The sequence below is a fragment of the Amycolatopsis sp. WGS_07 genome (genome assembly GCF_045278895.1).
Taxonomy (GTDB): Bacteria; Actinomycetota; Actinomycetes; order Mycobacteriales; family Pseudonocardiaceae; genus Amycolatopsis.
Map to the genome: position 1 here is coordinate 7,964,342 of NZ_CP136053.1, position 56,709 is coordinate 8,021,050.

The window sequence follows — 56,709 nt, forward strand, 5'->3', positions numbered from 1 at the left end:
ATATCACCCAGTCGGCGGAATCGGACCACCGAAACCCGTCCGCTCGGTTTTGTCAAGACAGTCCCAGCATGCGGGTGCACCGGTGCACCGCCTCGGCCGGCCCGTCGATCTTGATGTCGCCGGTCGCCAGCGCGCCGAACGGGGTGATCATCCTGGCCCCGATCCGGACGAACGTCTCCGCGTCGCTGGTGATGATCAGCACCGGGTCCTCGACTCCGCCACGCAGGAACTTCACGGTCCGCTCGCGTACCTCGACGGTGAACACCTCGTCGCCGACCCGGAACTCGTACGACTCGTCGATCTCGGGCACCCGGTCGGCGATGACCATGGCCTGCACGGCGAGGAAGCCCCACTCGGCACGCACCTCGCCGTCCCGGTCGTTCTCCGCCAGAAACTGCATGCCCCACTTCGCGAGGTCGAGCAATGGGGCGCGCAACTGCTCCCCCAGCGGGGAAAGCTGGTACCGTTTGCCCCGGCCGTCCCCCGGAACGGGCAACTGCTCGATCACGCCTTCCTCGGTGAGTATCCGCAGCCGTTCCGCCAGCAGGTTCGGTCCCATTCCCGGCAGGTTTTCGATGATTTCGTTGAAACGCGCCGGGCTGATGAGGAGTTCGCGGACGATAAGCAACGTCCACCGCTCGCCGATCACGTTCAGGCCCGCGGCCAGACCGCAGAACTGCCCGTAGTCACGCTTGCCAGCCATCGCTCTCGTCGCCCTTCGTCGTCCACCAGGTAACTCTATGAATCGATAGTAACACCGTTGTTAGACCGGTTGGCGGCAGGGCGCGCCGCGGCGGACTACGCGATGAGGTCACCGACCCCTCGGATGGTCCGGTTCGGGCAAGGTTCGCGTAGAGATAGGGTAACGGTTTTCGATCTTCTCTCACTCGGTCGGGCCAGCGACTCACCGGATCGGGCCAACGCTTCGAGGAGCACAGCGAGGCAGAGCAACATTCTCAACTTGCCCCGGGATTCGCGCGCCGCCGCCTCGCCGTCGACAGTGGTCAGCGCGGCAGCCGTCGCTCGCCGGGCATGCGCGGAGTTCGCGGCTGTGTCGGCCTCGGTATTGTTACAGGTAACGACCCGAGCGGACCCCACTGGCACTCCCGGTTCAGCGGGCTCGCTCGGGAGACCACTGCAGCAGGAACCGCAGCGCCTCCTCGCTCGGCGAACCCGGTTGCGCCGTATAGGCCACCAGCAGCTGCTCCGGATGAGTGTCCACTGTGAACTGCTGGACGTCGAGTTCGAGCTTCCCGGCCACCGGATGGCGATAGACCTTCGACAGCGTTCGCGGCCCGCGCACCTGGTGGTCCGCCCACCAGCGCCGGAAGTCCGGGTCCCGGACACTCAGCTCGCCGACCAGCGCGCTCAACGCCGGATCGTGCGGCGTCCGGCCGGCCTCCATCCGCAGCACCGAAACGCACTCGCGCGCGGCCCGCGGCCAGTCCGCGTAGAGCGACCGGAATGATTCGTCCACAAAGGTCAGCCGGATCAGGTTTCTTTCGGACACCGGCAGTTTCTCGAAGTCGGTGAGCAATGCGGCGCTCCCGCGGTTCCAGGCCAGCACGTCCATCCGGCGGTGCAGCACCATCGCCGGAATGTCGCGCATCGTGTCCAGCAACTGCTGCAACCGGGGCGCGATTTCGGGGCGGGCCGGGGCCCGCGGCGACACCGGAGCGACGTCGGCGACCGTGAACAAGTACGCGCGCTCGTCCGGCGCGAGGTGCAGGGCGTCGGCGAGCGCGTCGAGCACCGACCGGGAAACGCGGTTCGTGCGGCCCTGTTCGAGACGCACGATGTAGTCGATGCTGAGGTGGGCGAGCTGAGCCAGCTCCTCGCGACGCAACCCGGGGACGCGCCGCCGCCGTCCGTCGTCCGGGTATCCGGCCTGCCGCGGATCGACCGCCGCCCGGCGGGCACGCAGGAAGTCGCCCAGTTCGTTCGCCATGGCTCCAGTGTGCCGGGTGCCTCGAGCTGCCTGCCTGGTACTGGGATGCATAGGCAGCACTGTCCCTGGTCACGGCTCTGGACCGCGCCGAGGCTGGAGGCATGCGACACGACATCTCCTTCCCCAGCAACAACCTCCGCATCGCCGCCCACCTCTACCTCCCGGACGCCCCTGGCCCGCATCCCGCGCTGGTCGTCGGGCATCCGGGCACCGGTGTCAAGGAACAGACCTCGGGCTTGTACGCCGAAAAGATGGCGGCGCTCGGCTACGCCGCTCTCGCCTTCGACGCCGCCTACCAGGGCGAAAGCGAGGGCCTGCCGCGCGGCCTCGAAGACCCCGCTCAACGAGTCGAGGACTTCAAAGCCGCCGTCAGCTACCTGACCAGCCGAGAGGACATCGACCCCGCCCGGATCGGGTTGCTCGGCATCTGCGCGTCCGGCGGCTACTCCCTGACCGCCGCCTCCACCGACCGCCGAGTGCGAGCCGTCGCCACGGTCAGCGCCGCCGATGTCGCCCGCCAGCTGCGCCTGGGCGCCGACGGAACCCAGGACCCGGCGGTGTTCGACGGGATGCTCACCGCTTCCCGCACCGCTTCCGGCGGTCTGCCGGTCTTCCCGGCGAACGAGCAGGAAGCCCGCGCCGCGGGCGAGCACGCCTACGAGGGCTGGGAGTACTACTGCACCCCGCGTGGCGCGCACCCCCGGTCCGCCAAGACGCTGACCTGGGACAGCATCGACCGTCTCGCGTTCTTCGACGCCTTCGCGCCGCTCTCGCTGCTCGGCCCGCGGCCGCTGCTGACGATCGTCGGCGACCGCGCCGTGACCGCGTGGATGAGCATCGAGGCGTTCCAGCGGGCGACCGGCCCGAAGGAGATGTTCCGGGTCGCCGGAGCGTCCCATGTAGACCTCTACGACCGGCCGGCCGCAGTCGGCGCGGCGGTGGAAAAGCTGGCCGAGTTCTTCGGCAAGCATCTGTGAGCGTCGTCCGGGTCCGTCTTTCGACGGACGACGGCGGTCCTGTGGCGCCGCCATGATCCGTTCGTGGTCATCTTTCGGAGGGCATTGCCCGGATTCCTGGTTCTGCTCCTGCTCGGCACCGCCGCACCAGCGGCGGCCGCTGCGGAGAGGTCGGCGGCGGCCGTGCGCGCGGACGCGGCCAGCACGCCGGTGCTCGACTGGGGCCCGTGCCGGGAGCCGGGGCTGGAGCGATACCAGTGCGCGGTGGCCGAAGTGCCGCTGGACTACGCCCGTCCGCAGGGGAAACGGCTCCCGCTGGCGGTGATCCGGCAGCCTGCGGCCGATCCGGCCCGGCGGATCGGCACGTTGTTCACCGCGGTCGGCGGGCCTGGCGGGTCGGGACTCGACGCCGCGAAGCAAGGGCTGCTCGCCGAGGGCGAACTCGCGCGGCGGTTCGACGTGGTGAGCTTCGACCAGCGCGGGATCGGGCGCAGCCGTCAGGTGCGGTGTTTCGGTTCGCCTGCCGAGCAGGAACGGTTCTGGGCGAGCACGGCGTTGCCGCCCGCGAACCCGGCGGAGGAACGGCTGGCCGAGCAACGCGGCCGGGAACTCGCCCGTGGCTGCGCCGCGCACGACCCGGAGCTGATCGGCCATCTCACCACGGCCGACGCCGCGAGCGATCTCGACCTGCTGCGCCGGGCCGTGGGCGACCGGAAGACGACCTTCAGCGGCGGCTCGTACGCCAGTTACCTCGGCGAGGTATACGGCGCGTTGTTCCCCGGCCGTGTCCGGGCATTGCAGCTGAACGCGATGATCGACCCCGTCGGGTACACCAGCGACACGCTCGGGATGCTGTGGCGGCGCTCGGCGGGCACCGAGGAAGTACTGCGCGAGTTCGCGCGGCTGTGCACCGAAGCCGGCGCCGCACGATGCCCGGTGGCCGGAGATACCTTGGCGCGCAACGCTTCCGTGCTGGCCCGGCTCAAGCGCGGGCCCATCACCGTCGGCCGGGGCAAGGACGCGCTGGTCCTGCGTTACGCCGACGTCGTCCCGCTGCACGCCCAGCTGCTCTATGACACCGCGCGCGGCTGGCCCGCGCTGGCCGAGCTGCTTGCCGGGCTGGAACGCGGCCCGGACGCCGACCCAGCGCCGCTGCGGGAGATCTACCAGGTCACCGGCTTCCGGCTGGACTTCCTCGACTCCTACACCGCGATCTCCTGCGCGGACAACGAGTTCCCACCGGTACCCGGAGCCTGGCCCGCACTGGCCCGCGCGTTCGACGCCGCCGCACCGAATTACGGCAGGCATTGGCTGTACCAGCTGCAGGCCTGCGCCTCTTGGACTCCAAACCCGCAGCGCCACCAGGGGCCCTGGACGCTGCGGTCCCAGACACCCGCGCTGCTGATCAACAACCGCTTCGACCCCGTCACGTCGGTGGCCTTCGCCTACGACGCCCAGCGCGCGCTGGGCAACGCCCGGCTCGTCGTGGTCGACGGACACGGGCACAACCCGCTCGGCAGCACCTGCACCGACCGGCTGCGCGAGCGATACCTCATCGATCTCCAGCTGCCCGGTCCGGGCACCCGCTGCGCCCCGGACCACCGGCCGTTCGAACCCGTACCGAGCCGGTAGCCGCCGCTACCCGCGCAGGGCCGGGCCGATCCAGCGGCGGACGAGGCCGCGCAGTTCGTCGTCAGTGGCGGGCGGCGTTGACGGGTACTGCAGGAACGACATGAACAGCCGCATCAGGATCTCGGCCAGCTCGTGGAGTTCGGCCTCGGTGTGCACGCCGGCGGCCGCCCAGTCGACCTCGGTGTCGCGCAGGATCCTTGCGCCGAGGGAGAACGACGGGCGCGTGGCGGTTCCGGCGGTGAAGAAGTCGGCCTCGCCGGCCTGCAGGAGCAAACCGAGGTAGGGCTCGTCGGGCAGGGTGCGGACGGCGTAGACCACGGATTCGACCGCGACCTCGAGCGGGCCGTCGAACTCGGCCAGGTGTGCCCGCATCCGTTCGGCGAACTCGTCGGCGCCCGCGTGGGCGACCGCGCGCAGGATTTCGGCCAGGCTCGGGAAGTAGCGGTAGACGGTCTGCCGGGTCACGCCTGCTTCCGCCGCGACGTGGGAGAGGTTGGTCTTGGCCAGCCCGGCGCGGTCGATGCACGCGATCGCCGCCCGCACGATCCGGCGGCGGGCCTCGTCCTCGGCGCCGGGCGGGTCGCCCTGCCACCCGTGGTATCCCATGGCGCCGATCATCCCAGACGCACCGGCGCCGGGCGGCGGACGGATGCTTGCGCGGCCAGCAGCAGACCGGCGGCGACGAAGCAGGCCAGCGCATACGGTCCGCTTCCGATCGGGGTGCCGGAGCTGGTGACGCCGTCGCGGGCTTCGAGGTAACCAGGCAGCGCGCCGATCCAGCACACCGCCATGCCGCACAGGTAGGTCGCCGGGTAGTACCGGCCGAAAGCCGACGGCGGCTCGTCCAGGCCGCGATCCCTGGCGCGCAGCTGCGACGCGACGACCCATGCTCCGCCGAGCCAAACCAGGGCCAGTTCGGCGCCGAGGATCCAGGCCTGCGCGGTCGTATTGGGGTCGTCCCCGCCGAAAAGACTCGCCGGGAGACCGGCGATCGCCATGGTGAGCGGGGTGAGGATGCCCGCCGCGAGAACGCGCGGCACCAGCGGCCAGCCGCGGCGCTGTCCGGTGAAACGCACGACCAGGTAAGTCATCCCCGCCATCGAGACCGACGCGAACAGCAGCATGCTGGTCATCGGGACCGAGGCCAGCGCCGGGTGGTTCACGATGCGGTTGGCCGGGTTCCAGGCCCACCACTTGAGTTGCGGGCCCACCTGGTCGAAGACCTCGTAGAACACCTGGCAGGCGAACGCGACGGCGACGGCCCCGGTCAGCGGGCCGCGACGGCGGAAGATCCCGAGCGACCGCACGAGTTCGTAGGCGAGCTGGCTGATCACCGGGTAGAACGCCACGATGTAGAGCGGCAGCCGGTCCCCCATGAACTGCACGGTGAACTGGTTGTGCGCGAAGATGAATCCGTAAATCCGGTCGAGGCCGAACCATTCCGGGAAGTACAGCGGCGGTTCGGTGACGACGAGGTAGACCAGCGAGGCCCACCACAGCGCCAGGTTGACCGGGTCGCCCGCGCGGTAGCGGCGCACGGCGTGCCAGAGCGCGAAAACCGCTCCGCCGATGATCAGCACCTCGAGCAGCGGCATCGTCCAGTTGGCGAGGTCCCACGGCGCGCGGACCGAGACCACCGGGCTGACCGTGTGGCAGTCGAAGCCCAGCTGCCGGGTGAGCGCCTCCGCGTCGGGGCCGCAGGCGGCGCTCATCGCGCGGCGGCAGCAGCGGCGGCCGGCGAGTAGTCCGTGGCGGGCGGCTCGGCCTGGGGATCGAAGCCGTAAGGCACCCGGTGGCGGCCCAGCAAGGACCGGACGCAGTAGCGCGCCAAGCCGGCGAGCACGCGCGGGTTGCGCATCATGTCGCCCAGCGACTCGTCGAGGTTGAACACCTTGGCGAAATGCTCGTCGACGACGTCGTCCTCCCGGGCGGCGCCGACGATGAGGCTGAACGCCGGGGCGGAGACGGCCGCGAGGAGGCGGCGCTGCCAGGCGGGCAGCCGTTCGGTGCCCTCCGCGCACTCGTAACCCCGGTCGCGCGCCATCGCCAGCGTCCACGGCACTTCGAGAAGAGCGCGCTGTGCCTTCAGGAATCGCGCGCAGAAGCCTGTGTCGAGACTGGTGGCGCTGGCGAGATGCTCGCGCAGCAATAGCGCCGAACCGGCCGCGGAGCTGATGCCCTGCGCATAGAACGGATTGAACGCGCAGATCGAGTCGCCGACGAATGCGAGGCCGCGCGGCGGGTTCGCCCAGCGGTCGTAACGCCGCCACCGGTTACCGGTGGACCGGGTCAGATGCACCTCCGAGGTGGGCGCGCACCGGTCCATCGCGGCGGCGAACAGCGGGGTCCGCGTCCGGCGCGCCGACTCGACGAACGCGTCGGTGGTCCGCGGCATCTCCAGGCCCCACGAGCCCATGCAGGCGATGGCCCGGTCGCCCTCGATCGGGAAGAAGTTCACCAGGAACTCGTGCTCGGCGGGGTGCTGGCCGCGGTCCTGGGTCGGCATGAGGACCAGGTGCTGCCACCACCAGGACTCCGGCCGGCGCTCGGGCAGGTCGTACCAGCGCGAGGTGTAGGTGACCTTGGCGTCGAGGGTCTTCACCTCCGGCTCCGGCCAGCCCGCCGCCACCAGCCAGTTCGCGACCGCGGAACCGCGGCCCATCGCGTCCACGACGAAGTCGGCGTCCCGGTGCTCCTCGCCGCCGGGCGTGGCGATCTCGACCCCGGTGACCGCGCCGGCGGCGGTGGTCAGGCCGCGCACGGTGACGCGCTCGCGGATGTCTACATTGGACAGTTCGCGCACCTTGTCGCGCAGTACGCGCTCGATGAGGATCCGCGAGCTGTAGACCATCGTCATCGAACTGCGCTTGCGCGCCGACCAGCCCTCCCGGTCCAGGTAGGCGGCGTCCATCGACGGCATCAGATGCAGCCCGCCCGCGGCGATGAGGTCGTCCTCGAAACCGGGGAACAGCACGGTGATCGCCCGGCGGCCCGAGTTCAGCAGGAAGTGCGGATGCTTGCTCTGCGGCACGCCGCGCCGATGTTCGGCCTCCTCGGGGAGTTCGTCCCGCTCCAGCACCAGCACCTGATCGAAGTACGGGGACAGCGCCCCGGCCGCGCACAGACCCGCGGCGCTTCCGCCGAGGACGACAGCGGTCTTGCCGAGCTTCATCCGAACCAGCTCCGCTCGTCATTCATACAAAGTCGGAGATAATGTATGAATGACTGCGCACGCGTGTCAACAGTCGCTCTGTGTAACGGTTTTCCGGGCGGGACTACAGCGCGTCGCGCCCGCGTTCGCCGGTACGGACCCGGACGACGGTCTCCACCGGCGTGACCCAGATCTTGCCGTCGCCGATCTTGCCGGTGTGCGCGGTCTCCAGCACCGTGCGCAGCGCCGCGTCGACCTGGTCGTCGTCGAGGAGGATCTCCAGCCGGTACTTGGTGATGAAATCGACCGCGTACTCGGCGCCGCGGTAGACCTCGGTGTGCCCCTTCTGCCTGCCGTATCCGCGGACCTCGGTCGCGGTCATCCCGGCGATGCCGAGTTCCTGCAGCGCGATCCGGACGTCGTCGAGCACGAACGGTTTGACGACGGCGGTCAGCAGCTTCATCGGGTCTCCTCGCGCGCCGGCCGGGACGTCCCCGGCGCACCGGCGGGCGCGCTCCCCGGCGTCCGGACTGGATTGCCAGCTCGTACGCGCCTTCGGCGTGCTCGGCCTCGTCGACACCGTCGATCTCGGCCTCGCGGTCGACCCGGAATCCCAGGAATTTGTGCATGACCCAGCCGATCAGCAGGGTCACCACGAACGAATACCCTAGTACCGCCAGCGTTCCCACCGTCTGGCGCCACAACTGGCCGAATCCGCCGCCGTAGAACAGCCCGTCCGCGCCCTGCGGATTGACGCTCGTTGTCGCGAACAAGCCGATCAGCAGCGTCCCGGCGAACCCGCCGAGCCCGTGCACCGCCACGACGTCCAGCGAATCGTCGAAGCCGAACCGGTACTTCAGGCTCACCGCGAACGCGCACACCACGCCCGCGACGGCGCCGATCGCGATCGCGCCGAGCGGTTCGACGAACGCGCACCCCGGCGTGATCCCCACCAGCCCGGCCACCGCGCCGGACGCGGCGCCGAGCGTGGTCGGCTTCCCGTCGCGGATCTGCTCGACCAGCAGCCAGCCCACCACCGCCGCCGCGCCCGCGACGGCGGTGTTCAAGAACGACGTCGCGGCCAGGTTCTTCGCGGCCAGCGCGGACCCCGCGTTGAACCCGAACCAGCCGAACCACAGCAGCCCGGCCCCGAACATCACGAACGGCAGGTTGTGCGGCCGGACCGCCTGCCTCGGCCAGCCGTGCCTGCGGCCGAGCACCAGGGCCAGCGCGAGCGCGGCGGCACCGGAATTGACCTCGACGACGGTGCCGCCCGCGAAGTCCAGCACGTGCAGCTTCGCCGCGATCCACCCGTCCGGGGCGAAAACCCAGTGCGCCACCGGCAAATACACCAGCGTGACCCAGACGACCGAGAACACCGTCCAGGTCCAGAACCGGGCCCGCTCGGCGATCGCGCCGGCCAGCAGCGCGACGGTGATGATCGCGAACATCATCTGGAACGCCACGAACGCATACAGCGGCACCGTGGTCCCGCCGAGCGTGACGGTCTGCTCCGCGAGCCCTCGCAACCCCGCCAGCCGCAGGGTGCCGAGCAGACCGGCGAACCAGTCGGAACCGAACGCGAGCGAGTATCCGTAGGCCACCCAGATCAGGCCCACGGTGGCGAGGCAGACGAAGGTCATCGCCATCACGTTCAGCACGCTGCGCGCGCGGACCATGCCGCCGTAGAACAGCGCGAGGCCCGGCGTCATGAGCATGACCAGCGCCGCGCTCACCAGCAGCCACGTCGTGCTTCCGGTATCCACCACGCTGGAACTCCTCGTCTCGACTACCGGCCGCTGCAAGCTAACCGCGCGGTGTTACGAGGATGTTTCCGTTGTGCTTCCGCCGCCTGCCCCTAGCCGGGCGAAACCGGCGAACCGGGAGGACCTTCGCACCGGGACCGCGGACACTCCGCCGTCAACTCCGGTGCGGCAGTCGCCGCCGGGTTTGTCGCCTGTGAAGGACTCCGGTCGTCCGCAGCCTGCCGACTGTCCACACAGGACGCCAGCCGCGCCGAAATGCCCGATTGATCCGCATCTGACCATGTCTGCAGGTCCGTGAGGGGCTCCTTGACGGAGTCAGATTCCCGCAAGGAGTCCTTCACGGACCGCACACCTCGCTTCAGCAGGCGGGCCTGTCTGCAGGCAGTCAGCTCGGCCTTCCCGGCTTGGGCAGCGGAACTGATCGTCCTTTGTGGACGATAAGTGGGCTGAAGCGGCGAGGCTCGAGTTCCCGGCGGGGGAATCAGAGTCCCTCAAGGAGTCCTTCACGGACCTTCGGGCACGGGTCAGGCGGGGATGAATCGGGCCTTCCGGAGTCAGCGGCGACCGAACTCGGGCGGGCGTTTCTGGATGAACGCGTCGATGCCCTCCTTCGCGTCCGGCGTGTCGAACAGCCTGCCCAGCGCCGCTTGGTCCTCGCCGAGAGCGGTGTCGAGGTCCTGCTCCGCCCCCTCATCGATACGTTGCTTCGCGGCGCGCGCGGCCTCGGCAGGCAGGCGGGCGAGCGTCGTGGCCAGTTCCAGCGCTGCGGCGGGCAGGAGATCCGGGGCGACGACCTTGGCGACGACCCCGCGCGCGAGCGCCTCCTCCGGGTACACAGTGCGTCCGGTCAGGACCAGTTCCTTCGTCCACCTCGGACTGACCTGCCGGGCCAGTCGTTGCGGACCGCCTCCGCCGGGGATGAGGCCGAGTTTGATTTCCGGCAGGCCGAATCGGGCCTTCTCCGAGCAGAGGATGACGTCGCAGCACAGGGCGATCTCGAAGCCGCCGCCGAATGCGTAGCCGTTCACTGCCGCGATGGTCGGTTGCGGCAGGGAGCTCAGCGCGTCGAAGACCACTCGCGAACGTCGTTGGTACGCCTCGAACTCCGCCCGCGAAGAGGTGCCGTACTCGCCGATGTCCGCTCCGGCCACGAAGCCCCGGCCGGTGCCGGTGAGGATGACGGCGCGGACGTCCGTGGCGTCCCGCAGGGTCGTGATTTCGTTGCCTAGCGCGGCAATCAAGGAACCGGAGAAGGCGCCGAGCTTGTCCTCCCGGTCGATTCGCAGGGTCCGGACCGCGTTCTCGTCGCGCACGACCAGATTGGGGTGCACGCGTCGTTCGTCAGTCATGGGCGGAACTCCGGACAGTGAGGCGCGCGATCTCTTCGTCGGTGAGCACCTCGCGCAGCACCTCGGCTGTGTGCTCACCCGCCCGCGGCGGCGCTGAACGCAGCTGCCAGGGCGTCTCGCTGAGGGTGACGGGGCAGCCGATCAGCGAGATCGGGGATCCGTCCGGGCCCTTGGTCGTGACCAGGAGATCCGAATCCTGTTCCCGCAGTTCGGCGACGGCCTCCTCGGTCGTCCGCACGCGCGCGGCCCAGAGTCCGGCGGCGCCCAACGCCCGGACCCAATGCGCCGCGGGCTCCTGGCGCACGATCGCCTCCAGGCGACGCTTGACCTCGTCCCGGTCTGGCCAGGCGTCGAGGTCGGCGAGCGACGGGTCGCCCACCACCTCGGCGACGGCGTCCAGCGGGGCCATCGCCACCGCGATCCAGCCGTCCTGCGCCGCGTAGACGCCGAACGGAGCCGACAGCCACGCCTGGCCGATGCCTTCCTCGGATCGCTCGTAACTGCTGTCCTGGTTGAGGAAAGCGGAGATTTCCTGGCACTGCATGGCGATGGCGGTCGAGTAGAGGTCCACCTCGACGCGCTGCCCGATACCGTGCCGTTCCCGCGCCACGAGCGCGGCGAGGATGCCGTTCGCGAGGGTGAGCGCGGTGGCGTGGTCGACGATCGCGGTCCCGGCGGGCGTCGGCGGGTCGCCGCGCCGTCCGGTGGCCGCCGCCAGGCCCGACATCGCCTGGATGAGGAGGTCCTGCCCGGGGCGGCGCTCTCGGGCGAACGGCGTGTCCTGGCCCCAGCCCGAACCGGAGCAGTAGACGACGTCGGGCCGCACCGCGCGGATGTCGTCGTAGCCCAGTCCCAGCCGGTCCATGACGCCGGGACGGAAGTTCTCCACCACGACGTCGCAGGTCGCCGCGAGGCGCAGCAACGCGTCGCGCGCGGCCGGGTCCTTGAGGTCCAGAGCGAGCGAGCGCTTGTTGCGGTTCATCGCGAGATACGCGGCCGACTCCCCCGCGACCAGGCCGCCCATCATCTCCAGCGAGCGTTCCCACTCGCCTTCGGGGCGCTCCACCTTGATGACGTCCGCACCGAGGTCGGCGAGCATCTGCGTTCCGTACGGGCCGAGCATCATCTGCGTGAAGTCGAGGACGCGGATCCCTTCCAGCGCCTGGGTCATTCTTTCTCCTTCGTCGGCGGCACGGGTGCGACGGACGCCCGCAGGGCCCGTCGGTCGACCTTGCCGTAGTGGTTGCGCGGCAAGCTGTTTCGCAAGTGGACGTACCTCGGCTTCTTGTACGAGGCGATGGCGCCCGCGCACGCCTCGCGCAGGACGGCCTCCAGGGTTTCCTTGTCCCGCAACGGATCGGCGCTGACGACCACGAACGCGTGCACAGCCTCGCCCCACTGGGGATCCGGCACGCCAGCCACTGCGACGTCCGCGATCCCGGGGATCTGCTCGATGACCTGTTCCACCTCGCGCGGCTGGATGTTGTACCCGCCGGAGACGATGACGTCCGAGCTGCGCCCGGTCAGGCGCAGATAGCCGTCGTCGTCGACCTCGGCCTGGTCGCCGGTGGTGAACCAGCCGTCGGACAGCACTTCCGCGTCGAGATCCGGCCTCCGCCAATAGCCCGGCATGACGACCGGGCCCCGCACCTCTAGCACGCCGTCGTTCACGCGGTGCTCGATGCCGTCGACGAATCTTCCGGCCGACGCGAGGCGGCTCGCGGCGGATTCGTCGTGATCGGCCGGGGCCAGCGCGGTGAGCGGCGCAAGGGCTTCGGCGAGGCCGTAGAACTGGGTGAGCACGTCCGGGAATCGGCGGGACGCGCGGGCCAGCACGTCAGCGCTCACCGCGGAGCCGCCGTACGGGAGGCAGCGAATGCTCCGCCCGCTGGCTGGACGGGCGGTCGCCGCTTCGACCAGCCGGGCCAGCAGGACCGGCACCAGCGGTACGACGGTGCCGTCATACCGGTCGACCAGATCCAGGACGGTTTCGGCGTCGAATCGTCGCTCGATCACCATCCGCGCGCCTTGGGTGAAGCAGTCGAGCGCGACCGATCCGGCGAAGTGGGCTGCGGGGGCCGCGAGGACCACTGTGTCCGACTCCGTCACCGGAGCCAGTTGGGCGAGCGAATTCCGGGTCCGCGCCGCCCACGCGGCCTGCGTGACGACTGCCGCCTTCGGCGCACCGGTGGTCCCGGAGCTGTACATCAGCATTGCCACGTCGTCGGGCTGCGGACGCGCCAGCGCTGTCGGCTCGGTGCCGGACGGGTCGGGCGGACAGTCGGCGTCGAGACCGACGACAACGGTGCGGGCACCAGCGTCGCGCAGCGCGGCCCGCAGCAGGTCGGCCTGCCCGGGGTCGGCGCACACGACGGCCGCCTCCGCGTCGAGGCAGATCGCCGCGACTTCCCGGGCGTGAAGCCGCGCCGAGACGGCGACCCGGACCAGGCCGAATCCGAGCAGTGCCTGGTCGAGCAGCCACGTCGTCACGCCGTTCTCGAGGTGCACGACGACGCGGTCGCCTTCGGCCGCACCGTGTTCGGCGAGCAGGGCGTGGATGGCCAGCGCGAGCCTGGCCGTCTCGGCGAACGTGAGCCAGCGCCCGTCGTGCAGCAGCGCGGGAGCGGTCCCGTGTGCCTCGTAGGTCTGCGCGAGGATCTCCGGCAGAGTGTCAGCCGACATACGCACCGGCCCACAAATCGTTGAGCCGCACCACAATCCGCGCGTCGTCGGCTCCGTTGCGGATCATGTCGTGCAACGCGGACGATGCCACGCGCTGGAACGACGGCACCCGACGACGGACAAACGACTGCTGCATGGTCGAAAGCGTGCTGCTGAAGAATCCCCCGGCGAGTGGGTCGCGCCAGGCCCGAACGGCGGCGGGCTGGCCCCCTGCCGCCAGGTACGGCCCGGCCTGAACCTCCGGGGACGTGGCGAAAAGGACGAAGTCCGCCGCCTCCTGCGGGTGGGCCGACCGAGCCGACACGGCGAGACCGACGCCGCCGGTGAGCGACCCGGTCCGCCCAGCCGTGACCGGTGCGTCCGAGAACGCGACGCGCCCGTCCAGGGCGTAGGTGCAATAGCCGAACACCAAAGGCGTGTACCGCGCGGGACCGGCACCGGCGAGTTCGTCGAGCACCTGGATCGGGTTCGCGTCGAACGACCTTTCGGGCAGCAGTGCCAGCACCTCGCGCAGCAAGGCCAGTGCCGCCGACACGGTGTCGGCGGCCAGCCCGTCGTCATCCCACCAGGGCGAGTCTCCCAAGTGGACGGCCTCGCACATCGACAGCAGCGTTCCCCATAGATGCGTGGGATTCGCGGCGAGCAGAGTGCGTCCGGGCCCGAGGTCGGCCAGGTGCGAGAGGACGTCCGGCCACGTGCGTGGGAGGTCGGTCCCGGTCCTGGCCGCGCTCACCATGCAGGCCGCGTCGACCGGCAGCGCCAGCAACCGGTTCTCCCACACATAGCTCCGCAGGCTCGGCCCGACGTAGGCCGCCGCCCGGCTCTCCAGCACCTCCGGCGGGAACGGCACGAGCGCACCGGCCCGCACGGCGTCTCCCACGTGCGGATGGTCGATCGCCAGAATGTCGAACTCGTCCGCCAGTTCGTCGAGCGGGACGTCCTCGAACTGTTCGAGCGTCCGCGCGGTCCATTCGACGGAAGTGCCCGTGCGGGCTTCGTAATCCGCGGACGTGCGGACGATGGGGTCGATGGCGCGGGGGTGATCCCACGTAAGCCCCCGTAGGCGCGTCATGCCTGGTTCTCCTGTCAGCCGTGATGGACGGGGCTGGACGAGCGCGCCGGCTGACGCGCTCGGTTGCGCTGGTGCACGCCGACGGCGACCAGGCCGGCGACCGCCACGATCTGCAGCACGACGAGGTAGTACGCGGGGGCGAGGAGCGACCCGGTGGACGACACGAGCGCCACCACGATGTACGGGGCCACACCGCCGAACGCCGCGTTCGCGACCGCGTAGACGATGCTGAGGAACGACGTCCGCACGCCGTCCGGCGCGAGTTCCGACAGGAGCGCCGGCGTCGGACCGGCCACCAGGCCAAGCGACGCGGCGAACAACAGCACCGCAGCCCCGATCGAGACGGTCGTTCCCGCGATGAGCAGCTGGTAGCCGGGCACCGCCAGCACGGCGAGCAAGATCGCGCCTGCCAGCATCACCTTCCAGCGAGCGAACCGGTCCGACAGCCAGCCGCCGAGGACGACGAACACCGCGTAGGCGCTGAGGCCGACGAGCGACGCGGTCAGGCCCTGGCTGATCGGACGCTTCAGGACACCCTCGAAAAACGTCGGCAGGAACTGGAGCGTGACGTAGCCGCCCGCCGTCCACGACACGATCGCCGCCGTGCCCGCGATGATCATCCGCCAGCTCGAACGGAAGACCTCCTTGATCGGCGCCTTCTCCACCGAACCGGTCGCCTGAAGCTCGGTGAACGCGGGCGACTCGTCGATCCGGCGCCGGATGTACCACCCCGCCAGCCCGAGCGGCAGCGAGAGCAGGAACGGGATCCGCCAGCCGAAGCCGTGGAGGAACTCCTCGCTCATGACCGACGTGAGCGCGGTGCCCAGACCGGCGGAAACCGCCAGCGCGGCCACGATGCTCGCCGGCTGCGCCGAACCCATCAACCCGCGCCGGCGCCGGTCGGCGGACTCGAACAGCAGCGAGGCGGCTCCCCCGAACTCGCCGCCTGCGGAGAACCCCTGCACCAGCCTCAGGATGGTGAGCGCGACCGGTGCCAAGGCCCCGACCTGCTCATACGTGGGCAGGACACCGATCAGCGCGGTGGCGATCGCCATCATGAGGATGACGACGGCCAGCACCCAGCGCCGCCCGTGCCGGTCCCCGAGGTGTCCGAACACCAGCGCACCCACCGGCCGCAGGACGAAGGCGGCCGCGAAGATCGCCAGCGTCGCGAGCAAACCCACGAACCCCGCGCTCTCCGGGAAGAAAACCTTCGCCAGAACGGCGGAGAAGTATCCGTAGATCGCGAAGTCGTACCACTCGACGAAGTTTCCGGCGACGGCGGCCGCGACGATCCGCGGCCTGCTGCTGGGTGAGGTCGGCATGAGGCGTCTTCCTTGACGTGGGGGGTCCGGCTAGCGCACCGGGAAGCACGAACAAAGCGACGGTAACACGTGTTACCAACCCGTCCAAGAGGGTCGGCGGCAGAACTTCGTGGCTTGGCGGCCGCCGTCAGCGAGCGGCGGGGCCGCCCGGTGAGCTGGACGTACGCGGTGCCGCCGTGGAGCTGCGGGCGATGATCCGCGGCTCCGGTTCGGTCACCATGACCTGCTTGTCCACTGTCTGGCCGTCGAGCAGCTGCATCGCCGTCTCGACCGCGGCCGCGCCCATCTCGCGCAGCCCCATCCGGACGACGGTCAGCGCCGGCTCGAAGTAGGCGGCGTAAGGCATGTCGTGGAACCCGATGATCGAGAGGTCCCCGGGCACGTCGATGCCGAGTTCCCTCGCCGCGATCAGCGCGCCCACCGCGGCCTGCACGCTGTGCACGACGATGCTCGACGGCATCGGCCCGCGTTCGGCGAGCCGGTGCAGGGCGAGCCGGCCGGACTCGGGCTCGTGGCCGCCGTCCCCGACCCAGCGGTCGTCCGGTTCGAGACCCAGCTCCCGCAGCCCGGCGACATGCCCGTCGACGCGGTCCGCGCCGCGCTGGGTCGCCCCGTCGAGGTGCAGCAGGCCGATTTCCCGGTGCCCCAGGTCCGCCAGATGCCGCACCGCGAGCAGGCCGGCGGTGTGCTCGTCCGCGCTCACGCTTTGGTACTCGGCGGAGCGTTCGTTGACCAGAACCGTCGGGATGCGCGCGGCCGCGGCTTGCACGATCGCGGCGTCGGAATCGTCGCCGGCGGGCAGCAGCAGGAGGGCGTCGATCGCGTCGCTCGCGACAAAGCGGCGGAAGGTCGCCGCGTCCCGGTGAAGTTCGGCGGCGTCGGCCAGCATGAGCACGGAGCGGTACCGGTTGATGGCTTCCTGCGCGCCCTTGATGACCTCGCTGTACACCGGGTTGCTGATGTCGTGCACCGCCAGGCCGATCGCACCGGCACGAGACTCGCGAAGCGCCTTCGCCGCGTGATGCGGGATGTACTCCAGCTCGGCCGCGGCCGCCAGCACGCGCTCGCGGGTCTCGGAACGGACCCGCAACGCCTTGTCGCCGTTGAGGATGCGCGAAACCACAGCGTGGGTCACGCCTGCGCGGCGCGCTACATCCTTGATGGTCGGCACTCGTAGATCGTAACCGTCGCGTCTGCGAGGGACTTACAGCTGCGCGGCCCCACGGCTGCTGAACCATCCACAAAGGACGCCAAACCTGGCGAATTGCCTGGTTGATGCCCATGCGAGCGTGTCCGACCGTCTGCGAGGGGAACCCTCACGGACGATCCGGCGAGAGCCGCACTGGCCCAGGCCAGCCCTTCGACCTGGGCAGACGAGCCTCAACGGCGCCCATAGCGCCGCCCTAAGTCCCTGGCATGGGAATCAGATTCCCTCGAGGGTCCCCGCACAGACCTCGAACGAGCGCTCAGTCCGGTTCGGGGCTCGGCGTCGCCAGGGCTCCGTTGAGGATCACGTCGAAGGACCACTTCGTCCGGCCGCTGGACGTGCCCGCGACCAGCAGCCGTCCGATGTGCGCGATGTTCGGGTACTCCTCGGCCGGGGCCGCGTCGATTTCGGCGATCAGGTCCTCGTGCTGGCGATGCGCGTTCGGCATCCGCGCCCGGGTGCCGTGCTCCGCCGCGGAAGCGGTGGCCAGCAGGAACAGCTGATCCACCGCCAGCGCCGCGCCGTAGTCCGACAGCCCGCCTTCGACCAGCAGCCCCAGCGCGGCGTCGACCGCCCGGAGGTAGTGCGGCCCGCTCATCCGGGTCACCAGCGCGACCCTGGCCAGGCTCGGCTGCGCGAGCAGCACCGACCGGTACGAGTCCATCAGCGCCCGGAGCCGTTCCCGCCAGTCGCCGTCGCCCGCCGCGCGGTCGAACTCGATCTCGCCGAGGAAATCGTCGAGGACCGCGGCGTGCAGTTCCTCGATGTCCGCGACGTAGACGTAGAGCGAGGCCGCGCCGGTGTCGAGTTCCTTCGCGACCCGCCGCATGGTGAGCCGGTCAAGGCCCTCGGACCGGGTGATCGCGACCGCCGCGGCCACGATTCCCTCGCGCGACAGCGCCGGTTTAGCAGGCCGATCCCGCCTGCTCACCGGAGTTCTCCTCGCGCTCATGACCGCACTCCCCCTTGCTTTCCGCCTGCACCGACGTTACCGCAGCGAATCCCTCGGACCGGTCAGCACTCGGCCGGAGCGAACCGCAGCGAGTTCCCCGACGGGTCCTGGACGGTCAGCACCCCGCCAGAGAGGTCGGCCGGACGGCCCGCAGCCGCCACCCGCTCGGCGAGCGCCTGGACGTCCTTCGCCTCGGGCAGCGTGAAGTTGACCGCGAGCAGACGCGCACTGTCCTCGGGTGCAGGTTCGCTGCTCCCGGTCCTGAACCGGTTGGTGAGCACGACCATGCTGCGCTGCTCCCCCGGGCCGACGCCGAGGAACCTGCGCCCCATCCTCGCTCCGACTTCGAAGCCCAGCAGGTCGCAGTAGAACGGCTCAGTGTCGGCCAGTTCGGCGTCGGTGACCTTCAGCTGGACGTGCCCGAGAACTGTGCCGCCGGCGAGCCCGTCGAAGGGAGCCTCCGCTTCCGGGCTGTCGGTCAAGGCGGACAACTCCACTGGGTCGGCGACGAGCGCGGGCAGGCCGTTCTCCCATCGCCACTCGTCGCGCGGACGCGCCGCGGTGATCTCGACGGTGTGCCCGTCCGGGTCGTTCACGTAGCACGACTCCGAGACCTCGTGGTCGATCAGCCTGGCGTCGGCGTGCGACCCGAGGTAGTGCCGGGCGAAGCGGGCCAGGTCGGGCCGCGACGGCACCTGCGGAGCCACGTGGCTGAGCCCAGGACTCGACTCCGGAGCGGGCCGTGCGCCCGGAATCTCGTGCAGTACCACCAGAGTCCGTCCGGACACCCCGAACCGCGCCTCGCTCCCCTCCTTGCTGACGAGGTCGAAGCCGAGCGACCCGGTGTAGTACCCCACACTGCGGCCGAGGTCGCCGACCGTCATCTCGACCGAGTCGAGAACGACCCCGGCATTGATTCGGAAATCCTGCACTGCTTCACTCCCTGTCCTGGTTGTCCTGCGCCTGGGAACGTGTTCAGCGCTCATCGCGTCGCCGCCCGGCTCCGTTCGGCGCTCAGCGCGCGGCTCCACGACACCAGCTGATCCAGCGTCGCGTGCAGCGTCTTTTCTTGCGCCGGGCCGGGTCTTCCGTCCTCGCCGAGGTCGGCGAACAGCCCGATCGACGTCGCCGTCGACACGGTCGCGACGCGCAGTGCGCCCAGCACCTGCCGGAGCTGCTCGACCGCGCGGACACCGCCGTCCACGCCGTAGCTCACGAAGCCCGCGGCCTTGTCCGCCCATTCGCCGTAGAGCTGGTCGATTCCGTTCTTCAGCGCGCCCGGAATTCCGTGGTTGTATTCGGCGGTGACGAAAAGGTAACCGTCGTGCGCCGAAATCACGTCCGCCCATGCCCGAACCGGCGGCGGCAGCGCGGATCGCCGCATCGGGGGCAGCGGATCGTCGTACAGCGGAAGCTCGTAGCCGGCGAGGTCGGCGAGGGTGAATTCCGCGTCGGCGCGGGTTTTCGCGATCTCCAGTGCCCACGCGGCGATCTCCGCGCCCTTGCGGCCGGTGCGGGTGCTCCCGAGCACGATCGCGATCCGGGGGTTCATCAGTTCTCCTCAAGGGCGGTCTTGCGGACTCCGCGCCGCCAGACCGCCGCGATGGAAAGGCTGTCGGAGATCGTGCGGAGCGGATCCCCCTCCATCAGCACGAGGTCTGCCCGCATCCCCGGCGCGATGCGGCCGCGATCCGACAGTCCGAAGCAGCGCGCGGGAGTGGCGGTCGCCGCGGCGAAGGCGTCCGCTGGGCTGAGGCCGGCTTGGACCAGCAGCGAGAGTTCGTGGTGCACGCTCGCGCCGTGCGCGACCCCGCCGTGCGAGGGCACGGGAATCGAGGAGTCGGTGCCGGCGAGGAGGTCGACCCCGGCGGCGTGCAGGGCGGCGACATTGTCGAGGGCGTGCTGGAACGTGCCCTGCGGGTACGCGCCGAAACAGCCGCGCAAGGTGTCCAGCCACTCGGGCGAAAGCTTGCTCGCGACGCGCGGATCGTCGGCGAGCGCCGCGGCGTTGCGTCCCATCAGCGAAGCACTGATCACCAGGCACGGAGCGACGAACACGTCGGCTTCGGCCAGTGCGGAAACGATCTGCTCGTCCGCTCGCTGGTCGATGAAAAGGTGGGCGAGGCCGTCGACGCCGGCGTCCAGCGCCTGCCGGGTGGCTTCGAGCGTGACGGCGTGGGCGATGACCTTCTTGCCGAGGCGGTGCGCTTCGGCGACCCCGGCCTTCACCGCGGCGAGATCGATCTGGGGAAGGCCCGGATGCCCTATGACGGTCCCCTCCTCGATCATGACCTTGATGTAGTCGGCACCTTGCTCGACGAACGCGTTCACGTGCGCGACGGCCTCATCCGGCGTGCTCACGTGCGGCATCTTCCAGCCGCCCTCGCCGGGCCGGTGGTCGCCGAGGTCGTCCATCAGCTCGCCCGGGTGCCCGCCGTCCGCCATCAACGCCAGCAGCGCGGAGCGGACGTCGGCGATCGAGTCGTCCTCCTCGATCTCCTTGCGCTGGTCCATGGTCCAGTAACCCTGCATTTCCAGTTCGGTGGTGACACCGAACCGGAGCGCGTCGCGGAGACCGTCGAGCGACGTGTGCACGTGCGCGTCGATCAGGCCGGGCGCGAGCGTGGCGCCCTTCGCGTCGAACGTCTCCTCCCCCGCCGCGGGAGTCTCGCCGACCGCGACGATCGACTGGTTCTCCAGCGTCACGGTGCCGGCGTCGAGGATTTTCTCCCCGTCGAAGACTCGGGCGTTGACAATGTGCTGCTTCATGGACCCTCCACAGTGGATGACGGGATCTTCTCGGGCTCAGCGGGTTTGGCCCCCGCAACGGGACTTCCTCCACGAACACGGCGGCGAGCAGCGCGGCGACCGCGAGACCGGCGCCGGTCAGGAAAATCAGGTGGGTGGCGGCGGCCACGTCGTGCACGTAAGCCGCACGAGCGGCGCCGGACAGCTGCCCGGCGTTCTCCCCGGCCGTGACCGCCGACGCGAACAACGAGGCGAAAACGGCGATCCCCAGCGAGCCGCCGAGATTGCGGAACAGGTTGGTGGCCGCCGAAGCCGCCCCGATGTCGCGCAACTGCACGGCGTTCTGCGCGATCGTGTTGGCCATCTGCAGGCTGAACCCGGTGCCGGCGCCGACCAGCACCATGTACACCGCGGTGACGGCGCGCGAGGTCGTGGTGTCCATAGTGGACAGCAGGCCCATCCCGGCGGCGAGGGATGCCGCCCCGGCGATCGGGAACACCTTGTAGCGGCCCGTCCGGGACATCACCTTGCCCGCGACGTTCGACGCGACGAGCGACGCCAGCAGCAGCGGCAGGAGCAGAAAGCCCGAGTTCGCCGCCGAAGCGCCCTGCACCACCTGCTGATACAGCGGCAGATAGAGGGTCGCCCCGAACATCGCGGCCCCGGTCACGGTCAGCAGCACGGCGGACAGCGGGAAGTTGCGGTGCCCGGTGTAGATGCGCGGCGGCATCAGCGGTTCGGCGGCCCGCCGTTCGACGAGCACGAACCCGCCCAGCAGCACGACCGCCAGCGCGCCCAGCCCGATGATCTGCCAGGACCCCCAGGCGTAGGTGCCGCCCGCCCAGGTCGCCGCCATGACGAACGCGGAGATCGCGCCGGTCAGCAGGCCGATGCCGGCCCAGTCGATCGAGACCCGGGCGGCGCGGGGCACGACGGGCACCTTCAGCAGCACCGCGCACCACACGATGCACACCAGGCCGACCGGAACGTTGATGTAGAACGCCCAGCGCCAGCCGAGATGGCTCGTGACAAGACCGCCCACGAGCGGCCCGCCGAGCTGGCCGAGCGCGGTGACCGCCGCGACCATGCCCTGGTAGCGACCGCGTTCCCGCGGCGGGACAAGCACGCCGATGAGCGCGAACGCCCCCGCGCCGAGACCTCCGGCGCCGAGACCCTGCACCACCCGGAAAGCGATCAGCGCGCCCATCGACGCCGCCGTCCCGCACAGCACCGAGGCGATCAGGAAGAGGACGACCGAGCCGAGGAAGACGTGCTTGCGGTTGAAGAGATCGCCGAACTTGCCCCACAACGGAGTCGAGCAAGCGGTGGCGAGCGTGTAGCCGGTCACCACCCAGGCCATGTGCTCCAGCCCGCCGAGATCGCGCACGATCGTGGGCATCGCGGTGCCGACGATCAGCGCGTCGAGCAACGAAAGCAGCAGCGCGAGCAGCACGCCGAACAGCACCCACCGGACGTTCCGCGGCACCGCGCCCGTCCCGCCGTCGTTCGCGGCGGCGGATGTACCGGAGACCGTCAAGCCGATCACCTCTCCTGCCGATTTCAGGCAGCTGCTGAACGGCAGCCTGAGATCAGCATAACGAACATGTTCGTCACGAACCAGTTCGGGAAAGGGTGAGCAGTGTCGGCGGGAGGTTTGAAAATTGGCAACGTCGAGAGGATGTGCTGGTCACGGGCCGCTGCGTGCCTGTCGGGTCTGCCAGCTGGCTCCGGGAGAACTGCCCGGGAGAGCATCGCGGCGGGAGTCTTCCAGGCAGGGGGTGGACTTCCTCAACGCCCGGCCGCGAGCCCGACACGGGTCGTGAGACGGAGGGTTGGCAGAACGACCGCGGCAAGGGCCGTCTCGTCGGACGAGACGGCCCCCAGCCTCAGTGATGCAGCACGAAATCCGTCACCAGCCGGTTGAACTCCTCCGCGTGTTCCAACTGCGCCCAGTGCCCGCAGCGGTTGATCAGCACCGCTCGTGAGTCCGGGATGTTCGCGGCCAGGAACAGGGTCGACTCGAACGACACGACGCGGTCGTCGCGGCCGTGGATCAGCAGTGCCGGGGCGGTGATTCCGGAGACCGACGCCAGGTCCAGCCAGATCGGGATCGGGGCTTTCGGCACGGCGGCGGCGACCGCCCGCAGGTGTTCCGGGCGGGCGAGGGCCGCGGCCGAGCGTTCCTGGCAGAGTTCCGGGGTCGCGAAGCGGGCCTTGTCGTAGACCATGATCTCGACCAACCGGCGCATGCCTTCGGGGGTGGCGTCGGAGTAGGTCTCGAACATGATCTTCAGGCCCTCGGTCGGGATCGGCGGGCCCATCGTGATCAGGTGCGACACGCGTTCGGGGCGTTCCGCGGCGAGGCGGAGGGACGTGTGGCCGCCCATCGAATTGCCGACGAACGCGGCTTTTTCGATCCCCAGCGCGTCCAGGAGCTGGCTGGCGGCTTCGACGTGGTCGAGGGTGGCGAAGTCCGCCGCGTCGGAGTCGCCCCAGCCGGGCAGGTCGGGGGCGATCACGCGGAAATTCCGGGACAGCGCTTCGATGTTCGGCGCGTAGTTGCTCCAGCCGGTCGCGCCGGGGCCGCCGCCGTGCAGCAGGACGAGGGGGTGGCCTTCGCCTGCTTCGTGGTAGTGGATTTTCCAGTCGCGCGTCCGCACGTAACGGGAAGCCATCAGTGCGCACCTCCGGCCAGCAGCTCCGCGACGGCCTCCGGCGCGCGGTGACCCCACCAGTGCAACTGGTCGAGCGTGCGCACCTCCCAGGTCTCGTCGTCGATCAGCAGGCCGCCCCAGCCGTACTCGACGGAGAACCCGGACGGGGTGCGGACGTAGAAGCTGAACATGTGGTCGTTCGGGTGCATCCCGAGCGTCATTTCGAACGGCTGTTTCGCGTCGAGGCACCGGTCGTGGGCAAGGCCGACGTCGCGGATGTCGGCGACCTCGATCATGAAATGGTGCGTCCGCTTCGGATGCGGCATGTCGCCGAAAGCGACGGAGTGGTGTCGCGGATTGCAGTGCAGGAAAGCCAGATCCGCGACGATGCCCGGGGAGACTTCCTCCTGGATGATGTCGCTGAGTTTGAAGCCGAGCAGCCCCTCGTAGAAGGCCAGGTACGTTTCCCTCGGGACGCCTTGGGAAAGCAGCACCTGGTGCCCGGCGCCGCCGGTTCCGGTGACGAAGCCGCCGAGCAGCAGGTCGCTGTGGAAAGGCGTTTCGGCGTCGGCCAGGCCGGTGACGAGTTCGAGCACGTTGCCCATCGGGTCGGCGACCAGCACGATCCGGTCGACTTTCCGGGCGGCGGCCAGTTCCGCGTCGCCCTCGGTGGTCTCGACGCCCGCGTCACGCAGCCGGGCGACCAGGGAGTCCAGCGCGGCTGGCGACTCGACTTCGTAGCCGCTGCGGATCAGGTCGTCGGCGGGGCCTTCGGTGAGGATCCAGCGGTGCGCCTTCTCGTCGGTGCGCAGGGTGAAGCCGTCGGCGGTCTTCTCCCCCAGCTGCATGCCGAGCAGGGACACCGCGAAGCGTTCCCACGCGGCGAGGTCGCTGACCTCGTAGACGACGTAGGCGAGTTCCTTGACTCCGGACATCAAGATTCCTTTCAGTGCGGGAAAACGGGGACGGCGAGGCCGGTTTTGTCTGCCGCGGCGACGAACTTGTCGGGACGCACGGCGATCGCCTGGACGCCATAGCGGTCGAGCCACGGGAGCAACGCGTCCTCGATGTCGACCAGGTCGGTGGCGGCGCGGGTGTAGGCGGTGCGGGGCCGGATGGCGACGTAGGACGCGTTGAGCACGTCCCAGCCCGCCTTCTCCTCGGGCGTGAGCAGGGTCGTCGGGTCGACGTCGTTGCCCAGGAGGACGAAACCGTTGGGCAGCAACGCATCCAGCCGATCGATCCGGCCGACGGCGTCACACGCGAGCGGCTGCGGAAGGTAGCGGCCGACGACGGACGCGTCCCCTGGTTCGCCGCGCAGCCATCCGGCAGCGAGCGTCGGCGGGGCGTTCAGGGGCGGTTCCCAGGGCGTGACGAGGTTCGGCGGGACGGTGTTCATCGCCTCGATCTCCGCCGAGGTCGCCTCCTGCTTGATCACGCGGCCCAGCGCGACGGCCAGCTGGGTGTAGAACTCTGCGGACGGACGGCGTTCCGGTTCGTAAGTGCCGAGCCAGCGCTCGTCGAGTTCGCCGCGCACGACGGCGGCGAGCTTCCAGCCCAGGTTGTACGCGTCGCGGATGCCGGTCTGCATGCCCGCGCCCGCCCACGGCGGCATCAGGTGCGCGGCGTCGCCGGCGAGGAAAACCCTGCCCTGGCGGTAGGTTTCGGCCATCCGCACGTGGTGCCGGTAGAAGGCGTACTGGTGGATGTCGACGTCGTCCTCGGTCACGCCCAGCGCGCGCAGCAGCGGCCACACCTGCGCCTCGGCCGGGAAGTCCGCTTCGGACTCGGCCGGTTTGAGCGGGATTTCCCAGCGGTGGTTGCCCGCCGAGAGCGCGATGTCCACGACCGGGCGTTCGCGGTCGGTCCAGAAGGTGAGGAAATCGCGGTCCGGCCACCAGCGCTTGACCCGGCAGTCGACGACGATCCACAGCGTGTCGCCGGTGTCGCCGTGCATCGGGACGCCGAGCATCTTGCGCACCGGGGACGAGCCGCCGTCGGCCGCGATCGCGTACCGGGCGCGGGTGGCGGTCTCCTCGCCCGTGCCACGATCGCGCGCGGTGATGGTCACGCCGGCGGCGTCCTGTTCGACCGACACCACCTCGGTGCCGAAGCGCACCGTGAGGTTGCCGTGCTCCTCGCCGCAGCGGCGCAGTTCGGCTTCCAGCGCCGGTTGGTAGATGTTGTAGAACCGCGGTTTGCTCCCGCGCGTGCCGAGCGTGCTCGGCGGATGCTCGACGCGCATCACCTCGCGGCCGTCGTAGGTCACCCAGCGCAGCGCCCGCTGGGGTTCGACGACGCGCTCGACCCGGTCGTCGACGCCGAGGTCCTGCAGGATCCGCATCGTCCAGTCGTTGATCGTGACCGCCCTCGCCCGGGCGTAGATGTCCTCGTCCCGTTCGAACGCGGCGACCCGCGCGCCCTTGGCCGCGAGGGTCAGCGCCCCGGCCAGGCCGGTCGGGCCGTAGCCGACGACAGCGACGTCGGCGTCGTAGTGCTCAGTCAAGGCAGGCTCCGCAGTTTTGGACCGGTCGTTCGGTTCATTAGTGGCTACGGTCACACCCGGACCGGGCTTCCGTCAAGCGCGCCGCCGACGATTCCGGTGTGCAGAAAACCGGCGGCCCTATGCTGCTCGGCGTGGACACAGCGCGGGCCGGGAACCGGCGGGGACGGCGTTCCCGGGAGGAAATCCTCGACACGGCGTCGCGGATCATGGCCGAGCGCGGCTACTCCGCCACGACGATGTCGGTGCTGAGCACCGAGACCGGCCTGCCGAAAAGCGCGATCTACCACCACTTCCGGTCCAAGGGCGGGCTGCTGTCGGCCGTCATGGAGCGCGGGGCGTACGAGTTCTTCCGGCATCTGCGCGAATCGCAGGCGGATCCGCCCGAGGACCTTCCGCCCGCCGAGCTGCTCGGCTGGTTCCTGCAGCGCACCGGCGAGGTGTTCGTCGCGAAGCCCGATTTCCTGCGGCTGCACCTGATCCTGCTGATGAGCGCGGAAGCGGTCGCGGACGTCGAGGTGAAGGAGATCATCGAGCGCGTCCGCGCGGACGGACGGCGGCACATGCGCCGGATGATCTCCCAGTCGTGGGCGAGCCTCGGCCAGGAGACGGCGGACGCGGTGAGCGAGGCGCTGGACTACTTCGGCATCGCCGGGTTCGACGGGGCGTTCGTCGCCTGGCAGGCCGAACCCGCGCGGTCGATGCGGGATCAGATGGCGCTGCTGACGGAGGCGATGGTCGCCATCGCCGAACGGGTCATCGCTGGGCGCTGACCGGTGTGCTGGACTTCGCGCCGTTCCGTTCGGCGGCGGTCAGTCGGCCCGGGTCGCCGGGTAGCCGACGCCGGGCAGACCTCGGGCCTCTCGCATCCGCAGCCGACGCCCTCGCGCAACTGCCGGTCCGGTGGACTGGTCGCGATAGCCGCGTTCTTCGCGGTGCGGGCCGATGACCGGTTCTAGCCCGCTTGACGATCACGGGTTTCGCCCGCCCGACGACGGGTAACCGCTGGTTGGAAGGGGACTCAAATGACGAGCTTGATCACTGGCGACTCCGGCCTGGACGGCGCACCGCCGCGAACCCGCGGTTTTCCCCGGCCTCGTCGGGCACCGCCGAGTGTGTCGGCGACGCTGCATCGGCTTTCCTCGATGGCGTCGCTGCGTACGTGGGAAGAACGCTCGACTCCCGCGCTGATGCACGACGCGATCCTGCGCGGAGTGAGCGCCGGTGAGGCCGCCGAAGCCGCTCGGCTAAGCGTCGCTGAAGCGCACTTGCGCTGGAGCGCGTGGGCGTCTCGGCGGTTGACGCCGCAGCAGGTCGGCACGGCGGCGGAACTGTCGGTGCAGCAGTTTCTCAGTGTGCACGCGGCGTTCGCGGCGGCTCTTGCGCGTGAAGAGAGGCCCTGCCCCGGCGGCTGAGTACGCCGGGGCAGGGAGTGGGTCAGGCCCGGATCGTCGGACTGGAGAATTCTCCGTTCCACGACGACCGGTACGAGCCGGAGCCGCCCGTGTAGTTGAAGACACACGAATCACCCGGGTAGATTTTGCCCGCGCAACTCTCTTTCACCTCCGAGTTGTTCTTGTACAGAAACAGGCTGCCGCTGACGTAAGTCCCGGAAATGCTCCCGATTTTCGCTTGGACCTTGCCCGCGGCGACCTTTTCGACGCACACCGAGAACGTCACGCCGCCCGAGGTGTACCTGTTGCAGCTGGCCGCGGCCTGCGCGGTCGACGCGCCGGCCGCGGCCACTCCCCCAGTCGCCGCGAGTGCCGCGACGAACACCGCGGCACTCCGCGAAAATTTCCGCATGTGGATTCACTTCCCTTGGTTCATTGCTGACCGGATACCGGACGCGGGAATGTTCGCCGCCCCCAGGCGAGAATTGAGGCCATTGGCCTCGCGCCGTTCGAGCGTGGCACGACGTCGATGCCGCGCCAAGCGATCGCGCTTGTCCCAGACGCCGGAACCGCCGTGCCGGCTGGTCAGGCGGAGTCTGTCCGGCGCACCGGACAGCCTCCGGACAGCCGATGCCGCGTGCCGCCGAGGGCCTCCATGATGGTCGGGTGACTCGTGTCCGTCCGGAAACAGCGCGAAATGCGGCGGAGTTCGCTGGGTTGCTGCGGGAACTCAAACGGAATTCAGGCCGCACCCTGCGTCAATTGGAAGAACAGGCAGCGGCGCAGGGTGCCGCGCTGCCCCGCAGCACCACCGCCGACATGCTGCGTCGCGACGCGCTCCCCCGGCCGGAGCAGCTGGCAGTGTTCGTTCGCGCGTGCGGCGACGGGCGGCACCTGGCGGAGTGGTTGAGCACCCGCGAACGCCTGGCCGTGGGCCACTACCTGGCCGAGACGCCGCCAGCCCCGACGGAGTCCGCCGCACCGCGACGGCGCGGGCGGATGATCACACTCGCCGCCGTGATCGCGGCGCTGGCCCTGGTCGCGGCAGCGGCGTGGTGGTGGCGCACCGGAACGGACGACAAGGCCGCCCCGTCTCGTCTCGAGGTGCTGCCGCTGCTCACGGCGGGCGGGTGGGCCCGCATACGTCCGGCAGGCGCACCGGACCTGTGCTTGACCGAAGGCCGCGAGCACACCGGACGCTACGGCTCCGCCATCGCCGTCCTGCGCCCCTGCACCCAGCCGCGGCTGCCTCGGATGGTCCTCCAGCCTGTTGGTGCCGAACTGGCCACCATCAAGTGGGAACATCCCGTCTATCAGGTCATGGGTTGTCTGACCGTCCTGCACATCCAGCCCGTTGAGAACATGCTTGAACCGCAGGAGAAATGCGACAACAGCAACCCGGACCAGCTGTTCCGCATCGAACGCGTCGGCGACCAGCGCTACCGGCTGCGCACTCCCGAGACCGACTTGTGCCTGGGCCTGCGCGACAACCTCACCGCGGTCGACACCGAAGCCGTCCGCCAGCCCTGCGCCGCGGAACCCGATCAGGAATTCCTCATCGACCTCAACATCGACGGCTAGGGCGCTACGGACTCCACACCCGCGTGGTGGTCCACGATTCGTGCACCTCGCCGGGCCAGATTTCACGAGGCGGTTTTCCGGCCACCGGTGCGGGAACTCGCGGGCCGCTGAGCCCGGTGCCGACACCGATTTGCGGTTCGTGTACGCGGATGAGGTCGCCGTCGGAATCCCGGCCCCACGACTCGTCCTCGGCGACGACCGGTCCGACCGTCACCTTTCCGCCCGGCGTCCCGAAAGTACCGGGGGCGACGCTGCCGCCGACGGAACCGGTGGTCTGGGTCAACTGGTCCGGTTCGGTGGCATTGCTGTCGTACGCGCCGACAGTCGCCGAGGCCGACGGCATCAGTTCCGACGTGACGTACGTGCCGTCAGACTCGATGAACGTCCATTTGCCGTCCACGTTCGCGACGCCGGCCGCGACGGTCCCCCCTCGCCCGAACAGGCTGCCGTAGACGTGGAAGACGATGCCGTGGGTACGGTCGATGCCGTCGGCGGGGCTGTCCGGTTTGAGGACTGGCAGCGGACCCGGCGCACCGCCGGTGCCGCGGGCCAGGATGCGGGAGGCCATCTGGTCCAGGAAAGCGGAAATCCGCGCGCCGAGGCGGGCGGCGAACTGCTGGCGCTGCTCGGTGTCCGGAAATCCGAACATCGTGCGCATCGAATTGTACAAATTGGCGTTTTTCGCGACCAGTTCGGTGATGCTTTTCTTGGCGTGGACGATGTCTTGGCCGTATTCAGTCGCTGACCAGCCGAGCCGCTTCAGTTCTTCCTCGGTCGAGAGGGCGGTGGCCGCGAATTCGGCCGCCTTGCCGCGGAACGCTTTGCCCGCGCTGTCCGGCCAGGCCGCGTCCGCCTCGGCCGTCGTCCGCAGCGTCCCGCCTGCTCCGCCGAATTCGATGCCGGCGTTCGTCAGGGCCTGGCCGAGATCCCGCATCTGGATCTCGTTGCCGGTCGGCCAGTGCCCGCGCGGCCCGATCGCCTGCCACAGCCCGGACCAGTCCTCCGGTTGCTCGATCAACGCCTGGCCGTCTGGCATCGGTTCCTCCTCGCGGTCATTTCCGGAAGCACTGGGCCGCGGCCCGGTCGTGGTCCAGATAGTCGGTCACGCTCTGGACCCCGGCAGCCGTCTGCTCGGCGACTTTCCCCGCCAACGCTTCGGCGTCGGGCTGGAGCCTGGTCAACGCGGGGACATAACCGGCGGCGAAAGCGGCACCGAGCTGGTCGTTGCCGCCGCCGATGCCTTCGAGCCCGGCGGCGAGCGCGGGCTTGAGCCGTTGCATCGTTCCGAAGAGATCGGACGGGACATGGCTGAGGTTGCCGAGGACGGTCGTCATTCCGCCGGTTTCCATGCAGGCCTGTTCGTCAGTCATTCCCACGCCCTTTCGACTAGTACGCGCTGCCTGTCGTGCGCGGCGCGCGATGCTTCGTTGACCGTGGCGCGCACCCGCGCCGCGAGCGCCTTCGCGTCGGTGACCCGCAAGACTCGTTCATGCAGCCACAAATCCACCAGCCGGCCGCGTCCGTCGACCGTCGCGCTCATCAGCCCGTCAGCGGACTCTGCGGTAGTTCGCAGGTCCGGGAGCCGTTCGCGTACTGCCGCCAGGTTCCGGCGCACGGCCTGGTAATCGATGCCCGCGGCCAGCTTCGGGAGCGCCGGATCGTCGTCGCCGGGCGGTTCTCCGTCGGCGATCAGCCGGTCCAGCTCCCGCAGCAGCGGATCCAGCGAGAAGTCCACCGTGTCCGGTCGTGCTGTCGCGGGCAGGAATTCCCTCCCCGCGGCGAAAGCCAGCTCGGCGGCATTCGCCGCCGCGTTGTCGGCCGCCTCGAGAATGTTCGAGGCCAATCGGTCCGGATCGCCGTGCCGGAACAGCCGGGGATCGAGGTCCAGCCGGCGCAGCTCCCCGCAGGCGCTGCACACAGCGGCGGCCTCAGCCGACTCCGCGATCGCCGTCACCGAGCCCGGATCCCACAAGGACGCAGTCACCACTACAGCGTGCGCTCCTCGGCGAGTCAGTCAGCAGGAATGGCCGCTTCCTGCCGTCAGCCGCGCAGGTCGGACTCCAGTGCGGCCGCGGTAGCGCGCAATGCCGTCACCAGTTTCGGCAGTTGGTCCTTCCGGTAACGCACGCTCGGCATCGACACCGACAGCCCGGCCACGACCGTGCCGTCCGGGCCGTGCACCGGGACTCCGACGGCGGCCACGCCCCGCTCCGACCGGCCCTGGTTGAGCGCGAAACCGCTGCGTCGTACGCGGGCCAGGTCCGCCCGTAGCTCCGCTGGGTCCGGTCGCTCGCCGGGTTTGTCCACCGCGTAAAGCTCCTCGACCTGTTCCGGCGGCAGTTCGGCCAGCAGCAACAGGCCGGCCGTCGTCTGGTGGACCGGGAAGACCATCCCCTCGCGGGACCCGACCCGCAGTGCCTGGGAACATTCGACGCTCGCGATGAAGCGCGCCGTGTCCCCGGTCCGGACGGTCAGGTTCACCGACTCGTCCAGCAGGTCCACCAGGCGTCGCAGGTGCGGGAGCGCGGCCGCGCGCAGCTTCGACGCGGCGGACTGCGAGTGCGCCGCCAGCTCCAGCACCGGGCCCACCCGGTAGGCCCGGTTGGCGTCCTGGACGGCGAAATCGCGGTACACGAGCATCGCCAGCAGCCGGTGCGCGGTCGAGGGCGCGACGCCGATCCGCTCGGCCACTTCGGAGACCGTCAGCGGGCCTTCGAGCTGCAGCATCGCCGCGATCCGCAGGGCGTTGTCGACGCTGGCCACGGCATACGGCGGCGGGGCCTTGAACCGTTTCTCCATCTAGGGCCACCTTTCCGCACACCAGAATCCCGTTTTCCGCAGACCGGGACCCGCCCACCATAACCCTATGACCAGCACCCCAGCGCGGACTCCCGTTCGGCTCGCCGCGGTCGACGCACCGGACCAGCCGGCGGTCACGCCCGCTCTCGAAAGCCTTTACCGCGGTTTCGAACAGGAGCTGCTCGTTCCCTTGTGGACGGAGATCGGCGACCTGATGCCCGGGCATCCGCGTTCGCGGGCGGTGCCGCACCGATGGCGGTGGGCGAATCTGCTGCGGCTCGCCGAACAGGCTGGCGAGATCGTGCCGGTCGGGCGCGGCGGGGAACGGCGGGCGATCGCGCTCGCGAACCCCGGGCTCGGCGGCCGTCCGTTCGCGACCCCGACGCTGTGGGCCGCGATCCAGTACCTCATGCCCGGCGAGGACGCGCCCGAGCACCGGCACACGCAGAACGCGTTCCGGTTCGTCGTCGAGGGTTCGGGCGTGTGGACGGTCGTCGGCGGCGACGCGGTTCCGATGCGGCGCGGCGACTTCCTGCCGCAGGCGGGCTGGAACTGGCACGCGCACCACAACGCGACCCGCGAGCCGATGGCCTGGCTCGACGGCCTCGACATCCCGTTCCAGTACGGCATCGACGCGCAGTTCTTCGAGTTCGGCCGCGAGGAGATCAGCGCGGACGAGCGGACGACGCCGGAGCGGTCCCGCGCCGAACGGCTGTGGGCGCATCCGGGTCTGCGTCCGTTGTCCGCCGGCACGGTCGCGCCGGGGTCGCCGCTGCTGGCGTACAAGTGGGAGCACACCGACGCGGCCTTGCGCGATCAGCTGCAACTGGAGAAAGAGGGCTACGGCGGGACGGTCGAGCCGGGCCACGCGGCCGTCCGGTTTTCCAATCCGCACAACGGTTCCGACGTGCTGCCGACCATCCGCGCCGAGTTCCACCGGGTCGCGCGGGGCGCCGAAACCGCGCCGGTGCGCGAGACCGGTTCGTCGGTCTGTCAGGTCTTCGACGGGTCCGGCACGGTGACCGTCGGCGACATCTCGTGGACGGTCACGCGTGGGGACCTGTTCGTCGTCCCATCGTGGCAGCCGTTCTCCGTGAAATCGGAGTCCGGTGCCACGGATTCCGACTCCGGAGCCCTTGACCTGTTCCGTTTCTCGGACGCGCCCGTGTTCGAGGCGCTCCACCTCGACCGTCAGGAGACCCTCCGATGAAGCTCGCCACCCTCCGCGTCGACGGCGGCACGCGCGCCGTCCGCCTCGACGGAGACGTGCTCGTCGACCTCGGCTGCCCCGATCTCGGCGTGTTGTTCGCCCAAAACGACTGGGAAGCCCAGGCCACCAAGGCGTCCGGCGAGACCTGGCCCGCCGAGGGCGCGGACCTCGCGCCAGTCGTGCCCCATCCGTCCAAAGTGGTCTGTGTCGGGCACAACTACACCAACCACATCAAGGAGATGGGCCGCGAACTGCCCGCGTACCCGACGCTGTTCCCGAAGTTCGCGGACACCTTGACCGGCCCCGCCGACCCGATCGTGAAGCCGCCCGAGACCGACGCGCTCGACTGGGAGGTCGAACTGGTCGTCGTGGTCGGCAAGACCGTCCGGCGGGCCAGCGAGGACGAGGCCGTCGCGGCGATCGCCGGGTTCACGGTCATGAACGACATTTCCGTCCGGGACTGGCAGTTCCGCACCATCGAGTGGACGCAGGGCAAGATCTGGCAGTCCTCGACGCCGGTCGGCCCGTACGTCGTCACGCCGGACGAGGTCGGCGGCGTCCGGCCCGCGCTCGAGGTGAAGACCACTGTGGACGGACGCGTCATGCAGCGCGACGACACCGGCACGCTGCTGTTCGACCCGGTGCACCTGGTGCGGTACATCTCCACGATCGTGCAGCTCAACCCGGGCGACTTGATCGCGACCGGCACCCCGGCCGGGGTCGGCCACGCCCGCGACCCGAAGGTCTACCTCACCGGCGGCGAAACCGTCGTCACCGAGATCGCCGGGCTGGGCGCGTGCGTGAACCAGATCGTGAAGGACTCCTGATGGCCGCCGAGGAGTGGGCCGCCTTCGGGACCGAGCTTTTCCTGGCGCACGCGACCGATCTGTCCGGGCCGAGCGCGTTGCCCGGCTGGACCCGCAAGCACCTCGCGGCCCACGTCGCGGCCAACGCGGACGCCCTCGGCAACCTCGTGCACTGGGCCCGGACCGGCGAGCGGACCCCGATGTACGCCTCGGCGGACCAGCGCAACGCCGACATCGAGGCCGGATCGCGGTTGCCGGAAGCCCGGCTGACGTCGTGGCTGCAAGGCTCGGCGCGCTCCTTGGCTTCCGGGATGGCGTCGCTGACCCCGGAGCAGTGGCGGGCCGAGGTGGTCACCGCACAGGGCCGGACGGTTCCCGCCACCGAGATCCCGTGGCTGCGGGCCCGCGAGGTGTGCGTGCACGCGATCGACCTCGGCACCGGGCTGACCTTCGCTGACCTGCCCGAGGCGTTCCTGTCCGCGCTCGTCGCCGAAATCCGGGCGAAACGCGGTCTCGACGCGGTGCCGGACGGTCCGCTGCCCGACGTCGCGGCGTACCTGGCCGGACGTCCGCATTCGCTGGCCGGGGTCCCCGACCTCGGCCCCTGGCTGTGAGGAGAGCCCGATGGACACCCCTGACGTCCTCGTCGCCGGCGGCGGGATCGGCGGGCTGAGCACCGCGTTCGCGCTCGCCCGGCTGGGACTGCGGGTCCGGGTGCTGGAGCAGGCGAAGGAGTTCGGCGAGGTCGGGGCCGGCATCCAGCTCGCCCCCAACTGCACCCGGATCCTCGACGCCTACGGCCTCCTGGAAACCGCAGAAGGCGCGCGGCGTCGTCCCGGACCGGATGGTCATGCGCGACGCCGTCGACGGCCGCGACCTGACCGCGCTCGACCTGCGCGACCTCGAACGGCGCTACGGCTTCCCGTACCTGGTCATCCACCGCAGCGACCTGCACCGGCTGTTCCTCGACGCCTGCCGCGACGCGGGCGTGGAACTCCTTACCGAGCAACGGATCGTGTCGTACACGCAGGACCCCGCCACCGCGGTGACCGACGATGGCACCACGCACACCGCCCCGGTCGTGATCGCCGCCGACGGCCTGCACTCCACGGCCCGCAAGCTCTTCGCGGACGACCAGCCGGTCTCGTCGGCGTACGTCGCCTACCGCGGCACGGTGCCGATCGCCGAGGTCGGGCGTCCGGTGGATCTGTCCGAGGTCGTGGTGTATGTCGGCCCGCGCTGCCACTTCGTCCACTATGGACTCCGCGGCGGCGATTTGCTCAACCAGGTAGCCGTTTTCGAATCCCCGAAGGCGGTGGCAGGGCTGTCCGACTGGGGCACGCCGGACGAGCTGGACACCGCCTTCGCCGCCACCTGCGACGAGGTGCGGGCCGGAATCCCGCGGATGTGGCGGGACAAGTGGTGGCGCATGTACGACCGCAACCCGATCGCCACCTGGGTCGGCGGCCGCCTCGCCCTCCTCGGCGACGCCGCGCACCCGCCGCTGCAGTACCTCGCCCAGGGCGCGATCATGGCCATCGAGGACGGCTGGGTCCTGGCCGAGCACGTGAAGCGGCTGGGCACCGAGGATTGGGACGGCGCGCTGGCCGCGTACGAGGCGGTCCGGACGGAGCACTGCCGCCGGGTCGTGCTGACTGCGCGGGCTTGGGGCAATCTGTGGCATTTGGACGGTGTCGAGCGTTTGCAGCGCAATGTCTTGCTGCGTGAACGGGCGATCGATGACTACTCGTTCACCGATTGGCTGTACGGCCCTACTGCGCTGTTCCCGGAGGACGAGCCGCCGATGTTCGAGCCGGTGCCGTTGTCCGCGGCCAGTCAGGAGGTCGCGTCGTAGACCTGCTTGCCGCGCAGGTAAGTCGCCAGCACGTCCGTCTCGTGGATCCGGCGAACCTCGATCTCGAACAGATTCTGGGACAGCACCAGGAAGTCCGCCGACTTGCCCACCTCGATGCTGCCGACCTCCGCGCCGAGGCCCAGCGCTTCGGCCGGGCGGCGGGTGAAGCTGACCAGCGCCTCGTGAAGCGTGAGCCGCTGCGCGGGGTTGACGGTCTCCGCGCTTCCGCCCGGTGCCTCGCGGGTGACCATCGTTTCGATCCCGGTCCAGGGGTGCGGAGCGGGCAGGGCGACGGGCCAGTCGGAGCCTGCCGAGACGTTGGCCCCCGAATCAAGGAGATCCTTCAGCGGCCAGGAGTTTTCGATCGTCCTGGCCGGTACGCAGGCCGAGAGGCTGTCCTGGATGATGCCGGGGTACCACAAGTACGGCGACGCGTCCGCGACGATGCCCAGCTCGCCGAACCGCCGCACGTCGGCCGGGGCGACGAACAGGTTGTGCGCGATATGGAAGCGCGGGGCAGGCCCGTGCCGCTCACGCATGACCGCGATCGCGTCGAGCGCCATCCTGGTCGAGGCGTCTCCGGCGGCATGGATCTTCACGCCGCGTCCCGCGGAGACCGCTTCCTCGAGTTCGTCGACGAGGGCGGCCAGGTCGTACAGGCATTCCCCGGCGCTCTCGCCATGGCAGCCGTGCGGGAGGTAGGGATCGAGCATGGCGGCGGTGCGGGTCATCGGGACGCCGTCGAGGAACACCTTGACGAACCCGACGTGCAGCAGCTCCGAACCGAACTGCTCGGAGACCGCGAGGAGTTCCTTGCCGGTGATCCCGGGCTCCGCGAGCAGCGGCCGCGCCACCGTGGACGCGACGACCCGCAGCGTCAGCGAACCCTCGGCGTCCATCGCCGACAACGTGCGCAACGCGGGTTCCATGGTCGCCGCTTCGCAGGCGGTGGTGACCCCGTACTGATTGCACAGCTTCGCGGCGGTTTCGTAGGTGACGCGATGCCGTGCGTCCGGGTTCTCGATGCTCGCGGCGAACGCCTCTTCCGCGACGCGGGACGCTTGCTCCCACAGGATGCCCGTGAGCCGGCCCGCTTCGTCGCGGACATAGGTGCCGCCCTCGGGATCGGGCGAGCTGTCCTCGACGCCCATCGCCTGGAGTGCGGCGCTGTTGACCCATCGGTTGTGCTGCGTGTCGTCCCGGAGCAGCACCGGACGCCCGCCCGCTGCCTCGTCAAGCTTGGCTAGGGCCTCGACGTTCGCGAGCTTCGCCATGGTCACCGAACCGACGAAGCCGCCGACGATCCACTCTCCGGGCGCTGATTCCGCCGCCCGGGCCCTGATCGTTTCGCACACCTCCTCGGGTCCGTAGTCCGGCGGGATCCGCAGGTCCCACGCCTCGGCCGCGCCGCCGAGGCCGAGATGGAGGTGGACGTCGCAGATGCCCGGCATGAGCATCTTGCCGCCCGCGTCGAGCACGACCGTTTTCGGACCGGCCAGGCGTGCGATCTCCTCGGAGCTGCCGACGGCGGAGAACTTGCCGTCGACGACGGCGAACGCCTCGGCCGAGGTTCCCGCCGCGTCGCCGGTGAACACGGCGGCACGGATCGCGATCAGATCGGGGGCCTTCGCGAGGTTTTCATCCATGGCGGAAAACTACGAGAGAAGTGAAGTGCCCTACATCGGCCTAAACGCCGTTCCCCCGGCAAGCCGGATGTGCCGTCACGACACCTTCTCCGCCAACCTCCGGCACGCCTCCACCAGCGCGACCGCGTGTTCGTCCCGCTGGGCTTTCGTCATCCGGCCGGTCGGCGCCGCGACGCTGAGGCCGCCCAGCAGAGGGCCGTCCGGGCGGGCGACCGCGCAGCCGATCGAGCTGACGCCGTCCTCGCTTTCGCCCGCGTTGAGCGCGTAGCCGCGCCGCCGGATCCGTTCGATTTCCGCCAGCAGCGCGCTGCGGCTCGTCATCGTCTTCGTGGTGACCTGGCTGAGCGCGTCGTTCGGGTAGCGCTGCGCGATCTGGTCGTCCGGCAGGTGCGCGAGCATCGCCTTGCCCAGGCTCGTCGCGTGCGCGGGCAGGGTGCGGCCGACCCGGCCGGACACCCGCAGCGCCCGGTCGCTCTCGATCACGTCCAGGAAGCGCACCTGATTTCCTTCCAGCGTACCGAGATGCACGGTTTCGCCGGTGGTCTCCGACAGCCACTGCAGCACCGGCCGCGCGAGGGCGCGCAGGTCCATCTGGTTCACCACCGACAGGCCGATCTCGACCAGCGCCGGACCGGCCCGGTAGACGCGGCTCGCCGGGTCCTGGTCGACGAAACCGTGGTGGACCAGCATCGCCATCAGCCGGTGCGCGGTCGACTGGCCGACGCCGAGCGCGTCGCGCGCGTCCGACAGCCGCAGTTCCCTGGTGGCGCTGAACATCCGCAGCAGGCGCAGCGCGCGGTCCACGGATTCGATCGGGTACTGGGGAGCGGGGCGCGCCGGACCAGCCTCGGATGTCTGCATAGCAGACATGGTATCTGGACCAGGGTGTCCGTGGGCCAACCAAGAGAAAATAATGCGCACAGTTTCTTGAGAACAGAATAGAAGTCCGCAGGCTAGACTTTCGGCCGGGGCGCGGGGTTAGCATGAGCCGACGGCACGCGGGGCTCCAGGTCCCCGCGGGACTCAGGAAGCGCAGGAGCGACGATGCTCGAAGCACATTCCGGCCCGGAGATTCCGCCCCGGGCCGCCGAACTTCTCGACCGCGAGTGGCGCCTGCTCATCGACGGCAAGCTCGTCCCGGCGCGGTCCGGAGCCACCTTCTCCCGGGTGTCCCCCTACACCGGCGCCACGATCGCCGAGGTGCCCGACGCGGGCCCCGCCGACGTCGACGAGGCAGTGCGCGCCGCGGCAGCCGCGAAAGAGGCATGGCGGGACACCGTTCCCGTCGAGCGGGCGAAGCTGGTGGCAGAACTCGCCGACGCGATCGAGCGGCACGGCGAGGAGCTGGCCCTGCTCGACACGGTCGACGCGGGGTCGCCGATCTCGAACTCGCGCGTCGACGTCGGGGTCACCGTGGCGCAGCTGCGGATGTTCGCCGGGCAGGCGCTGGAACTGAAGGGCACGACGGTGCCCGCCAGCACCGCGTTGCACGTGACGACGCGCGAACCGGTCGGCGTGGTGGCGCGGATCGTGCCCTACAACCATCCGCTAATGTTCGCGGGCAAGGTCGCCGCGCCGCTGGTGGCGGGCAATCCGACGATCCTCAAGCCGCCGGAGGCCGCGCCGCTTTCCGCGCTGCGGCTGGCCGAACTGGCCAAGGACATCTTCCCGCCCGGCGTGCTTTCGGTGATCGTCGGCGACGGCCCGGCGGTGCCGGACGCGCTGGTGCGGCACCGGGAGGTGCGCCGGATCGGGTTCATCGGCTCCGAGCCCACCGGGCGCGCCATCCAGCGCGCGGCGGCCGAAAGCGGCGTCAAGGACGTCAGTCTCGAACTCGGCGGCAAGAACGCCATGGTGGTGTTCCCGGACGCGGACCTCGAAGCCGCGGCCGCCGGAGCCGTGTTCGGCATGAACTTCACGTGGTCCGGCCAGTCCTGCGGATCGAACTCGCGGCTGCTCGTGCACCAGGACGTCCACGACGCGCTCGTCGCCCGGGTGGTCGAGCTGATCGAGGCGCGGCGGATCGGCGATCCGTTCGACGAGCGCACCGAACAGGGCACGATGATCAACCGGGCACAGTACGAGAAGTCGTTGTCCTACATCGACATCGCGGTCTCCGAGGGCGCTCAGGTCGCCACCGGAGGCGGCCGCCCGGCCGGCGTGGAGCACGGGCTGTTCGTGGCCCCGACGGTCTTCACCGGCGTGCGCCCGGACATGCGGATCGCCCGCGAGGAGGTGTTCGGGCCGCTGTTGTCGGTCATCCCGTTCGCCGACGAGGCCGAAGCGATCCGCATCGCCAACAGCGTCGACTACGGGCTGACCGCGAGCGTCTGGACCGCCGACGTCACCCGTGCGCACCGCGTCGCCCGCGCGTTCGAGGCCGGGTTCGTCTGGATCAACGGCTCGTCCCGGCACTTCCCCAACGTGCCCTTCGGCGGAGTCAAGGGATCCGGCGTCGGCCGCGAGGAAAGCCTCGAAGAACTGCTCAGCTACACCGAAACCAAGTCCATCAACGTCATGTTCTGACCATCGAAGGCAAAGGGGCCCTCATGGCGTACGTCATCGGCATCGACACCGGCGGAACCTTCACCGACGCCTTCGTCGCCGACCAGCACAACCGGCTCGCCGCGGCCAAAACCCCGTCCACCCCGCCGGATTTCGCGACCGGCTTCCTCACCGCGATCGACGACCTCGCCGCCGAACTCGGCGTCCCGGTCCGCGAACTGCTCGCGAACACCGACTATCTCGTGCACGGCACCACCTCGACGCTCAACGCGCTGGTCACCGGAGACGTCGCGCAGGTCGGCTTCCTCACCACCCGCGGCCACGCGGACTCGATCAGCATCATGAACCTCGAAGGCCGTTACGCCGGTCTCGGCAGCGACGACATCCAGCACATGGCCCGCACCGCGAAGCCCGCGTCTTTGGTGCCCCGGCACCGGATTCGCGAGATCGACGAGCGCGTCGACTACCAGGGCCGCGTCGTCGTCCCGCTCGACGAGGACGGCGTCCGGGCCGCGGTGCGCGACCTGCTCGCCGACGGCGCCGAGGCGGTCGCGGTCTCGCTGCTGTGGTCGTTCCGCAATCCCGCGCACGAGCAGCGGATCCGCGAGATCGTCCAGCAGGAAGCGCCCGAGGTGTACGTGGCGCTCTCCAGCGAGGTCAGCCCGCGGATCCGGGAGTACCCGCGCAACGTCACGACGATCATGAACACCCAGGTCGGCCCGCGGCTCGGCAGTTACCTGCGACCGCTCGAAGCCGAACTGCGCGCCCGCGGGCTCACCGGCGCGCTCCTGGTGATGCAGGGCTCCGGCGGTTGCGTCACCGCCGCGGACGCTCCGGCGCACGCGATCACCACCATCGGTTCGGTGCTCACCGGCGGCGTCGTCGGATGCACCCGGATGGCCGCGTCGCTGGGCCACGACAAGGTGATCTCGACCGACATGGGCGGCACCACGTTCCTGGTCGGGCTCGTCGTGGACGGCAAACCGGTGACCACCACGAGCACGATCCTCAACCAGTACACGATCAGCACGCCCATGGTCGACGTGCACACGATCGGCGCGGGCGGCGGCGCGATCGCCTGGGTCGACCCGGGCGGCAACCTCCGCGTCGGGCCGCGCAGCGCGGGCGCCCGCCCCGGACCGGCCTGTTACGGCGAGGGCGGCTGGGAGCCGACGGTCACCGACGCCGACCTCGTCCTCGGCATCATCAACCCGGACAATTTCCTGGGCGGGCGCAAGAAACTCGACGTCCAGCAGTCCCGCGACGCCATCGACAAGGTCGTGGCCACCCCGCTCGGCATGTCCGTCGAGGACGCCGCCGCGGCGATCTACGCGATCCAGAACGCCCAGACCGCCGACCTCGTCCGCAAGGTCGTGGTCAACTCGGGCCAGGACCCGCGCGACTTCACGCTGTACGCGTTCGGCGGCGCGGGCCCGATGCACTGCGCGAGCTACTCGGCTGACCTCGGGGTCAAGGAGGTCGTGGTCCCGCTCGGCTCCACCGCGGCGGTGTTCTCCGCCTACGGCCTGGCCGCCTCGGACATCGTGCTGACGGCCGAACAGTCGCAGCCAGTGGCGATGCCAGTCGCGGCGGCGACCGCGAACGAGGTGTTCACCGGCCTGGAACGCGAACTGGAACGCCGGCTGTCCGAGCAGGGCCTGACGTTCTCCGCGATCAGCTACGAACGCGAAGCCGACATCCGTTACACGATGCAGCTCGCCGAGGTCGCGACCCCGGTCCCCGGCGGCAAGCTGACCGCCGAGTCGGTCGAGCAGCTCGGCCGCGACTTCGAGGCGGGCTACGAAGCGTTGTACGGCAAGGGATCCGGCTTCCCGGACGCCGGGCTGCAGCTGATCACCTACCGCGTCCGCGCCACCGGGATCCTGCAGATCCAGCCGGAGCTGCCCGGACACGGCACCCGGCCCGGCGAGCCGGTCAAGAGCGGCGAGCGGGACGTCCTGCTCGACGTGCGCGCCGGACGGCAACCGGCCGCGATCTACGACTACCGCGCGCTCGGCACCGGCCACGAGATCGCCGGCCCGGCGGTCGTCGAAGCGCCCACCACGACCGTCGCCCTGCCGCCCGGGACCCGGGCAACCGTGGACCGGCTGGGCAACCTCGTGATCCGTTTCCCCGAGCGGAAGGAACACTCCTGATGGCCGTCATCCCCGTCGCCGGCTCCGAGCGATTCGTCCAGTCCGGCGCTCCCCTCGACCCGGAAGCCCGGTTCGGCGACCTGAACCTGCACCGCGTCAGCTCCGCCGATGTCGACGCGCTCACCTACGAGGTCGTCCGGCACCGCCTGGTCGCCATCACCGACGACATGGGCGACGCGATCAAGCGGATGTCCGGCTCGGTCGTCGTGACCGACTGCAACGACTTCGGCGCGGGCATCATGGACGAGACCGGCGAGACCGTCCAGGTCGGGCTCTACAACATGCAGCTCGGGTCCGCTTTGGACATGGCCGTGCGCTGGACGCTGGAGCATCGCGCGGAGAACCCGGGAATCGCGCCCGGCGACCAGTTCCTGCTGAACGACCCGTGGATCGGCGGCGGCCTGCACCAGAACGACGTCACCGTGCTCGCGCCGCTGTTCTACGACGGGCAGCTGTTCTGCTGGACCGGCGCGGTCGCGCACCAGGTCGACCTCGGCGGCGTGTCGCCGGGCAGCTGGTCGGTCGAGGGGCACGACGTGTTCTGGGAGGCGCTGCCGATCCCGCCGGTCAAGATCGTCGAAGGCGGCAGGCTGCGCTCGGACATGGAGGACATGTACCTGCGCCGTTCCCGCGTACCCCGCCTGGTCGGGCTCGACCTGCGCGCCAAGATCGGCGCGAACAACGTCGCACAGGACCGGCTGACCGCGCTCATCGACAAGTACGGCCCGGACACGGTCAAGGCCGTGATGAAGAAGATGATGGGCGACGCCGAATCCCAGCTGCGCGCGAAACTGCGTTCGCTGCCGGACGGAACCTGGTCGGCCGTGGCGCACCAGGACGGCGCGCGGGCGGGCGACCGCGACATCCACAAGATCGTCGTCGCGATGTCCAAACAGGACGACACGCTGACCTTCGACTTCACCGGCACCGATCCGCAGGTCGACGGCATCATCAACTGCACGCTGGCCGGGCTGCGCGGCGGGATCCTGCCGATCCTGCTGACCATGCTGTGCCCGGACATCTCGTGGTCGCCCGGCGGGATCTACCGGTGCGTCGAGATCGTCAGCGAACCGGGGACGATCAACAACTGCACCTTCCCGGCCGGCATCGGGAAGGCGTCGGTCAACTCGGCCTGGTCCACGCAGAACGCGGTCTCCGAAACCGTCGCGCAGATGCTCAGCACGCACGCCGAGCTGAGCCGGTCGGCGATGAGCGTGTGCTGCGGCACCTGGGACCTGACCCTGCTGGCCGGGGTCGACCAGCGCGGCGGCGGTTTCGCCACGATGCTGTGCGACGCGATGTCCGGCGGGCTCGGCGCGAAGGTCGACGGGGACGGCGTCGACACCGGCGGCGAGAACTGCATCCCGATGGGCCGCATCGCCGACATCGAGATCAACGAGTTCAGCTTCCCGATGCTCTACCTGTGGCGGCGCGAGGAGGTCGACTCCGGCGGCCCGGGCCGGTGGCGCGGCGGCGTCGGGGCGTCGAGCTGCTTCATCCCCTATGACTCCCCCACCCGCAGCGTGCACCTCGTCGTCTCGGCCAACGGCAAGGCGGTGCCGCAGGCTCCCGGCATCTCCGGCGGCTATCCCGCCGCCACGCAATGGGACGTCCTCGTCCGCGACACCACCGTGCGCGACCAGCTCGCGAACGGCCGGATCCCGCAGACGATCGACGACCTCAGCGGCCGCGCGGACACCCTTCCGCCGCACCTGGAGACCGATCTCGCCGAGGCGGACGTCTACTTCACCCATTGGCAGGGCGGCGGCGGGATCGGCGACCCGCTGCACCGCGAGCCCGAACGCGTCGCCGCGGATGTCCGCAACGGCAAGGTGTCCGCAGTCGCGGCTCTCGACGTCTACGGCGTCGTGCTGGCAGACGGCCAACCCGATCTCGCGGCTACCGCGGCGCACCGCGATCGGCTGCGGCACGAGCGCGCTGGGCTCACGCCCCCGGAAGGAGCGCACCAGTGAACCTCGACCTCAACCTCCGCGTGGACGACGCGACCGGCGCGGTCGTCTGCCGGCACTGCGCGACGCGGATCGGCGACACCACGGCCGAACCGATGGCGCACGCGCGGCGCCACGAACGTCCCTCCACCGACGCCGGACCTGGCGTGCACGCCGATCCCGGCGCGTTCGTCGACCGGAAAGTGCTGCTGCGCCAAGCGTTCTGCCCCGGTTGCCTGACGCTGCTGTCCACCGAGATCGTCCCGGACGGCGAACCCTCCTACCGAAGCTGGAGCCTCGCATGACCCTCAACGGACTCGCCGGGAAAGTCGTCGTCGTGACCGGCGCGGCCCAAGGCATCGGCGCGGCCTACGCCCGCCGTCTGGTCGACGAAGGCGCGACCGTGGTGCTCGCCGACCTCAACCGCGACGGCGTCGAAGCCACCGCCGCTTCTTTCGACGGCCCGGGCAAAGCCAGTGCGTACGCACTCGACGTCGCCAACCGCGCCAGCTGCGCGGAGTTCGCGGCACAGCTCACCGAGGCGCACGGCCGCGTCGACGGCCTGATCAACAACGCGGCGATCTTCTCCACCATCAAGATGAAACCGTTCTGGGAGATCACCGACGAGGAATGGGACCGGCTGATGGCGGTCAACCTCCGCGGCCCGTGGCTGCTCGTGTCGGAACTCCTTCCGCTGCTACAGGCTTCGCCGTCGGCCAGCGTCGTCAACATCGGCTCCGACGCGGTGCAGCTCGGCCGTCCCGGCTACCTGCACTACGTGGCCAGCAAGGGCGGCGTGCACGGCATGACGTTCTCGATGGCGCGCGAACTCGGCGAGTTCGGCATCCGGGTCAACACTCTTTCGCCGGGCCCGGTGTACACCGAGATCGCGCGGGAAACCGTGACGCCGGAACAGCGCGAGACAATGTTGCGCGCCCAGTCGCTGCACCGGCCCGCCGGGGCCGACGACATGACCGGGCTGGCCGCGTTCCTGCTCTGCGACGACGCGGGCTATCTCACCGGGCAGACCCTGAGCGTCAACGGCGGGCTGGTGCACCGATGAGCACACAACAGGAACTCGTCGCCCTCTCGTCCCGGATCCTGGCCGCCGCCGGACAGGGCGACCTGATCTGGGGCCACGTCTCGTGCCGCGACGCAGATGGTCGTGGCGTGTGGATCAAGTCCGCGGAATGGGGCATGGAGGAGGTCACCCCGGAGCGCGTGCAGCTCGTCAACGCCGAGGGTGAGGTCGTCTCCGGAACCGGCCCGCGGCACAGCGAATACCCGATCCACACCGAGGTGATCGCCGCGCGCCCAGACGTGAACGCGGTCGTGCACACGCACGCGCCGCACGCCGTCGCCCTGGCCGCGACCGGACAGGAACTGCGTCCGGTGAGCCACGCCGCCAACCTGTTCGTGCCGCCCGAGGTCCCGCGCTACACCGAGACCGCGGACCTGATCCTGACGCCCGAACTGGGCAAGTCCCTGGCGGCGGAACTCGGCAACGCGCGGGCGGTATTCCTGGTGAACCACGGGATCGTCGCGGTCGGAGACTCCGTCGAGAGCGCCACGGTAGCCGCGGTGGTGCTGGAGCGGGCCTGCGAACAGCAGCTGCTGACGCAGTCGTTCGGCGGCTGGCCCAGCTGGTCGCCTCCGGAGGAGTCGCAGGCGAAGCGGGAGCACATCTATCACCCGCGTGCCGTTCAGGCGGTGTGGGACTACCTGGTGCGGCAGCTTTGAGCGGCGCTGCCCAGCCGTGTTCCTAGGTCCGTGAAGGACTCCTTGAGGGAACCAGATTCCTTCAAGGAGTCCTTCACGGACCGCGAACCGGTCCGCACCGCCCGGGCAGACGCAGCTCAACCGCACCGCTGGCGAACCACCGAAATCCCGCCGGATCCCGCTGCCCGCACCGGAATCCGCACCCGGCCCGCCCTTGCCGCGATAGGCAACAATTTCTAGGGCAAGGTTCTGCGGCGGAGGGCGGCCCGATGACGGTGCGAGTCTTGCTGGTCGAGGACGATGCCCTGATCAGCGCGGCGCTCTCCCTCGCGCTCGCCGATCAAGGCTGTGTGGTGACGCAGGCGGCGTCCGGCGAAGAAGCGCTGGAAAAACTCGATACGGCGAGCGTCGACGTGGTCCTGCTCGACCTGATGCTGCCCGGGATGGACGGGCTCGCCGTCTGCCAGGAGCTGCGCCTGCGCGGCGATCTGCCGGTCATCGTCATCACCGCGCGGGCCGACAGCCAGGACGTGATCGCGGGCCTCGAAGCCGGTGCCGACGACTACGTGACAAAACCGCTGGTCGCCGGCGAACTCGCCGCCCGCATCCGGGCGCTGCTGCGGCGTGCCGCGCCGGTCCGGCGGTGCTGCCTCCAGGTCGGCGATCTCCTGCTGAGCACGCACGACGAGACGGTTTCCCGCAACGGTGCGCCGATCCGGCTCACCCGCACGGAATTCCGGCTGCTGGCCGAACTGGCCGCGGCCGAGGGCGAGGTCGTCACGCGGGAGCAGTTGCTGCAGCGGATCTGGGGCCGCGACTACTTCGGCGGCACGCGGCTGCTCGACGTGCACATCAGGCGGCTGCGGCGCAAGGTCGAACCGGATCCCGACTGTCCGCGCCTGGTGCTGACTGTCCGGGGCATCGGCTACCGCGCCGAGCCCCGGCAGTGAACGCGGCCGGCTGTACCCGGCTTCCCTTGCGCTGGCGGGTTTCCGCGGCGTTCGGGCTCGGGCTGGTGGTGGTCGTCAGCGCGCTGTGCGCGGCGACCTGGCACCTGGCCACCGGGTACCTGCTCAACCAGCGCCAGCAGAGCGCCGACCGCCATTCCCGGGTCAACGCACGGCTGGTCGACAATGAGATCCGCGACCAGCCCGCGGACCTCGACGAACTGCTGAGCGCACTCGCCGCCGGACCGCATTCGACGATCCTCGTGTCCCTGCCCGGTGGCTGGCGCACCGCCGGCCGCCCGGTCGGGCCCGAGGCGCTCCCGCCCGGTTTGCTCGACAAGGCCCGCGCGGGCGCGCCCGCGCACGAGCGCTTCACCGCCGACGGAATCCCGGTTCTCGCTGTCGCACAACCACTTGCCGTCCCGAACGGATTCTACGTCGAACTGCATCCGCTGCTCGGGCTCGAACGGACCTTCCGGAACCTGCGCATGATCCTGTTCTCCGGCACGGTGGCGTGCGGCCTGTTCGGGGTCGCGCTGGGCGCGTGGGCGGCCCGGCGCGCGCTCCGGCCGCTCGCCGCGTTCACCGAGACCGCCGCCCGGATCGCGCGCGGCGACCTCAGCGCCCGGCTGCCCGAACAATCCGGCCCGGACCTCGCCCCGCTCGCCGCGACCTTCAACTCCACGGCGGACGCACTGGAGCAACGCGTCCGCCGCGACGCCCGGTTCGCCGCCGACGTCAGCCACGAACTCCGCTCGCCGCTCACCACGATGACGTCGGTCGCCGAAGTGCTCGACCGCCGCCGCGACGCCATGCCCCCGCCCGCGCAGAAAGCCTTGCAGCTCCTGCTGGCCGAGCTGCACCGGTTCCGCGGCATGGTGCTCGACCTGCTGGAGATCTCGGCAGTCGACCAGGCGGACAACGGCGAGGAACGCGAACTGGTCGACCTCGCCCCGCTCGTGCGCAGCGGCGTCGCGAGCAGCCCCGCCCCGCGTCCCGCCGTGGAGGTCGGCACGGAACCCCTGCTGGTGGCCGCCGACCGCCGCCGCCTCGACCGGGTCCTGGCCAACCTCCTCGACAACGCGGAACGCTACGGCGGCGGCGCGGTCCGGGTGGCCGCCTACGCCCGAGACGGCGTCGTCCGGCTGGAGGTCGACGACGCCGGTGACGGGGTCCCGGCCGAACTCCGGGAACGCATTTTCGAGCGGTTCTCCCGCGGCCTCCACGCCGGACGGCGGGACCCGGACTCGGGAACCGGCCTCGGACTGGCGATCGTCGCCGAACACGTGCGCCGCCACGACGGCCGGGTGTGGGCGGAGGAACGACCAGGCGGCGGGGCGCGGTTCGTGGTCGAACTCCCCCGGGCACGCGAGTGACTCAGTCCCGCTTCAACGCGTTGGTCAACCCGGCGACGACCGCAGTGGTCAGCACCCAGCCCGCGCCGGTGAAGACCCACGACCACACCTGCGCGGGGCCTTGCGGGTACCACGACTTCTTCTGGCCGAGGTCCACGATCGGGATGAGCACGTCGAGCGAGTACGCGACGGGCTGGAACGCGGGCCCGGAGGGAGCCGACGCCCGCATGTCCGACCGGTAGGCGCCGCCGAACAGCGAGGTCCCGAACGAGACCAGCAGCACTAGCCACAGACCGGCCAGCCAGGTGCGGTAGCCGTAGCCGACAGTCAGGTACAGCAACCAGTTCCAGAGCTTGCCCAGCGGGTTCAGGACCCGGCGCCTCCGCCACTGCTTGGCCACTTGCACCCGGCGCGCGGCTTCCACCCGCCCGGCCCGGCGGTAAGCGGCGGCCAGCTGGTCGTAGCCGGCCGGGGAGTATCCGAATCCGTCGCTGCGCAGCCACGACAGGCGTTGCCGCACGCTCACGTTCTCGTTGCGGAGGGTCTGGTACTCGAACCCGGCCAGCCCCGGCGCGGACGGCCAGCTCTCCGGAGCGTCGAACAGCTCGTTCACCCGGGCGCGCACCAGGTCGACCTGGCCGTGCACCGGCTCCGCGGCCAGCAGTTCCAGGCTGCCGGCCTGCACGGAGTTGAGCTGGAAGGCCGCCCCGCCGGCGGGCACCGAACTCGTCCCCACGAACCGGAGTTTGTGCCCGATCCGGCCGTCCACCAGGTGGATTTGGCCGTCGGTCGTGAAATCCCGGCGGAACTCCAGGTCGCCCTCGACGTGGATGCCGTCTCCGACGAACGCGGGATGCTGCCGGGTCGTCACGGATCCGTCGAACACCACCCGGCCGCCGATCCGGGCCTGGATCAGCCGGAGCGGGCCGTCGGACGAGAACCCGTTCCGGAAGGAAACGTCGTGCGCCACGGAAACCTGGTCCGCCGAGAGCGCGAAACCGTCCGGATTGGACAGTCGCGCGTCGTCGAAGACCAGGTTCCCGCCGAGCCGCGCCCCGCTGAGGAAAACCGCCCCGGCCGCGGAAAGCCCTTCGCCGAGCAGGGAGGTCCCCACCTGGAGGTTGTCCGCGGTCAGGGCTTTGCCGCCGGGGTTGCGCACACTCGCGCCGGAGATGTCGAAGTGCCCGCCGATCGTCGTGTCGGTGAGGATCAGGGCACCCTCAGCGGTCAGGTCGCGGGCATGCAGGTTGCCGCCGACCTCGATTCCCATGGCCAGCAGGGCGGTCTTCTCGAGCTGGCGGAGCCGCGCGCGGGTCAGGTACAGGTCCCGGCCGATGCGCGCGCCGCTGAGGTTCACCGCGCGGGCGACCTCGATCTCGGCGAGGTCGAGAAACCCGGTGGTCCGGACGTTGTCCGCGCGGAGGTAGCCGACCTGGCTCCCGCGCAGGCCGATCGACTTCGCCTCCGTTTCGGTGAGGCGGACCGCGCCGGTGAAGACGCACTGCTCCAGCGCCAGCGGGCAGTCGATCGTCATCGCACCGAGGTCCAGCTCGCCGACGATCCGGACGCCCCGCAGCCGGACCGCACGCGGCGGCGGGTCGGCGGCGAGCAGTTCGACGAGAACGGCCGCGTCGAGCGGTTCGCCGCCGGTCAGGTCGAGTTCACGGCCAGTGCGCGCCGCGTCGGCGAGTTCCTCCATCGTCACGCGCTGAGGATTTCACGGCCGCCGCGATCTCACCTCCCCGTTGCGGCAGGTTCCAGCGCGGTCAGCACCGACTGATGCGTGATCCACCCGGTCAGCTCATCGGCCCCGGTCAACACCGGAAGCCCGGTCCCCGGAGCCTGGGCGAGGGCGTCCAGCGCGTCCGCGAGCGTCGAATCGCTCGTCACGAGCGGCGGCAGCTCGGCGAGGTCCCCGACCCGGCCTTCGTGGTCCTCAGCCACCGCCTCAGCGACCGCGCGGGCGGTGGCGCAGCCCTGATACCGGCCGTCCTCGTCTACTACCGGCAGGATTCCGTGGCCGGACAGCGCGAGTGCGTGCGCCGCCAGTTCCAGCGGCAGGTCCTCGCGCAGCGGCTCCGGCAGCGGTTCGGTCACTGCGGAGACCTTCGTACCCTCGATCCGGCGTGCGGACGGGTGTTTGTCCAGATCGATGCCGCGGCGGCGGAGCTTGAGCGTGTAGATCGTGTCCCGGCTCAGTGCGCGGCTCACGGCGGTCGCGATCACGATGGCGGTCAGCATCGGCAGGATCACCGTGTACTGCCCGGTCAGTTCGAAGAGCACGATCACCGCCGTGATCGGGGCCCGCGCCGCGCCCGCGAACGCCGCTCCCATGCCGATCAGCCCGTACACGCCCGGCGACGCGGTCATCGACGGCAGCCACGCGTGCACCCCGATCCCGAACGCCGTCCCCGCCATCGCGCCGATGAACAGCGACGGCGCGAACACCCCGCCCGAGCCGCCGATCCCGATCGTCAAGCTGGTCGCCACGATCTTCCCGAGCAGCAGCACCAGCAGGAACCCGAGGACGTACTTCCCCTCGACCGCGTTCTGCAGCACCGGGTAGCCCACCCCGTACATCTGCGGCAGCACCAGCAGCAGCCCGCCGAGGAAGAGCCCGCCGACGGCCGGGCGCAGCCACTCCGGGCCGCGCCACAGGCGGTCGCACAGGTCCTCGATCCAGTACAGCGCCCGGGTGAACAGCACCCCGCACGCGCCGACCACCAGGCCCAGCACCACGAACAGCAGGTACTCCACCGGACTGCGCAACGTGAACGGCGGCAGGTCCAGGAACGGCGCGTTCCCCAGCACCGCCCGGCCGACCACGCTCGCCGTCACGCTCGCGAGCACCACCGCCCCGAACGACTCGGCGGCGAAATCGCGCAGGATCAGCTCCATCGCGAAGAACGGACCGGCCAGCGGCGCGTTGAACGTCGCCGCGATCCCGCCCGCCGCGCCGCACGCCACCAGCACCCGCAGCCGCGATTCGGGCAGCCGCGCCGTCCGGCCCAGCGCCGACCCCAGCGCGGACCCGATCTGGACGATCGGCCCCTCCCGGCCGACCGAACCGCCGGAGCCGATCGTCAACGCCGACGCCAGCGCCTTGACCACGCTCACCTGCACCGGAATCCGCCCGCCCCGCTCGGCGACGGCGTACATCACCTCCGGCACCCCGTGTCCCCGCGCCTCAGGAGCGAACCGGTGCACCAGCGGCCCGTACACCAGGCCTGCCACCACCGGGGCCAGCAGCAGGAACCACGGCCCCAGCGCCGGGAACCACGGATGCGCTGCCCGCCCGGCCGCCGAGTAGTCCTGGTGCCCGGAGAACAGGTGCGTGAAGGACGTGATCAGCCAGCGGAATACGACCGCGCCCAGCCCTGCGCCCGCCCCGATCAGTACCGCCAAACCGACTAGCCCGGCTCGGCTCTCCCGCACCCACCGGCCGATCGGCTGCCGCACTGGCACGACGATCCCGCGTTTCCCCGAAGACATCGGTGCAGTATGCAACAGTTGGCCAGGGATAGTGTTGCGGGATCGCTCACACCCCTACCGGTTCCACTCCCGCAGAGGTCCGTGAAGGGCCCCTCGCGGGCGAAGATTCCTCTGCCAGGGACTTAAAGCGGCGCTATGCGGTGCCCCGTTGAGGCTCGTCCGCCGCGGGGCTGGGTCGCCTGCGAGGGGAAACCCTGATTCCCAGTCCAGGGACTTCAGCCGGGATGCCTCCGCCTGCTGACTGTCCACACGGGACGCCAACCTAGGGGAAATGCCCGATTGATTCCCGGATGACCGTGTTCGTGGGTCTGTGAGGGACGCCTTGAGGGAACCAGATTCCCTCAAGGCGTCCCTCACAGACCGCACACCGCGCTCCCGCACGGCCCGGCCGTCGGTAGTCAGCTCGGCTTTCTCGACCTGGGCAGAGCCGCTCCCAATACACCCGCAGGGCCGCCTTAAGTCCCAGGCATCGGTCCCTGATTCCCTCACCGACGTCCCTGCCGTCCAGCAAAGCGACCCGCGGCTCAGAACACGAAGTAGCGCAACCACAGATACGGCGCAGCAACCAGCACAGTGATCAGCGTGACGACCGCGCCCTTCTTCGTGAACTCCCAGAACGAGATCGGCGTACCGGACCGGGCCGCGATGCCCAGCACGACGACGTTGGCACTGGCCCCGACCGCGGTCATGTTGCCGCCGAAGTCCGCGCCGAGCGCCAGCGACCACCACAGCGCCTCCGAGTGCGCGGGATCGGGGATGTCGTTGGTCAGCGCCAGCACGAGCGGGCTCATCGTGGCCACGTACGGGATGTTGTCGATCACGCCGGACAGCAGCGCGGACACGCCGAGGATCAGGAACACCGCCAGCAGCGCGTTCCCGCCGGTGGCACCCGCGGCGAGCTTCGCCAGCCAGTCGATCACGCCGGTCTTGACCAGCGCCCCGATCATGATGAACAGCCCCGCGAAGAACAGCAGGGTTTCCCATTCGACGCCGTCCAGGTACTGCTTCGGCTGCGTGCCCGAAACCAGCACCAGCAGGCCCGCGCCGAGGAGCGCGACCACCGACGGGTCCAGGTGCACCACCGAATGCAGTACGAAGCCGGCGAACACCAGCAGCAGCACGACGCCGGATTTGATCAGCAGCTTCGGCTGCCGGATCGCCTCGCGTTCCTTGAGCGCCATGACGTCGGCGACCCGCTGCGGATCGACGGTGAACGAGCCGCGGAACAGCCACGGCAGCACGAGCGCCAGCACGACGAGTTCGATGGCCACGATCGGCGTCAGATTGAGCAGGAAGTCGTTGAACGACAACCCCGCGCGGCTGCCGATGATGATGTTCGGCGGATCGCCGATCAGGGTCGCGGTGCCGCCGATGTTCGACGCGAGGACCTCGGCGATCAGGAACGGCGCGGGGCTGATGTCGAGCCGGTCGCACACCAGCAGCGTCACCGGCGCGATCAGCAGCACCGTCGTGACGTTGTCCAGGAACGCCGAGGCGACCGCGGTGATCAGCGCCAGCAGCAGCATGATCCGCAGCGGGGATCCCTTGGCGCGCTTGGCCGCCCAGATCGCGACGAACTCGAACACGCCGGTGCGGCGCAGGATCCCGACGATGATCATCATGCCGAGCAGCAGGAACAGCACGTTCCAGTCGACGCCGGTGTCCTCGGAGAAGAACGCGTCGGCCGAACCGCTGACGCCGGTCGCGAGCACGACGCCCGCCCCGGCCAGCGCCGCGGTCATCTTCGGGATCTTCTCGGTCGCGATGAAGACGTAGGCCACCACGAACACGACGACCGCGATGACCGTGCTCACCAGCCGGCCGCCAAGGTCAGCGAGGCGTCAGAGCCAGCTCCAGCAGCCGCGACGCGGACACCACGCCGAGCAGCGTCCGGTCCCGCATGACCGCCACGAGCGGACAGCGCAGCCGGGACATCGTCGCCGCGACCTCCACGATCGTGTCGTCGGCGTCCACCCTCGGCAATTCGCGCGGTTCGGCGGGCAGCAGTTCGCGCACCGTCCGCCCGCCGAGCTTGTCCGCGACGCGGTCGGCCGTCGATTCGCTGAGCACCCCGGCGAGCGACGGATCGTCGCGGACATAGGGCGGCACCAGGAACTGCACGACGTCCGAGGCGGGCAGCACCGAATGCGGGCACCCGGACGCGTCCGTCACCACCAGCCCGGGCAGCCGGTGCTCGGCCAGCATCCGCGCGGCCGCCAGCGCGTCCGAGTCGAGGTCGACGACCGGAAACTCCTCGGCCAGCTCCGCTGCGTGCATGCCCCCAGGCTACGGCGTGTGCGACCGGATCGCCGGACCTCGCGATTTCTTTCCGCACGCCTGACGGCGGCACCAGGGTCATCGGGGCTCCTCGGGGTTGGCGGTCCGGCTCGTCGCCCGGCTGGGCACGAGCGGGCCGACCAGACTTCCCGGCACTCCACGCGTAAAGATGCCGCAAAGATCGCCCCGGGGCAAACTGGGGCGACGGCCAAAGTCCTGTGGTCCGGGGAATTCCGGCCCTGTCCAGGCAACCAAGCGGCTGTCAGGGTCGACGCCAGCATCGGACGAGACGAAGAAGGTCGCCATGGAACGCGGACTCCCCGCCGCCTCCACTGTCACCACTGCCGTCGGAATGGCCGTCCGCGCTCCGTCGGCGCACAACTTCCAGCCCTGGCGCTTCGCGGTCGGCTACCGGTCGTTGCACCTCTTCGCCGACTCGTCGCGGCACCCGGCCGAGACCGGTTCGGACAGGCGGGATCGGGTGATCAGCTGCGGAGCGGCGCTGCACCACCTCCGCATCGCCTTCGCCGCGCTCGGCTGGCATGCCGAGGCGCACCGGCTGCCCGACCCGGCCGAACCCGACCACCTCGCGGCCGTCGAACTCCACCGGCACGAGCCCACCCTCGACGAGGTCGCGCTCGCCGCCGCGATTCCCCTCCGCCGCACCGATCGACGGCGGCACAGCTCCTGGCGCGTGCCTCGCGGACATCTCGAAAACATCGCCGAAGCCGTCGCGGACGAAGGCGTCGTGCTGTGCGAAGCCGAAGACGCCGAGCGGTGCTACTTGGCCGGGGCGATCGAGGAAGCCCGCAGCGCGGCCGTCGAGGACGACGAAACTGTGCTGCTGGTCCTGGGCACGGCGTCCGACGACCGCATGTCCCGGCTCCGCGCCGGAGAAGCCACCAGCGCCGCCCTGCTGACCGCTACTCGGTTCGGCCTCGCCAGCTGCCCGCTCACCGAACCGCTCGAACTGCCCGACGTCCGCCGTACGGTCGAGGAGCGGGTTTCCCCGGGCGCGTTTCCGCAGCTGGTCCTGTGCATCGGCTGGGCACCGGCCAACGCCGACCCGCTGCCCGCGACCCCGCGGTATTCCGTGGACGACGTGCTGGAGCCGCTGGAAGCCGCGAGGGTGCACCAGCCGTCCTGAGGCCCTCGGTCACGGATGGGTCCGCTGTTCGGCGTTCCCGGCATATTCCTCTCTCGCGCATTCCGCCGTGCCGGACTGGTTCAGCCGCCAGAATCGCCGGGGAACGGCGCTGTCCACAGAGGAGCCGGGCCCGCCCGGCGGCGGGGACCAAAGACCCTTGGCGCGCGGAGGTTCCGCGAGTGATCGTCGGAGCAGGCCGTGACGAACGGAGACATCCATGCACGTGCGCGACATCATGACCACCCCGGTGATCGCGGTGACGCCGTCGGCCTCGCTGGCGGAGGCCTCCCAGCTCATGACCCGGCACGGTTTCACCGCCCTGCCGGTCGTCGACGGGCGGGGACGCCTGCTGGGACTGCTGAACGAGGAGGACGTGCTCCGCGCGGGAACCCCCGGCGAAGCGGGGCCGGACGACGGAGTGATCCTCGGCGGGCACCGCACCGCCGGGAGCGTCATGCGCACGCCGGGCATGGCCGCGGCGGCGGGCCTGGAGGTGAGCGAGCTGGCCGGCCGCATGGCCGAGGCCGGGGTCCGCTCGCTGCCGGTGCTCGACGACGGGATCCTCGTCGGCATGGTCACTTTCCAGGACGTGCTCCGGGCTCACCCCGGAACGTCGTGACCGGTCACAGCGCCGGGACCTCCGGCGCGCTGCGCACCGTCGTGACTTCCGGGGCGGGCCGCCGGGCGGTCATCCGCGTGGGCAGCCCGTATCCGATGCGCAGCAACGTGTGCACCTGCCCCAGGTCGCGGAACGCCGCGAGCAGTCGTGCCCGGGTGGACCGGGCTTCGAACGGCTGGGACAGGAACGACGTCGCGAGGCCTTCGGCGGTCGCGGTCAGCAGGACGCGTTCCATGATCATCCCGCCGCGCACGTCGGCCGCCGCGCCCTGGTCGCGGGTCAGCACCGCGGCCAGCACCGGATCCTGTTCGAACGGGCGCGGCGGGATCGACTGGTTCTCGTGCGCCGAGCGCAGCGACACGACGCCGGGGACGTCGGCGGGCGGCCCGAACGCGCTCGTCGGAACGCCGTCCGGGCAGTCCGCGGAGCGGCCCGTCCACTTCACCGCTTCCGCCAGGAAATCCGGGTCCGTGGCCTGTTCCGTCTCCGCGCGGCGGACCAGCGCGGACACCTGCGCGTACCGGCTCGAAGCGTCCAGGAATTCGAGCTGCCCGCCCTCGCCGAGCGCGGCCGAGCGCAGGCGCGCCCGCGCGGAGGCCGGCACCTCCCGGTCGGACAGGGGACGCCGGTTGGTGTGGCGCCGGTAGATCGCTTCAGCGAGCCGGCGGTCCAAAGTGGACGGACGGGTGTTGCCCTCGATCGAGACCACCGCGAGCAGGTCGTGCTCGGCCGGGTCCGGGAGGATCCGCACCCGGCTGCGCACCCCGTTGACCCGCAGGGCGAGCGTCAGGTTGCCCACCGCCGCTCCGCAGGAAAGCCGCGCCTCGCGCGCGGCCGGGTCGGCGACCGCCAGCACGCGGTCCCGGTCCAGCCACACCTCGATCCGGGAGCCGTCGACGACGAACCGCCACGGCTGCGTGTTCTGCGGGGACGGAGCGCGCACGGCGGCCGCGAGCGCTTGGTCGACGACAAGGGGCAGGAATCCGTTCATCGCAGTCTCCGGGTGAGGGGGCGTTGCATCGAGCGTCGTTCGCCGCGGCCCGCCGAAGTAGCGGAACCTGTCCCGAATTCGAGGGACCAACGGCCCCGGTTCATTCCGGGCGGCCGGGGGCGAGCAGTTCGCCCAGCGGCAGCCGGGGCGACGGCGGGGCCGCCGAAACCGGGTGCCCGCACCGGAAGATCGCCTGCGGCAGCCCGGGAAGCCCGAGCCGCCGCGCGAGGTGCTCCCGGAATCCGGTCAGGTGCAGCGGCTGGGTGAGGACGGAACCGGCCAGGCCGCGCGCGGTCGCCTCCAGCCACATCCGCTG

At 70.3% G+C, this 56,709-nt stretch carries 50 protein-coding genes and 3 pseudogenes (1 of these 53 running past the window's edge); 19 read left to right on the forward strand and 34 right to left on the reverse strand.

Annotation, left to right across the window (positions count from 1 at the left end):
• Positions 1-52: 52 nt before the first annotated feature.
• Positions 53-703, reverse strand: coding sequence for a winged helix-turn-helix transcriptional regulator (locus RPX00_RS37330; RefSeq protein WP_406632531.1), 651 nt, complete (start codon positions 701-703; stop codon positions 53-55).
• 408 nt (positions 704-1,111) lie between these two features.
• The gene (locus RPX00_RS37335; protein ID WP_406632533.1) at positions 1,112-1,948 is read right to left on the reverse strand and encodes a helix-turn-helix transcriptional regulator; all 837 of its coding nucleotides are present in this window, start codon (positions 1,946-1,948) and stop codon (positions 1,112-1,114) included.
• A 101-nt stretch (positions 1,949-2,049) separates the two neighbouring features.
• On the opposite strand from RPX00_RS37335, the gene RPX00_RS37340 reads away from it, so the two are divergent.
• On the forward strand, positions 2,050-2,925 hold the full coding sequence (locus tag RPX00_RS37340) for an alpha/beta hydrolase (protein WP_406632535.1): 876 nt from the start codon (positions 2,050-2,052) through the stop codon (positions 2,923-2,925).
• 63 nt (positions 2,926-2,988) lie between these two features.
• Complete coding sequence (locus RPX00_RS37345) at positions 2,989-4,536, forward strand: alpha/beta hydrolase (protein ID WP_406632537.1); 1,548 nt, start codon at positions 2,989-2,991, stop codon at positions 4,534-4,536.
• A 6-nt stretch (positions 4,537-4,542) separates the two neighbouring features.
• On the opposite strand, the gene RPX00_RS37350 is transcribed toward RPX00_RS37345, so the two are convergent.
• From RPX00_RS37350 to RPX00_RS37440, 19 genes and pseudogenes are all read right to left on the reverse strand, one after another.
• Positions 4,543-5,142, reverse strand: a complete 600-nt coding sequence (locus RPX00_RS37350) for a TetR/AcrR family transcriptional regulator (protein ID WP_406632539.1) — start codon at positions 5,140-5,142, stop codon at positions 4,543-4,545.
• A gap of 8 nt (positions 5,143-5,150) precedes the next feature.
• Positions 5,151-6,248: a hypothetical protein gene (locus tag RPX00_RS37355; protein ID WP_406632541.1), complete on the reverse strand. Its 1,098-nt coding sequence runs from the start codon at positions 6,246-6,248 to the stop codon at positions 5,151-5,153.
• Positions 6,245-7,708: an NAD(P)/FAD-dependent oxidoreductase gene (locus RPX00_RS37360; RefSeq protein ID WP_406632543.1), complete on the reverse strand. Its 1,464-nt coding sequence runs from the start codon at positions 7,706-7,708 to the stop codon at positions 6,245-6,247. Before RPX00_RS37360 ends, RPX00_RS37355 begins: the two co-directional genes overlap by 4 nt.
• A gap of 103 nt (positions 7,709-7,811) precedes the next feature.
• Positions 7,812-8,150, reverse strand: a complete 339-nt coding sequence (locus RPX00_RS37365; RefSeq protein WP_406643223.1) for a P-II family nitrogen regulator — start codon at positions 8,148-8,150, stop codon at positions 7,812-7,814.
• Positions 8,151-8,202: 52 nt separating this feature from the next.
• A pseudogene (locus tag RPX00_RS37370) lies at positions 8,203-9,456 on the reverse strand (ammonium transporter); the annotation flags it as partial.
• 551 nt (positions 9,457-10,007) lie between these two features.
• Positions 10,008-10,802 carry an enoyl-CoA hydratase/isomerase family protein gene (locus RPX00_RS37375; protein WP_406632545.1) on the reverse strand — a complete coding sequence of 265 codons (795 nt, stop codon included), beginning with the start codon at positions 10,800-10,802 and terminating at the stop codon, positions 10,008-10,010.
• On the reverse strand, positions 10,795-11,973 hold the full coding sequence (locus tag RPX00_RS37380) for a CaiB/BaiF CoA transferase family protein (protein ID WP_406632547.1): 1,179 nt from the start codon (positions 11,971-11,973) through the stop codon (positions 10,795-10,797). Before RPX00_RS37380 ends, RPX00_RS37375 begins: the two co-directional genes overlap by 8 nt.
• The gene (locus RPX00_RS37385; protein ID WP_406632549.1) at positions 11,970-13,484 is read right to left on the reverse strand and encodes a class I adenylate-forming enzyme family protein; all 1,515 of its coding nucleotides are present in this window, start codon (positions 13,482-13,484) and stop codon (positions 11,970-11,972) included. Before RPX00_RS37385 ends, RPX00_RS37380 begins: the two co-directional genes overlap by 4 nt.
• Complete coding sequence (locus RPX00_RS37390) at positions 13,474-14,556, reverse strand: extracellular solute-binding protein (RefSeq protein WP_406632551.1); 1,083 nt, start codon at positions 14,554-14,556, stop codon at positions 13,474-13,476. The genes RPX00_RS37385 and RPX00_RS37390 overlap by 11 nt, the downstream gene beginning before the upstream one ends.
• Positions 14,557-14,570: 14 nt before the next feature.
• On the reverse strand, positions 14,571-15,881 hold the full coding sequence (locus tag RPX00_RS37395) for an MFS transporter (protein WP_406632553.1): 1,311 nt from the start codon (positions 15,879-15,881) through the stop codon (positions 14,571-14,573).
• 127 nt (positions 15,882-16,008) lie between these two features.
• Positions 16,009-17,052, reverse strand: a complete 1,044-nt coding sequence (locus tag RPX00_RS37400; RefSeq protein WP_406632555.1) for a LacI family DNA-binding transcriptional regulator — start codon at positions 17,050-17,052, stop codon at positions 16,009-16,011.
• A gap of 295 nt (positions 17,053-17,347) precedes the next feature.
• Positions 17,348-18,019, reverse strand: a complete 672-nt coding sequence (locus RPX00_RS37405; RefSeq protein ID WP_406632557.1) for a TetR/AcrR family transcriptional regulator — start codon at positions 18,017-18,019, stop codon at positions 17,348-17,350.
• Positions 18,020-18,102: 83 nt separating this feature from the next.
• Entirely contained in the window at positions 18,103-18,972 is an 870-nt protein-coding gene (locus RPX00_RS37410; RefSeq protein WP_406632559.1) for a VOC family protein, read from the reverse strand.
• A gap of 50 nt (positions 18,973-19,022) precedes the next feature.
• The gene (locus RPX00_RS37415; RefSeq protein WP_406632561.1) at positions 19,023-19,592 is read right to left on the reverse strand and encodes an NADPH-dependent FMN reductase; all 570 of its coding nucleotides are present in this window, start codon (positions 19,590-19,592) and stop codon (positions 19,023-19,025) included.
• Positions 19,592-20,809 (reverse strand): amidohydrolase family protein, encoded by a 1,218-nt coding sequence (locus tag RPX00_RS37420; RefSeq protein ID WP_406632563.1) that lies wholly within the window; start codon positions 20,807-20,809, stop codon positions 19,592-19,594. Before RPX00_RS37420 ends, RPX00_RS37415 begins: the two co-directional genes overlap by 1 nt.
• A gap of 160 nt (positions 20,810-20,969) precedes the next feature.
• A pseudogene (locus RPX00_RS37425) lies at positions 20,970-22,334 on the reverse strand (MFS transporter); the annotation flags it as partial.
• 340 nt (positions 22,335-22,674) lie between these two features.
• Positions 22,675-23,463 carry an alpha/beta fold hydrolase gene (locus RPX00_RS37430; protein ID WP_406632565.1) on the reverse strand — a complete coding sequence of 263 codons (789 nt, stop codon included), beginning with the start codon at positions 23,461-23,463 and terminating at the stop codon, positions 22,675-22,677.
• Complete coding sequence (locus RPX00_RS37435) at positions 23,463-24,377, reverse strand: VOC family protein (RefSeq protein ID WP_406632566.1); 915 nt, start codon at positions 24,375-24,377, stop codon at positions 23,463-23,465. Before RPX00_RS37435 ends, RPX00_RS37430 begins: the two co-directional genes overlap by 1 nt.
• Before the next feature lie 11 nt (positions 24,378-24,388).
• The gene (locus RPX00_RS37440; RefSeq protein WP_406632568.1) at positions 24,389-25,948 is read right to left on the reverse strand and encodes an FAD-dependent monooxygenase; all 1,560 of its coding nucleotides are present in this window, start codon (positions 25,946-25,948) and stop codon (positions 24,389-24,391) included.
• Between the two features lie 131 nt (positions 25,949-26,079).
• On the opposite strand from RPX00_RS37440, the gene RPX00_RS37445 reads away from it, so the two are divergent.
• Together RPX00_RS37445 and RPX00_RS37450 are read left to right on the forward strand one after the other, a co-directional pair.
• Positions 26,080-26,718 carry a TetR/AcrR family transcriptional regulator gene (locus RPX00_RS37445; protein ID WP_406632570.1) on the forward strand — a complete coding sequence of 213 codons (639 nt, stop codon included), beginning with the start codon at positions 26,080-26,082 and terminating at the stop codon, positions 26,716-26,718.
• 252 nt (positions 26,719-26,970) lie between these two features.
• Positions 26,971-27,360, forward strand: a complete 390-nt coding sequence (locus RPX00_RS37450; RefSeq protein WP_406632572.1) for a hypothetical protein — start codon at positions 26,971-26,973, stop codon at positions 27,358-27,360.
• Positions 27,361-27,382: 22 nt separating this feature from the next.
• Here RPX00_RS37450 and RPX00_RS37455 read toward each other — a convergent pair whose 3' ends face one another.
• Positions 27,383-27,751 carry a hypothetical protein gene (locus RPX00_RS37455; protein ID WP_406632574.1) on the reverse strand — a complete coding sequence of 123 codons (369 nt, stop codon included), beginning with the start codon at positions 27,749-27,751 and terminating at the stop codon, positions 27,383-27,385.
• A 350-nt stretch (positions 27,752-28,101) separates the two neighbouring features.
• Here RPX00_RS37455 and RPX00_RS37460 point away from each other — a divergent pair, with 350 nt between their 5' ends.
• Positions 28,102-28,920: an RICIN domain-containing protein gene (locus RPX00_RS37460; RefSeq protein WP_406632576.1), complete on the forward strand. Its 819-nt coding sequence runs from the start codon at positions 28,102-28,104 to the stop codon at positions 28,918-28,920.
• A 4-nt stretch (positions 28,921-28,924) separates the two neighbouring features.
• Here RPX00_RS37460 and RPX00_RS37465 read toward each other — a convergent pair whose 3' ends face one another.
• From RPX00_RS37465 to RPX00_RS37480, 4 genes are read right to left on the reverse strand one after another with little or no spacing between them, the layout of a single operon-like run.
• The gene (locus tag RPX00_RS37465) at positions 28,925-29,956 is read right to left on the reverse strand and encodes a hypothetical protein (protein ID WP_406632578.1); all 1,032 of its coding nucleotides are present in this window, start codon (positions 29,954-29,956) and stop codon (positions 28,925-28,927) included.
• Positions 29,957-29,972: 16 nt separating this feature from the next.
• Positions 29,973-30,290, reverse strand: a complete 318-nt coding sequence (locus RPX00_RS37470; protein WP_406632580.1) for a hypothetical protein — start codon at positions 30,288-30,290, stop codon at positions 29,973-29,975.
• The gene (locus tag RPX00_RS37475) at positions 30,287-30,904 is read right to left on the reverse strand and encodes a YbaB/EbfC family nucleoid-associated protein (RefSeq protein WP_406632581.1); all 618 of its coding nucleotides are present in this window, start codon (positions 30,902-30,904) and stop codon (positions 30,287-30,289) included. The genes RPX00_RS37470 and RPX00_RS37475 overlap by 4 nt, the downstream gene beginning before the upstream one ends.
• Before the next feature lie 56 nt (positions 30,905-30,960).
• Positions 30,961-31,719, reverse strand: coding sequence for an IclR family transcriptional regulator (locus tag RPX00_RS37480; RefSeq protein ID WP_406632583.1), 759 nt, complete (start codon positions 31,717-31,719; stop codon positions 30,961-30,963).
• A gap of 67 nt (positions 31,720-31,786) precedes the next feature.
• On the opposite strand from RPX00_RS37480, the gene RPX00_RS37485 reads away from it, so the two are divergent.
• The 4 genes and pseudogenes from RPX00_RS37485 (at position 31,787) to RPX00_RS37500 (ending at position 35,590) form a co-directional block, all read left to right on the forward strand.
• A complete protein-coding gene (locus RPX00_RS37485; protein WP_406632584.1) occupies positions 31,787-32,929 on the forward strand; it encodes a cupin domain-containing protein in 1,143 nt (380 codons plus the stop codon).
• Positions 32,926-33,756 (forward strand): fumarylacetoacetate hydrolase family protein, encoded by an 831-nt coding sequence (locus RPX00_RS37490; protein WP_406632586.1) that lies wholly within the window; start codon positions 32,926-32,928, stop codon positions 33,754-33,756. The genes RPX00_RS37485 and RPX00_RS37490 overlap by 4 nt, the downstream gene beginning before the upstream one ends.
• Positions 33,756-34,349 carry a maleylpyruvate isomerase family mycothiol-dependent enzyme gene (locus tag RPX00_RS37495; protein WP_406632588.1) on the forward strand — a complete coding sequence of 198 codons (594 nt, stop codon included), beginning with the start codon at positions 33,756-33,758 and terminating at the stop codon, positions 34,347-34,349. The genes RPX00_RS37490 and RPX00_RS37495 overlap by 1 nt, the downstream gene beginning before the upstream one ends.
• A 10-nt stretch (positions 34,350-34,359) precedes the next feature.
• Positions 34,360-35,590 (forward strand): annotated as a pseudogene (locus RPX00_RS37500) (FAD-dependent monooxygenase).
• Here the strand turns inward: RPX00_RS37500 and RPX00_RS37505 are convergent.
• Positions 35,572-37,236, reverse strand: a complete 1,665-nt coding sequence (locus tag RPX00_RS37505; RefSeq protein WP_406632590.1) for an amidohydrolase — start codon at positions 37,234-37,236, stop codon at positions 35,572-35,574. The pseudogene RPX00_RS37500 and the gene RPX00_RS37505 overlap by 19 nt on opposite strands.
• A gap of 75 nt (positions 37,237-37,311) precedes the next feature.
• Positions 37,312-38,097, reverse strand: a complete 786-nt coding sequence (locus RPX00_RS37510) for an IclR family transcriptional regulator (RefSeq protein ID WP_406632592.1) — start codon at positions 38,095-38,097, stop codon at positions 37,312-37,314.
• 183 nt (positions 38,098-38,280) lie between these two features.
• Here RPX00_RS37510 and RPX00_RS37515 point away from each other — a divergent pair, with 183 nt between their 5' ends.
• The 8 genes from RPX00_RS37515 to RPX00_RS37550 all read left to right on the forward strand — a co-directional run bounded on the left by RPX00_RS37515 (position 38,281) and on the right by RPX00_RS37550 (position 47,888).
• Positions 38,281-39,762 carry an aldehyde dehydrogenase family protein gene (locus RPX00_RS37515; protein WP_406632594.1) on the forward strand — a complete coding sequence of 494 codons (1,482 nt, stop codon included), beginning with the start codon at positions 38,281-38,283 and terminating at the stop codon, positions 39,760-39,762.
• A 23-nt stretch (positions 39,763-39,785) separates the two neighbouring features.
• Entirely contained in the window at positions 39,786-41,897 is a 2,112-nt protein-coding gene (locus tag RPX00_RS37520; RefSeq protein WP_406632595.1) for a hydantoinase/oxoprolinase family protein, read from the forward strand.
• Positions 41,897-43,870, forward strand: coding sequence for a hydantoinase B/oxoprolinase family protein (locus tag RPX00_RS37525; RefSeq protein ID WP_406632597.1), 1,974 nt, complete (start codon positions 41,897-41,899; stop codon positions 43,868-43,870). Before RPX00_RS37520 ends, RPX00_RS37525 begins: the two co-directional genes overlap by 1 nt.
• Positions 43,867-44,151, forward strand: coding sequence for a hypothetical protein (locus RPX00_RS37530; protein ID WP_406632599.1), 285 nt, complete (start codon positions 43,867-43,869; stop codon positions 44,149-44,151). Before RPX00_RS37525 ends, RPX00_RS37530 begins: the two co-directional genes overlap by 4 nt.
• Complete coding sequence (locus RPX00_RS37535) at positions 44,148-44,909, forward strand: SDR family NAD(P)-dependent oxidoreductase (protein WP_406632601.1); 762 nt, start codon at positions 44,148-44,150, stop codon at positions 44,907-44,909. Before RPX00_RS37530 ends, RPX00_RS37535 begins: the two co-directional genes overlap by 4 nt.
• On the forward strand, positions 44,906-45,586 hold the full coding sequence (locus RPX00_RS37540) for a class II aldolase/adducin family protein (protein WP_406632603.1): 681 nt from the start codon (positions 44,906-44,908) through the stop codon (positions 45,584-45,586). Before RPX00_RS37535 ends, RPX00_RS37540 begins: the two co-directional genes overlap by 4 nt.
• Positions 45,587-45,834: 248 nt before the next feature.
• Positions 45,835-46,515 carry a response regulator transcription factor gene (locus RPX00_RS37545; RefSeq protein WP_406632605.1) on the forward strand — a complete coding sequence of 227 codons (681 nt, stop codon included), beginning with the start codon at positions 45,835-45,837 and terminating at the stop codon, positions 46,513-46,515.
• A 26-nt stretch (positions 46,516-46,541) separates the two neighbouring features.
• On the forward strand, positions 46,542-47,888 hold the full coding sequence (locus tag RPX00_RS37550; RefSeq protein ID WP_406632606.1) for a sensor histidine kinase: 1,347 nt from the start codon (positions 46,542-46,544) through the stop codon (positions 47,886-47,888).
• Position 47,889: 1 nt separating this feature from the next.
• Here the strand turns inward: RPX00_RS37550 and RPX00_RS37555 are convergent, their stop codons facing one another.
• From RPX00_RS37555 to RPX00_RS37570, 4 genes are all read right to left on the reverse strand, one after another.
• A complete protein-coding gene (locus RPX00_RS37555) occupies positions 47,890-49,572 on the reverse strand; it encodes a hypothetical protein (protein ID WP_406632608.1) in 1,683 nt (560 codons plus the stop codon).
• A gap of 29 nt (positions 49,573-49,601) precedes the next feature.
• Positions 49,602-51,359 carry a chloride channel protein gene (locus RPX00_RS37560; RefSeq protein ID WP_406632610.1) on the reverse strand — a complete coding sequence of 586 codons (1,758 nt, stop codon included), beginning with the start codon at positions 51,357-51,359 and terminating at the stop codon, positions 49,602-49,604.
• A gap of 524 nt (positions 51,360-51,883) precedes the next feature.
• Positions 51,884-53,173 carry an ArsB/NhaD family transporter gene (locus RPX00_RS37565; protein WP_406632612.1) on the reverse strand — a complete coding sequence of 430 codons (1,290 nt, stop codon included), beginning with the start codon at positions 53,171-53,173 and terminating at the stop codon, positions 51,884-51,886.
• Positions 53,174-53,189: 16 nt separating this feature from the next.
• Positions 53,190-53,636, reverse strand: coding sequence for a CBS domain-containing protein (locus RPX00_RS37570; RefSeq protein ID WP_406632614.1), 447 nt, complete (start codon positions 53,634-53,636; stop codon positions 53,190-53,192).
• Positions 53,637-53,940: 304 nt separating this feature from the next.
• On the opposite strand from RPX00_RS37570, the gene RPX00_RS37575 reads away from it, so the two are divergent.
• Together RPX00_RS37575 and RPX00_RS37580 are read left to right on the forward strand one after the other, a co-directional pair.
• Positions 53,941-54,783: an NAD(P)H nitroreductase gene (locus tag RPX00_RS37575; RefSeq protein WP_406632616.1), complete on the forward strand. Its 843-nt coding sequence runs from the start codon at positions 53,941-53,943 to the stop codon at positions 54,781-54,783.
• A gap of 217 nt (positions 54,784-55,000) precedes the next feature.
• Positions 55,001-55,402: an HPP family protein gene (locus RPX00_RS37580; RefSeq protein ID WP_406632618.1), complete on the forward strand. Its 402-nt coding sequence runs from the start codon at positions 55,001-55,003 to the stop codon at positions 55,400-55,402.
• A gap of 4 nt (positions 55,403-55,406) precedes the next feature.
• Here the strand turns inward: RPX00_RS37580 and RPX00_RS37585 are convergent, their stop codons facing one another.
• On the reverse strand, positions 55,407-56,393 hold the full coding sequence (locus tag RPX00_RS37585; RefSeq protein WP_406632620.1) for an Acg family FMN-binding oxidoreductase: 987 nt from the start codon (positions 56,391-56,393) through the stop codon (positions 55,407-55,409).
• Between the two features lie 100 nt (positions 56,394-56,493).
• On the reverse strand, positions 56,494-56,709 hold the 3' end of the coding sequence (locus RPX00_RS37590; protein ID WP_406632622.1) for an Acg family FMN-binding oxidoreductase. 765 nt of this gene lie beyond the right edge of the window; the window shows 216 of its 981 coding nt (coding positions 766-981); its start codon lies off the right edge, out of view — the gene reads right to left on this strand; the stop codon is at positions 56,494-56,496.

Coding starts and splice junctions, on each gene's coding strand:
- RPX00_RS37465 (WP_406632578.1), bottom strand. CDS start 29,956: ATGCCAGACGGCCAGGCGTTGATCGAGCAACCGGAGGACTGGTCCGGG.
- RPX00_RS37470 (WP_406632580.1), bottom strand. CDS start 30,290: ATGACTGACGAACAGGCCTGCATGGAAACCGGCGGAATGACGACCGTC.
- RPX00_RS37495 (WP_406632588.1), top strand. CDS start 33,756: ATGGCCGCCGAGGAGTGGGCCGCCTTCGGGACCGAGCTTTTCCTGGCG.
- RPX00_RS37575 (WP_406632616.1), top strand. CDS start 53,941: ATGGAACGCGGACTCCCCGCCGCCTCCACTGTCACCACTGCCGTCGGA.
- RPX00_RS37545 (WP_406632605.1), top strand. CDS start 45,835: ATGACGGTGCGAGTCTTGCTGGTCGAGGACGATGCCCTGATCAGCGCG.
- RPX00_RS37385 (WP_406632549.1), bottom strand. CDS start 13,484: ATGTCGGCTGACACTCTGCCGGAGATCCTCGCGCAGACCTACGAGGCA.
- RPX00_RS37390 (WP_406632551.1), bottom strand. CDS start 14,556: ATGACGCGCCTACGGGGGCTTACGTGGGATCACCCCCGCGCCATCGAC.
- RPX00_RS37375 (WP_406632545.1), bottom strand. CDS start 10,802: ATGACTGACGAACGACGCGTGCACCCCAATCTGGTCGTGCGCGACGAG.
- RPX00_RS37510 (WP_406632592.1), bottom strand. CDS start 38,097: ATGCAGACATCCGAGGCTGGTCCGGCGCGCCCCGCTCCCCAGTACCCG.
- RPX00_RS37525 (WP_406632597.1), top strand. CDS start 41,897: ATGGCCGTCATCCCCGTCGCCGGCTCCGAGCGATTCGTCCAGTCCGGC.
- RPX00_RS37480 (WP_406632583.1), bottom strand. CDS start 31,719: ATGGAGAAACGGTTCAAGGCCCCGCCGCCGTATGCCGTGGCCAGCGTC.
- RPX00_RS37330 (WP_406632531.1), bottom strand. CDS start 703: ATGGCTGGCAAGCGTGACTACGGGCAGTTCTGCGGTCTGGCCGCGGGC.
- RPX00_RS37520 (WP_406632595.1), top strand. CDS start 39,786: ATGGCGTACGTCATCGGCATCGACACCGGCGGAACCTTCACCGACGCC.
- RPX00_RS37335 (WP_406632533.1), bottom strand. CDS start 1,948: ATGGCGAACGAACTGGGCGACTTCCTGCGTGCCCGCCGGGCGGCGGTC.
- RPX00_RS37435 (WP_406632566.1), bottom strand. CDS start 24,377: ATGTCCGGAGTCAAGGAACTCGCCTACGTCGTCTACGAGGTCAGCGAC.
- RPX00_RS37580 (WP_406632618.1), top strand. CDS start 55,001: ATGCACGTGCGCGACATCATGACCACCCCGGTGATCGCGGTGACGCCG.
- RPX00_RS37365 (WP_406643223.1), bottom strand. CDS start 8,150: ATGAAGCTGCTGACCGCCGTCGTCAAACCGTTCGTGCTCGACGACGTC.
- RPX00_RS37490 (WP_406632586.1), top strand. CDS start 32,926: ATGAAGCTCGCCACCCTCCGCGTCGACGGCGGCACGCGCGCCGTCCGC.
- RPX00_RS37355 (WP_406632541.1), bottom strand. CDS start 6,248: ATGAGCGCCGCCTGCGGCCCCGACGCGGAGGCGCTCACCCGGCAGCTG.
- RPX00_RS37485 (WP_406632584.1), top strand. CDS start 31,787: ATGACCAGCACCCCAGCGCGGACTCCCGTTCGGCTCGCCGCGGTCGAC.
- RPX00_RS37380 (WP_406632547.1), bottom strand. CDS start 11,973: ATGACCCAGGCGCTGGAAGGGATCCGCGTCCTCGACTTCACGCAGATG.
- RPX00_RS37560 (WP_406632610.1), bottom strand. CDS start 51,359: ATGTCTTCGGGGAAACGCGGGATCGTCGTGCCAGTGCGGCAGCCGATC.
- RPX00_RS37455 (WP_406632574.1), bottom strand. CDS start 27,751: ATGCGGAAATTTTCGCGGAGTGCCGCGGTGTTCGTCGCGGCACTCGCG.
- RPX00_RS37395 (WP_406632553.1), bottom strand. CDS start 15,881: ATGCCGACCTCACCCAGCAGCAGGCCGCGGATCGTCGCGGCCGCCGTC.
- RPX00_RS37505 (WP_406632590.1), bottom strand. CDS start 37,236: ATGGATGAAAACCTCGCGAAGGCCCCCGATCTGATCGCGATCCGTGCC.
- RPX00_RS37415 (WP_406632561.1), bottom strand. CDS start 19,592: ATGAACCCCCGGATCGCGATCGTGCTCGGGAGCACCCGCACCGGCCGC.
- RPX00_RS37450 (WP_406632572.1), top strand. CDS start 26,971: ATGACGAGCTTGATCACTGGCGACTCCGGCCTGGACGGCGCACCGCCG.
- RPX00_RS37420 (WP_406632563.1), bottom strand. CDS start 20,809: ATGAAGCAGCACATTGTCAACGCCCGAGTCTTCGACGGGGAGAAAATC.
- RPX00_RS37540 (WP_406632603.1), top strand. CDS start 44,906: ATGAGCACACAACAGGAACTCGTCGCCCTCTCGTCCCGGATCCTGGCC.
- RPX00_RS37585 (WP_406632620.1), bottom strand. CDS start 56,393: ATGAACGGATTCCTGCCCCTTGTCGTCGACCAAGCGCTCGCGGCCGCC.
- RPX00_RS37350 (WP_406632539.1), bottom strand. CDS start 5,142: ATGGGATACCACGGGTGGCAGGGCGACCCGCCCGGCGCCGAGGACGAG.
- RPX00_RS37515 (WP_406632594.1), top strand. CDS start 38,281: ATGCTCGAAGCACATTCCGGCCCGGAGATTCCGCCCCGGGCCGCCGAA.
- RPX00_RS37340 (WP_406632535.1), top strand. CDS start 2,050: ATGCGACACGACATCTCCTTCCCCAGCAACAACCTCCGCATCGCCGCC.
- RPX00_RS37430 (WP_406632565.1), bottom strand. CDS start 23,463: ATGGCTTCCCGTTACGTGCGGACGCGCGACTGGAAAATCCACTACCAC.
- RPX00_RS37360 (WP_406632543.1), bottom strand. CDS start 7,708: ATGAAGCTCGGCAAGACCGCTGTCGTCCTCGGCGGAAGCGCCGCGGGT.
- RPX00_RS37535 (WP_406632601.1), top strand. CDS start 44,148: ATGACCCTCAACGGACTCGCCGGGAAAGTCGTCGTCGTGACCGGCGCG.
- RPX00_RS37570 (WP_406632614.1), bottom strand. CDS start 53,636: ATGCACGCAGCGGAGCTGGCCGAGGAGTTTCCGGTCGTCGACCTCGAC.